49 protein-coding genes and 7 pseudogenes (1 of these 56 running past the window's edge) are annotated in these 57,671 nt (G+C 69.2%); 28 read left to right on the top strand and 28 right to left on the bottom strand.

The annotated features are described in order from the left end of the window. From AB0G17_RS31270 to AB0G17_RS31255, 4 genes and pseudogenes are all read right to left on the bottom strand, one after another. Positions 1–3,091: the 5' portion of a hypothetical protein gene (locus AB0G17_RS31270; protein ID WP_361390002.1), read on the bottom strand. Its footprint begins 728 nt before the window's first position; only the first 3,091 of its 3,819 coding nucleotides appear in the window; its start codon is at positions 3,089–3,091; its stop codon lies off the left edge, out of view. Positions 3,092–3,514: 423 nt separating this feature from the next. Beyond that, positions 3,515–5,188, bottom strand: coding sequence for a VCBS repeat-containing protein (locus AB0G17_RS31265; RefSeq protein WP_361390000.1), 1,674 nt, complete (start codon positions 5,186–5,188; stop codon positions 3,515–3,517). A gap of 252 nt (positions 5,189–5,440) precedes the next feature. Continuing rightward, a pseudogene (locus AB0G17_RS31260) lies at positions 5,441–5,584 on the bottom strand (IS110 family transposase); the annotation flags it as partial. Positions 5,585–6,481: 897 nt separating this feature from the next. Then, positions 6,482–6,598: pseudogene (locus AB0G17_RS31255) on the bottom strand (ATP-binding protein); the annotation flags it as partial. A gap of 1,365 nt (positions 6,599–7,963) precedes the next feature. Here AB0G17_RS31255 and AB0G17_RS31250 point away from each other — a divergent pair. Continuing rightward, positions 7,964–8,790, top strand: a protein-coding gene (locus AB0G17_RS31250; protein ID WP_361389998.1) for an IS5 family transposase whose coding sequence is annotated in 2 segments (ribosomal slippage) — positions 7,964–8,281 and positions 8,284–8,790 — 825 coding nt in all. Because the reading frame shifts where the segments join, the coding sequence is not laid out codon by codon here. Between the two features lie 107 nt (positions 8,791–8,897). Here the strand turns inward: AB0G17_RS31250 and AB0G17_RS31245 are convergent. Continuing rightward, entirely contained in the window at positions 8,898–9,212 is a 315-nt protein-coding gene (locus AB0G17_RS31245) for a hypothetical protein (protein ID WP_361389996.1), read from the bottom strand. 183 nt (positions 9,213–9,395) lie between these two features. Further along, positions 9,396–9,644, bottom strand: a complete 249-nt coding sequence (locus tag AB0G17_RS31240) for a hypothetical protein (RefSeq protein ID WP_361389994.1) — start codon at positions 9,642–9,644, stop codon at positions 9,396–9,398. A 740-nt stretch (positions 9,645–10,384) separates the two neighbouring features. Between AB0G17_RS31240 and AB0G17_RS31235 the strand changes: the two genes are divergently transcribed. The 16 genes from AB0G17_RS31235 (at position 10,385) to AB0G17_RS31160 (ending at position 30,273) form a co-directional block, all read left to right on the top strand. Then, positions 10,385–10,993: a peptidoglycan-binding protein gene (locus tag AB0G17_RS31235; RefSeq protein ID WP_361389992.1), complete on the top strand. Its 609-nt coding sequence runs from the start codon at positions 10,385–10,387 to the stop codon at positions 10,991–10,993. Positions 10,994–11,110: 117 nt separating this feature from the next. Further along, on the top strand, positions 11,111–12,979 hold the full coding sequence (locus tag AB0G17_RS31230; RefSeq protein WP_361389990.1) for a phage tail sheath C-terminal domain-containing protein: 1,869 nt from the start codon (positions 11,111–11,113) through the stop codon (positions 12,977–12,979). A gap of 29 nt (positions 12,980–13,008) precedes the next feature. Next, positions 13,009–13,530, top strand: a complete 522-nt coding sequence (locus tag AB0G17_RS31225) for a phage tail protein (RefSeq protein ID WP_344522266.1) — start codon at positions 13,009–13,011, stop codon at positions 13,528–13,530. Between the two features lie 5 nt (positions 13,531–13,535). Then, positions 13,536–14,249 (top strand): hypothetical protein, encoded by a 714-nt coding sequence (locus AB0G17_RS31220; protein ID WP_361389988.1) that lies wholly within the window; start codon positions 13,536–13,538, stop codon positions 14,247–14,249. 1,771 nt (positions 14,250–16,020) lie between these two features. Then, positions 16,021–17,223 (top strand): DUF4255 domain-containing protein, encoded by a 1,203-nt coding sequence (locus AB0G17_RS31215; RefSeq protein WP_361389986.1) that lies wholly within the window; start codon positions 16,021–16,023, stop codon positions 17,221–17,223. Further along, complete coding sequence (locus AB0G17_RS31210; RefSeq protein WP_361389984.1) at positions 17,220–17,555, top strand: hypothetical protein; 336 nt, start codon at positions 17,220–17,222, stop codon at positions 17,553–17,555. Before AB0G17_RS31215 ends, AB0G17_RS31210 begins: the two co-directional genes overlap by 4 nt. Then, positions 17,552–18,190, top strand: coding sequence for a hypothetical protein (locus AB0G17_RS31205; RefSeq protein WP_361389982.1), 639 nt, complete (start codon positions 17,552–17,554; stop codon positions 18,188–18,190). Before AB0G17_RS31210 ends, AB0G17_RS31205 begins: the two co-directional genes overlap by 4 nt. Positions 18,191–18,235: 45 nt before the next feature. Continuing rightward, entirely contained in the window at positions 18,236–18,562 is a 327-nt protein-coding gene (locus AB0G17_RS31200; RefSeq protein ID WP_344522271.1) for a LysM domain-containing protein, read from the top strand. Beyond that, positions 18,562–19,680: a hypothetical protein gene (locus tag AB0G17_RS31195; protein WP_361389980.1), complete on the top strand. Its 1,119-nt coding sequence runs from the start codon at positions 18,562–18,564 to the stop codon at positions 19,678–19,680. Before AB0G17_RS31200 ends, AB0G17_RS31195 begins: the two co-directional genes overlap by 1 nt. Beyond that, positions 19,677–20,216 carry a phage baseplate assembly protein V gene (locus tag AB0G17_RS31190; RefSeq protein ID WP_361389978.1) on the top strand — a complete coding sequence of 180 codons (540 nt, stop codon included), beginning with the start codon at positions 19,677–19,679 and terminating at the stop codon, positions 20,214–20,216. Before AB0G17_RS31195 ends, AB0G17_RS31190 begins: the two co-directional genes overlap by 4 nt. A 7-nt stretch (positions 20,217–20,223) precedes the next feature. Then, positions 20,224–20,577, top strand: coding sequence for a hypothetical protein (locus tag AB0G17_RS31185; RefSeq protein ID WP_361389976.1), 354 nt, complete (start codon positions 20,224–20,226; stop codon positions 20,575–20,577). 7 nt (positions 20,578–20,584) lie between these two features. Next, on the top strand, positions 20,585–20,947 hold the full coding sequence (locus tag AB0G17_RS31180; protein ID WP_344522275.1) for a GPW/gp25 family protein: 363 nt from the start codon (positions 20,585–20,587) through the stop codon (positions 20,945–20,947). Further along, positions 20,944–23,649, top strand: a complete 2,706-nt coding sequence (locus AB0G17_RS31175) for a putative baseplate assembly protein (RefSeq protein ID WP_361389974.1) — start codon at positions 20,944–20,946, stop codon at positions 23,647–23,649. Before AB0G17_RS31180 ends, AB0G17_RS31175 begins: the two co-directional genes overlap by 4 nt. Then, positions 23,646–26,792 carry a putative baseplate assembly protein gene (locus tag AB0G17_RS31170; RefSeq protein ID WP_361389972.1) on the top strand — a complete coding sequence of 1,049 codons (3,147 nt, stop codon included), beginning with the start codon at positions 23,646–23,648 and terminating at the stop codon, positions 26,790–26,792. Before AB0G17_RS31175 ends, AB0G17_RS31170 begins: the two co-directional genes overlap by 4 nt. Further along, entirely contained in the window at positions 26,789–28,909 is a 2,121-nt protein-coding gene (locus AB0G17_RS31165) for a hypothetical protein (RefSeq protein ID WP_361389970.1), read from the top strand. The genes AB0G17_RS31170 and AB0G17_RS31165 overlap by 4 nt, the downstream gene beginning before the upstream one ends. 53 nt (positions 28,910–28,962) lie before the next feature. Further along, positions 28,963–30,273, top strand: a complete 1,311-nt coding sequence (locus AB0G17_RS31160; RefSeq protein ID WP_361389968.1) for a DUF6519 domain-containing protein — start codon at positions 28,963–28,965, stop codon at positions 30,271–30,273. Positions 30,274–30,311: 38 nt separating this feature from the next. On the opposite strand, the gene AB0G17_RS31155 is transcribed toward AB0G17_RS31160, so the two are convergent. Next, positions 30,312–30,659, bottom strand: coding sequence for a hypothetical protein (locus AB0G17_RS31155; protein ID WP_344522280.1), 348 nt, complete (start codon positions 30,657–30,659; stop codon positions 30,312–30,314). A 309-nt stretch (positions 30,660–30,968) separates the two neighbouring features. Next, on the bottom strand, positions 30,969–31,532 hold the full coding sequence (locus tag AB0G17_RS31150; RefSeq protein ID WP_361389966.1) for a hypothetical protein: 564 nt from the start codon (positions 31,530–31,532) through the stop codon (positions 30,969–30,971). Positions 31,533–31,796: 264 nt separating this feature from the next. On the opposite strand from AB0G17_RS31150, the gene AB0G17_RS31145 reads away from it, so the two are divergent. Continuing rightward, positions 31,797–32,324, top strand: a complete 528-nt coding sequence (locus AB0G17_RS31145; protein ID WP_344522282.1) for a peptidoglycan DD-metalloendopeptidase family protein — start codon at positions 31,797–31,799, stop codon at positions 32,322–32,324. Positions 32,325–33,065: 741 nt separating this feature from the next. After that, positions 33,066–34,442 (top strand): IS1380 family transposase, encoded by a 1,377-nt coding sequence (locus AB0G17_RS31140; protein WP_361389963.1) that lies wholly within the window; start codon positions 33,066–33,068, stop codon positions 34,440–34,442. 231 nt (positions 34,443–34,673) lie between these two features. Here the strand turns inward: AB0G17_RS31140 and AB0G17_RS31135 are convergent, their stop codons facing one another. The 3 genes from AB0G17_RS31135 to AB0G17_RS31125 all read right to left on the bottom strand — a co-directional run bounded on the left by AB0G17_RS31135 (position 34,674) and on the right by AB0G17_RS31125 (position 36,896). After that, the gene (locus AB0G17_RS31135) at positions 34,674–35,060 is read right to left on the bottom strand and encodes a hypothetical protein (RefSeq protein ID WP_361389961.1); all 387 of its coding nucleotides are present in this window, start codon (positions 35,058–35,060) and stop codon (positions 34,674–34,676) included. Between the two features lie 655 nt (positions 35,061–35,715). Further along, entirely contained in the window at positions 35,716–36,285 is a 570-nt protein-coding gene (locus tag AB0G17_RS31130) for an ISAs1 family transposase (RefSeq protein WP_361389959.1), read from the bottom strand. Further along, positions 36,225–36,896, bottom strand: coding sequence for a transposase family protein (locus AB0G17_RS31125; protein WP_361389957.1), 672 nt, complete (start codon positions 36,894–36,896; stop codon positions 36,225–36,227). Before AB0G17_RS31125 ends, AB0G17_RS31130 begins: the two co-directional genes overlap by 61 nt. Positions 36,897–37,062: 166 nt before the next feature. On the opposite strand from AB0G17_RS31125, the gene AB0G17_RS31120 reads away from it, so the two are divergent. Next, the gene (locus AB0G17_RS31120; RefSeq protein WP_361389955.1) at positions 37,063–37,263 is read left to right on the top strand and encodes a hypothetical protein; all 201 of its coding nucleotides are present in this window, start codon (positions 37,063–37,065) and stop codon (positions 37,261–37,263) included. A gap of 30 nt (positions 37,264–37,293) precedes the next feature. Here the strand turns inward: AB0G17_RS31120 and AB0G17_RS31115 are convergent, their stop codons facing one another. From AB0G17_RS31115 to AB0G17_RS31085, 7 genes and pseudogenes are all read right to left on the bottom strand, one after another. Next, positions 37,294–37,527 carry a barstar family protein gene (locus AB0G17_RS31115; RefSeq protein WP_361389953.1) on the bottom strand — a complete coding sequence of 78 codons (234 nt, stop codon included), beginning with the start codon at positions 37,525–37,527 and terminating at the stop codon, positions 37,294–37,296. Positions 37,528–37,649: 122 nt separating this feature from the next. Next, positions 37,650–38,411: a DUF5677 domain-containing protein gene (locus AB0G17_RS31110; protein ID WP_361389951.1), complete on the bottom strand. Its 762-nt coding sequence runs from the start codon at positions 38,409–38,411 to the stop codon at positions 37,650–37,652. Between the two features lie 1,073 nt (positions 38,412–39,484). Further along, positions 39,485–39,829, bottom strand: coding sequence for a nucleotidyltransferase domain-containing protein (locus AB0G17_RS31105; RefSeq protein WP_361390038.1), 345 nt, complete (start codon positions 39,827–39,829; stop codon positions 39,485–39,487). Between the two features lie 486 nt (positions 39,830–40,315). Further along, a pseudogene (locus AB0G17_RS31100) lies at positions 40,316–40,585 on the bottom strand (transposase); the annotation flags it as partial. A 233-nt stretch (positions 40,586–40,818) separates the two neighbouring features. Next, a complete protein-coding gene (locus AB0G17_RS31095; protein ID WP_361389949.1) occupies positions 40,819–42,096 on the bottom strand; it encodes a hypothetical protein in 1,278 nt (425 codons plus the stop codon). 317 nt (positions 42,097–42,413) lie between these two features. Beyond that, on the bottom strand, positions 42,414–42,665 hold the full coding sequence (locus AB0G17_RS31090) for a hypothetical protein (protein ID WP_361389947.1): 252 nt from the start codon (positions 42,663–42,665) through the stop codon (positions 42,414–42,416). A gap of 638 nt (positions 42,666–43,303) precedes the next feature. Next, the gene (locus tag AB0G17_RS31085; RefSeq protein WP_361389945.1) at positions 43,304–43,510 is read right to left on the bottom strand and encodes an alpha/beta hydrolase; all 207 of its coding nucleotides are present in this window, start codon (positions 43,508–43,510) and stop codon (positions 43,304–43,306) included. A 474-nt stretch (positions 43,511–43,984) separates the two neighbouring features. Between AB0G17_RS31085 and AB0G17_RS31080 the strand changes: the two are divergent. Continuing rightward, positions 43,985–44,699: pseudogene (locus tag AB0G17_RS31080) on the top strand (IS256 family transposase); the annotation flags it as partial. 45 nt (positions 44,700–44,744) lie between these two features. On the opposite strand, the gene AB0G17_RS31075 reads toward AB0G17_RS31080, so the two are convergent. Both AB0G17_RS31075 and AB0G17_RS31070 read right to left on the bottom strand, forming a co-directional pair. After that, positions 44,745–45,212, bottom strand: a complete 468-nt coding sequence (locus tag AB0G17_RS31075; RefSeq protein WP_361389943.1) for an IS630 family transposase — start codon at positions 45,210–45,212, stop codon at positions 44,745–44,747. Continuing rightward, positions 45,104–45,679 carry a helix-turn-helix domain-containing protein gene (locus tag AB0G17_RS31070; protein WP_361390036.1) on the bottom strand — a complete coding sequence of 192 codons (576 nt, stop codon included), beginning with the start codon at positions 45,677–45,679 and terminating at the stop codon, positions 45,104–45,106. The genes AB0G17_RS31075 and AB0G17_RS31070 overlap by 109 nt, the downstream gene beginning before the upstream one ends. Before the next feature lie 369 nt (positions 45,680–46,048). Between AB0G17_RS31070 and AB0G17_RS31065 the strand changes: the two genes are divergently transcribed. Beyond that, entirely contained in the window at positions 46,049–46,546 is a 498-nt protein-coding gene (locus AB0G17_RS31065; RefSeq protein ID WP_361389941.1) for a GNAT family N-acetyltransferase, read from the top strand. 242 nt (positions 46,547–46,788) lie between these two features. Here AB0G17_RS31065 and AB0G17_RS31060 read toward each other — a convergent pair whose 3' ends face one another. The 5 genes from AB0G17_RS31060 to AB0G17_RS31040 all read right to left on the bottom strand — a co-directional run bounded on the left by AB0G17_RS31060 (position 46,789) and on the right by AB0G17_RS31040 (position 50,905). Continuing rightward, entirely contained in the window at positions 46,789–47,562 is a 774-nt protein-coding gene (locus AB0G17_RS31060; protein WP_361389940.1) for a hypothetical protein, read from the bottom strand. Between the two features lie 1,488 nt (positions 47,563–49,050). Then, complete coding sequence (locus AB0G17_RS31055) at positions 49,051–49,404, bottom strand: spore-associated protein A (protein ID WP_361389938.1); 354 nt, start codon at positions 49,402–49,404, stop codon at positions 49,051–49,053. Between the two features lie 83 nt (positions 49,405–49,487). After that, positions 49,488–49,937, bottom strand: coding sequence for a spore-associated protein A (locus AB0G17_RS31050; protein WP_361389936.1), 450 nt, complete (start codon positions 49,935–49,937; stop codon positions 49,488–49,490). A 107-nt stretch (positions 49,938–50,044) separates the two neighbouring features. Beyond that, positions 50,045–50,434: a spore-associated protein A gene (locus tag AB0G17_RS31045; RefSeq protein WP_361389934.1), complete on the bottom strand. Its 390-nt coding sequence runs from the start codon at positions 50,432–50,434 to the stop codon at positions 50,045–50,047. A gap of 159 nt (positions 50,435–50,593) precedes the next feature. Next, positions 50,594–50,905, bottom strand: a complete 312-nt coding sequence (locus AB0G17_RS31040) for a hypothetical protein (RefSeq protein WP_361389932.1) — start codon at positions 50,903–50,905, stop codon at positions 50,594–50,596. 474 nt (positions 50,906–51,379) lie between these two features. Here AB0G17_RS31040 and AB0G17_RS31035 point away from each other — a divergent pair. The 3 pseudogenes from AB0G17_RS31035 to AB0G17_RS31025 form a co-directional block, all read left to right on the top strand. Beyond that, a pseudogene (locus AB0G17_RS31035) lies at positions 51,380–52,089 on the top strand (transposase). Beyond that, positions 52,040–52,210, top strand: a pseudogene (locus AB0G17_RS31030) (pentapeptide repeat-containing protein); the annotation flags it as partial. The pseudogenes AB0G17_RS31035 and AB0G17_RS31030, both read left to right, overlap by 50 nt. Before the next feature lie 75 nt (positions 52,211–52,285). Beyond that, positions 52,286–52,682, top strand: a pseudogene (locus AB0G17_RS31025) (transposase family protein); the annotation flags it as partial. Between the two features lie 1,025 nt (positions 52,683–53,707). Here the strand turns inward: AB0G17_RS31025 and AB0G17_RS31020 are convergent. Both AB0G17_RS31020 and AB0G17_RS31015 read right to left on the bottom strand, forming a co-directional pair. Beyond that, complete coding sequence (locus AB0G17_RS31020) at positions 53,708–54,424, bottom strand: alpha/beta fold hydrolase (RefSeq protein ID WP_361389930.1); 717 nt, start codon at positions 54,422–54,424, stop codon at positions 53,708–53,710. Positions 54,425–54,453: 29 nt separating this feature from the next. Continuing rightward, positions 54,454–54,777: a hypothetical protein gene (locus AB0G17_RS31015; protein WP_361389928.1), complete on the bottom strand. Its 324-nt coding sequence runs from the start codon at positions 54,775–54,777 to the stop codon at positions 54,454–54,456. A gap of 691 nt (positions 54,778–55,468) precedes the next feature. On the opposite strand from AB0G17_RS31015, the gene AB0G17_RS31010 reads away from it, so the two are divergent. From AB0G17_RS31010 to AB0G17_RS31000, 3 genes are all read left to right on the top strand, one after another. Continuing rightward, a complete protein-coding gene (locus AB0G17_RS31010; protein ID WP_361389926.1) occupies positions 55,469–55,840 on the top strand; it encodes a winged helix-turn-helix domain-containing protein in 372 nt (123 codons plus the stop codon). Between the two features lie 365 nt (positions 55,841–56,205). Next, complete coding sequence (locus tag AB0G17_RS31005; protein ID WP_361389924.1) at positions 56,206–56,349, top strand: hypothetical protein; 144 nt, start codon at positions 56,206–56,208, stop codon at positions 56,347–56,349. Between the two features lie 94 nt (positions 56,350–56,443). Beyond that, on the top strand, positions 56,444–56,833 hold the full coding sequence (locus tag AB0G17_RS31000; RefSeq protein ID WP_361389922.1) for a DUF393 domain-containing protein: 390 nt from the start codon (positions 56,444–56,446) through the stop codon (positions 56,831–56,833). Here AB0G17_RS31000 and AB0G17_RS30995 read toward each other — a convergent pair. Beyond that, entirely contained in the window at positions 56,770–57,519 is a 750-nt protein-coding gene (locus AB0G17_RS30995) for a hypothetical protein (protein WP_361389920.1), read from the bottom strand. The genes AB0G17_RS31000 and AB0G17_RS30995 overlap by 64 nt on opposite strands. Positions 57,520–57,671: the final 152 nt, after the last annotated feature.

The raw sequence follows: 57,671 nt of genomic DNA, 5'->3' as shown, positions 1-57,671 counted from the left end.
GGTCCTTCCCGGCAAGTGCCCGGGCAGCGCGGTACTCATCCACACATTCCTGGCCGCAGAGCCGGAGCAGGGTGGCCTCTTCGTCGCTGGTGAGATCGGGACCGAGGTCAGGCTTTGCTTCGGCGCGCTGTTTCCGCAGCTCCGCGAGTCGCTTGCGCTCTTCTTCCTCCGCCCGGGTGGCGGCGGTGTCGGCGTCCTTGGCTGCTTGGCCTGCGTTGGATGCCGCTGTCTCGGCCTTCGTGGCGTCCTGTTCCGCGTGAGTGGCGGCGCCGTCGGCAATGGCGGCGTCGGCTTCGGCAGCCGTGGCCGCTGTGTTGGCGCTGGCTGCGTCCTTTTCGGCGGCGGTGGCGTCGTTGTCCGCCTGGGTGGCCGCCGTTTGGGCGTCGTTGGCTGCCATTCCGGCGTAGAGGGCGTCGGTGCCGGCGTCTGCAGCGTACTTCTGGGCGTTGTCGTCGGCCTTCTTGGCGGCCTTGGCCGCCGTGTCGGCTTCGGCTGCCGAGGCGCGGGCTGCTGCTGCGGCCTTCACGGCTCGGTCTGCGTCGGCTGCGGCTGCGGATGCTGCCTGGGCTGCGATCTTGGCGTCTCCGGCGGCCTTGTCGGCGAGGGCCTGCGCGTCGGCGGCGGCCTTGGCGGCTTCCTTGCTCTTGGCGTCGGCTGCCGATGCCTGCTGTTCTGCCAGGGTCTTGCTGCTCTGGCCGACGAGGACGGCGAAGGCTGCCGAGGTGTCGGTCTCCCGATAGGGGGAGCCGATGGAGACCGCTTCATCGGCTGCCTTGGTCACAGCAGCGGCGGCGTCCCTAGCTCCCTGAGCGGCCTGCGCCGCTGCTTGGGCGAAGCCGGAGGTCTTGGCCGCCCAGGCAGCGGTCTTGGCCGCTTCGTCCTTCGCTCCGTCTGCTTCTTCGCGGGCCTTCTTCGCGGCGGCCTGGGCCTTCTTCGCCTCGGCATCGGCCTTCTCGGCATTGGCCTTCGCGGCGGCCGCTGCGTCGATGGCCTTGGCGGCAGCCGCGTGCGCGGTCGCCGCTGCGGCACTGGTCTTCTGGAACGCCGACCAGGCGGAGTCAGCTGCCGCTTTGGAGCGCGATGCTGCGGCTTGAGATCGTGTGGCCGCCGCCCGCGCGTTCACGGCTGCCGCGGAAGCCTCGCTGGCGGCAGCGCGGGCTGCCGTCGCTGCCGTGGCGGCATCGTTGGCGGCCGCGCGCGCTTCGGTGGCCGCCTGCCGGGTGTCTGCCGCGGCGTCGGTACCTTCGGCGGCAGCTGCGGCGGCTTCAAGCGCGGCCGCGCGTGCCGCGGTGGCGTTCTTCTGGTTCTCGGCCTGACGCGCCTTGTCGCGGGCTACATAGGCCTTGTTCTCCGCAGTGAGAGCGTCGGCGAGTTTGGCATCGGCCGTGGAGCCCGCTGCCTCCGCAGCTGTACGGGCCCGTCCTGCGGCTTCCCGTTGCGTCTGGGCGCGCGCCTCGGCTTCCCCGGCCTTCTTGCGTTCGCTGGCCGCGGTCTGCGCCTCCCGCTCGGCATTCGCCTTCTCCGCTTCGGCGATCCCGCGCTGCTTCTTGGCCTCGGCGGCGCCAGCCTGGGCGGTCTTCTCCGCCTTCTCCGCAGGGGCCTGCGCGCTCTTGGCGGTGGCGGCATTGGCCGCGGCCTCCTTGGCCAGCTTCTCCGCCGAATCTGCGGCCGCCTTGGCCTGAGCTGCCGCTTCCAGGGCGGCGGCCTTGCGGAACTCGGTGTTCAGCGCGTGCGACTGCGTCTGGGTCAGGGCGTAGAGGGCCTGGCTGTCGGCCATGTTGGCCTGGGTGGCCTTGGACGCGGTCAGCACGGTCTTGGCTGCCGCCTGGGCCGCGGCGTAGGAGGCCTTGGCGACCTGCGCGGACTGCTGGGCGAACTGCAGTCCGCGGCCGCGCGGTGCCTTGTTCTGATCCGCGATCGCATACGCCGCCTGCTGCGCAGTGTCCGCCTGCTCAGAGGCGGTCTTGGCACGGGCGATGGCGGCGTCGGCGTCCTTGACGAGCTGGGCGGTCTTCTCCCGAGCAATCACCAGGCGGCGCGCGGCGTTCTTCTGATCCGTCAGGGAGGGCTTGTTGGTGGCGGTGGGGTGGTCGCGCCACCACTGCTGCCAGAACAGGATCTGGTCGGCCTGCCAGGACTGGCGGATCGCCTCGACCATCAAGTCGGTGGCAGTGCGCGCCTCCTTGGAAGCGGCCATCTCAGCGGTGATGATCTGCTGGCGCTGGGTGGCCTGGGACGCGTATTCCGCCTCCCATTCGGTGTAGGCCTGGGTGGTGACGCCGGTCAGGACCCGGTACTGGTCGATGGGGTTGGCGCTGTCGCAGACAGCCCAGGCGGCCTTGAGGGCCTCGACCTCGCTACGGAACTCCAGGGAGTCCGGCTCGGGAGCCTTGGTCGCAAAACCGCCGAACCGCAGGAACGTGGCGAAGTCGTTGGCCGACCCCGGGGTGGTGCCGACGACCCCGAGGCCGCCGAACTCACTGTGGCCAGCCATCGTCTTGTACTTCGTGGCCCAGTCGTCGCCCTTGGTGTCGAAGGCGTCGAAGACCTCCTTGGCTTTGGCAAGCGTTGCGGCCCCGGGGCGCGGGGCGGGGTCATCCCAGATGCTCCCGGTGGCCTGGGAGCGTCCTTCGACGGTGAAGGTCCGGATGTCCCATCCGATCAGCGGGGCGTTCCAAGGGCGGCCGCCGGCCGAGTTCACGCTGGCGTACGGCTTGTTGTCGTTATCCAGCTGGTCCTGGCGCCGGTCGAAGGCGATCCGGTACGCGGAGACGGCGTCATTGTCGTTTGCCGCGGTGTCGTACCACTGCGTGGTGGGCGCGCTGCCGCCGCCGTACAGCGCCTCGTGAATGCCGGAATCCGGTCCCGCCAACGTGGTGTTGGCAAATTCCTTGATCGCGGAACCGCCGTAGTGCACGACCCGCCCCAACTGGCAGCGGTCGCGGCGGGCCTGTTCGCCCAGACTGATCCGCAACGACCTCTTGTACGGGTCGGTCGGGTTGTCCTCACCCACTCCGTCGGCGCGGGCGGGCATGGCCCCCATAAGACCGCCGAAGACGGCTGCGGCCGTCAGCGCGGCCGTGCTGCTCATCCCTCTGGCCAGGACAGTACGGCTGCCTCTCCACCGGCCGGGCAGAACTGGTCGTTTCACTGCTTATTCCCCTTTTGGTCACAGGTCGAGCCACGGGGAGAGGGCAGCAGCAGGCTGCAGGTGAAGGTGAAAGTGCTGTGGCTGCGTCAAGACGCAGCCGTCCCCCCGTGCGGGCCCTTTCGATGGGCGCCCGCGCCCCTCCCCCGAAGGTCCGCCGATCCTTACATGGCGGATACACCTACGGAAGGCACATAAGAACTTTTGTTCGAAATTGGCTGGCCGACGACGTACCGATCGGCGGATCAGACGCATCTGCGAGCGGGCCGAAACAGCGGGCCTGGGAGTCGCGCTGCCCGTCAGTAACCACCAGGCAGCAGGCTCCCCAGTTCCGTATCGGCCGGGGAGCCCGTCGCCTCTGATGGCCTAGTACAGGGCCTTGAACATGTTCCAGCCGGTGCCCATAGCGACCCGGCCCTTGAAGTTGCCCACGCCGTCGGCGTCGTAGCGCCAGGCGGCGCCGCTGGCGTCGACGGCGATCACATCGGCCCGTCCGTCGCCGGTGAGGTCACCGGGAACCGCCAGCATGCTGAAAGCCCCCCAGCCACCGCCGACGTCGAGGCGGCCGGCGAAGTTGCCGCGGCCATTGCCGGGGTAGAGCCACAGGTGCCCACCCGCGTCGCGTGCCAGCAGATCGGGAACGCCGTCGCCACTCACATCACCGGCGCCGACCAGCTTGCCGTAGATGTTCCAGCCGCCGCCGACGTCGATGCGGTCACCGAAGAAACTGCCGCCGTTACCGGGGTAGAGCCACAGATGCCCCCCACCGTCGCGGGCCAGCAGGTCGCCGTTGCCGTCGCCGGTCAGATCACCGATGCCTGCAAACGCGGTCATCACGCCCCAGCCGCCGCCCACATCGCGAGAATCGACCGTGAGGTGGCCGTCCGCACCCACCATGGTCATCGTCGACCAGCGCGAGGTGTTGTTCAGCGACGAGGCCGATGACAGCCGCTCCAACGGCACCGCCGACACATCGCCGTCCATCGGCTGCCGCGCACTGAACTGGCCGTCACCGCGGGGCAGGTAGTAGTGCAGCTGGCCCGCACCGTCGCGTCCGAGCAGCTCGTTCTTCCCGAAGAAGGGATTACCCCCGGCGTTGGCCAGGGTCACACCCTGCCAGCCCTCCCCCAGCCGCACCCGGGCACCGAGGGCGCCCTGCGCGTCGAAGGGGAACGACCACAGGAGACCGGACACGTCGCGGACGACGAGATCGACATGGCCGGTGCTGTCATCCATGGCCAGCAGCTGGTTGTAGCCGTCCCAGCCTGAGCCGCTCTTGACCCGGGCCTTCAGAGGGTCCGCGGCCACGCCAGTGCCCGCGTAGAAGTACAGGTCACCCGACGGGGTCCGGGCCACCACATCGCCCTTGCCGTCGCTGTTCACATCACCGGTGCCGACGAGCTGGTCGAACATGTTCCACCCGGGCCCCACCTTGACCCGCGAGACATAGGGCGCCGCAAGGTTCCCGGTGCCCGCATACAGGAACAGGTCCCCGGACGGTGTGCGCGCCAACAGGTCGTTCCTGCCGTCTCCGGTTACATCGCCCGGGACGAAGAGCTTGTTGTAGATGTTCCAGCCGCTCTCCGACCACGGCGTACCATCCCAGCCTCCGGCGGTCAGGCCCGAGCGCAGCTCGAGCGTGCCGGACGGCGACAGCACCAGCAGCTCGGGGCGGCCATCACCGTTGACATCACCGGGCTCGACGAGGTCCCTGAACGCGCCGATCGAGGTGTCATAGAGCGTGCTCTTGTCGGTCTTCCACCCCTTCAGATACAGACTGTCGTCCAACGATCTGACCAGCAGATCACTGATCCCGTCCCGGTCCACATCAAACCGCGGCGCCACTGACGCCCCCGCAGCTCCGGCACCGTGCACCGCCACCCGGCGCGTACGGTCCGCAGGCAGCTTCGCCGACGGCGCCACCGTCTTCGGCACCGCCGGCTTCACCGGAATCTGCGGCCGTGTAGGACCACCATCAGCCGACGCCACGCCCGACAGCAGTGCGGAAGCTGCCACGGTCACGGCGGTTCCGACGGCCACACGCCGCCTTCGCCCGAAACGCACAAAAGACACAATTCCCCCCACAGGAATCACAAATCCTCAACCAAAATCCGAACTCGCCAGGAGGCGCGCTCCCAGCCTGCAACTGCACCCAGCGCAGACCTCGACCCGCCCTCCCGGGCAGAGCCGTGAAGATCCCCCCAAATCTGCGTGAACCCTACAAGAGTTCTCCACACGGCTGAAGAGCCACCCCCAGAAGCGGAACATTTCATTGATTGCTGATGTGGTCTGTCAAGCCGCGAGAGCGGTGGGTGGCACGAGTTCGTAGGTCCGTCCGTCGCGTAGGAGGGCCCAGAGGACGTTGACGCGGCGGCGGGCCAGGGCGAGGACGGCCTGGATGTGGCGTTTACCTTCGGCTCGTTTGCGTTCGTAGAACCCTGCCGCCGCACCTGCCCTGCAACTCCCGCCCGCCTCCCCGCAGTCCGCCAGTAGGTGCCGCGCCGGGTGCAGCCTCAAAGGCTCAGTGAACCTCCGGGAGCACAGGGAGTACCCCCAGCTCCAGGACGCCGACGGCCCAGGGCCACCGGCCGACCCCTCACGGACCGGGACGGGGACGTGTGGCTTTGTACGTGAGTTTCTGACCTATGCAGCCAGGACGTGGCACCGGTGGCTGCGTAGGTCTCAACCGAGACCGCTTGTCGATGGGTTCCGGCATCACTCTTCGTCCGGAGAGCGCAGGAATGTCGGTGAGAAGTAAGAGCACCTGCCGTGGCGCGGGCTCTCTGTGGCCACGTGCGGAGGCAGCCCGGTCCGTGGCAGGATGACGGCATGTTGATCCGAAAGGCCGATGCCACGTAGGCGTCCGAAGGGGCTGCGCGCGAAGCGTTGGCGGCCCAGAAGAGGGATTCCGGTTCGCCGGGTCCGCGGTGTGTCTGCGGCGACTCGCGTAGCGATCCGGAAGTTGGAAGAGGGCCGCCTATGGCCAGGGGCTGTGGCTGCTGCCCTGGCCGAGTGCCAGTGGTATCTGAAACAGCCAGGGCGAGTGCTCCCGGATCCGGTGATGGCCTGCGAGTGCTGTGATCCTCTCGTGGCGCGAGACCGCCTGGAGGACGTGCTGCTGTGGCTTCCCCGTGGTGCTCGGGAAGACCTTGGCAGGCTCGTCTCCAGGCTCGATTCCGAATTCGACCGTCGAGCTGTTCCCCTCAGTCCTCACCTCATGCTGAGAGGTTCGTGGGGTGCGTGCGGGTGGTGGCGTCGACGCCTTCTGGAGAACCGAGAGGCCGGGTGGTTCCTCGCCACTCGGCCGACCGCTTGCTGCTGCTCGGCACGGGCGCGGGTGGTGGCGAGGCGGTAGGAGTCAGTGCCGGTCTCGATGATGTTGCCGCCGAAGGTGAGGCGGTCGACGATGGCCGCGCAGAGGCGGGGGTCGGTGAAGGTCTTGGTCCAGCCTTGCGGGGCGCGTCCATGTCCGCCCGCAGCATCTCGTCGGTCAGCGGCTTGAACGGATCCAGGCGTGTCGCTCTCGGTGGCAGTTTCTTCCGCGGCTCCGGCCAGGCCGACGACAACGCCTTCTGCACGGTCAGGAACCCGACCCCGTACTTCCGCTGAAGGGCACGGTTCGACAGACCCTGACGCGAATCACGGCGGATCGCCGCGTACAGATCGACCTTGGACTTCGGCAGCACCCGGGCCCCCTCGTCGTGCAGAGCACAACCATGGTCCCGAAGCAAGCATCCAGGTGCTCTCGAAACTCGGCGACATCACTCTCCCGGGAAAGAGGGCGCTCTCGCCGCTGAGCAACAGCCGCTCTCGTAACTCACTAACAAAGCCAGCACCGGACCGCACCGCGGCAAGAGTCCTCGGGTCTACGGCACAGAGCGTGCAGGGCCGCAGGTCTTCATCCTCGCGCAGCCGCATCACCACGCGCAGGCCACCGGCCGGATCCGCCCCCGGGGGCGTCGAGGAGGAGCCTCGGCACGCGCCCCGGGGCGACTGTGACGGTGATTGTTCAAACGAGGCCCGAAGTCCGTAGACGGCCGCACTCGTTCGGCAGGCCGGTGATGGGTGCCCCATCGTCACCGGCCTGCCGAGCACTCCTGCGGCCTCCCCCCGTCATCCCGTCATCCGACGCCGCCACGAAGCCTGCACAGGAATCCGCCAGGGGGGCGGGAGATCTCATTGAGTGGCGAGTGCCGCTTCTACGCGGCGCGAGGTGCTCTTGTGCGTGACCCACCGGCTCAGACTCTCCAGCTCCTTTCGTGCCGTCCGATCTCCGATCCGGGCCAGGGAAACGATGGCGGCTTCAGCCACGTGGGGCGAACGGGGAGCACTGCCGGACCGATGGTCCAGGGATGCCTCGACGAGGCCAACGAGGGCATGGACGATGTCCGGCTGCGGTGGCAGCAAGGAGAGCATCCAGGCGAGCCCGCGCAGAACGTGGGAATTGTAGGGGTCGTGGCACCTGTGCACATCGAAGGGAAGGTGGGGATGCCCCTGGAGCGGGATCGTCTGGTCCAGGCCGGCCAACTCGATCCATCTCGGCACGGCTCGCCGTACTGCTTTCTGGGCCTACGGTGTCCAGCAGGGCCCGGCCGGTGCGTTCCCACTTCGCCGACGGTGCACCGGCGCTCGCGGGAGCGGCATGGGCCAGGAGCCGCTGCCAGGGCTCACCTCCCATCGTCGCTTCCTTGAGTGCCTGGTCGGCCCGTGGATCGGGTGAGGCCGGTGAGGTTGAGGTAAAAGCTCGTAACAGGATCTTGATGAGATGTCCTGCTCAGCCGTGACCGGTGTGACGATTCGGCCGCTCGGGATGGTGTGGGTACTCGGCCGTGGATCGTGGACGACGACTTGTGGGCACTGATCGAGCCGCTGCTGCCGCCCTGGCCGACGAGGTCACCGGGGCCGCGGCCGGTAGCTGACCGGCTGTGCCTGCAGGGCATCCTGTACGTGCTCTGCAACGACATCGCCTGGCAACTCCTGCCGCCTGAGCTGGGATTCTGCTCGGGGCAGACCTGTTGGCGCAGACTGGAGCGCTGGCAGCAAGCCGGGGTCTTCGACCAGCTGCACCGCATCCTCCTCGCCGAGCTGAACGCGGCCGGCCGCCTCGACTGGTCCAGGGCATGCGTGGACGGCTCCCACATCCGCGCGCAAAGGGGGGCGCCGACACCGGTCCGTCGCCGGTCGACCGGCGGAAGACGGGCAGCAAACACCATCTGATCTGCGACGGACGCGGCACCCCGCTTCGGGTCATCACGACCGCGGCGAACGTCAACGACGTCACCCAGACCCTCGCCCTGGTCGACGGAATCCCACCGGTCGCAGGTCGTCCCGGCCGTCCTCGCCGGAGGCCCGAGGCCCTGCTCGGAGACAAGGGCTACGACTCCAACCCCAACCGCGATGAGCTGCGCAAACGCCGGATCCTGCCTGTCATCTCCCGCAAAGGAGCCCCGAACATCAAGGGCATGGGCAAGCTCCGCTACGTCGTCGAGCAGACCTTCGCCCTGCTCCACCACTTCAAACGACTCGCCGTCCGATGGGAACGCCGCACCGAACTCCACGCCGCGTTCGTCTCCCTTGCCTGCAGCCTCATCTGCTGGAGACGCCTCAACAAGCCCGACCCATGGTCGTGTTACGAGCTCTAAGGCTTGTCCCGTCAATGATCTTCGAGTGGAGTTGGACACGAGTGTTCGCGGTGCCACCTGTCTGTCCAGCGAGGAGCTGATGCACGCCGTTTCCTGCTATTGCGCGGTCATGCGCCGTCTGGAACGAGCTTCTTCAACTCTTCCCGCGGAATGATCAAGATTGGGGTCACGCCACGTTCGGCGATCCAGTGTGCGACCTCGCCCACGAAGTGGCCCACCTCAAGAACCCCCTCGAAGAAACGCGCGATCCCCTCTCCGGTAACCGCGCCCTCCATGTCGAAGTCGAGCAGAGGCAGCTCGCTGCCGTCGCTGGAGTTGGGCCCTGCAGTGCCTGCTGCAGAGAAGCCGCCTTCTCCGGCCGCTCCGGACATGCCGCCTTCGTGTCCACCCGCCGCTTCAGCGGCTTGGATCTGCTCGAGCACGTCGGGGGCGAGTATCAGTATTGGCCCTCCGGACCCGTTGGCCTGCAAGAAGTCTCGGGCTTCTTCGGCTGTGCTGCAAGATGCCGATGGCTGAGTCATCGCTACCCCTCAATTCGCCGCTTACCTCTTCAATGGCGTGCACCACGCCATCTCGGAACCGCCCGCCTGCACCGCCGATGCCGCTCATGCAACCGCGAAATCTTCCGGGACAGAGACGCCGGCGTCGTGGGCCGCCACAAGAACATCTTGCTTCACCGCCGGACTGTGGTCCGTTTGCGCCAGCAGATCGAAGATGGATGCTCCGGTCGCTGCGATGAGACACCCAGTCACTGCTCCGGCATATGCCGCAGCCGTCACTGCTGCCGCTTCTGCCGCAATCGTGCCTAGCCCCGTGAATCCGGCCGCCTCGAGGGCTACCAGCGTGACCTCCATTCCCCCCGCCGCCTCCGCGGCATGGTGAAATTCTCAAGGAAGTCCAGCGCTCCCTCGGCTGAGTCCAACGCCTCATTAGGCGTGGGCAAGCCGGAACTGTGCATGCAGAACGTAAATTCACCATCGAAGCTCATGGCGTTCCCCTTGCTGAAGTGGCCTTCGCTTCACAGGCCTTGACCTCTAACATTGGGATGGCCGCGAATGGCGTCCTTGGGTCAAGTACCGGGTCAGGCTCACCGATTACTCGTCAGACGTCACGGCTAATCCGGCGATTCCCGTGACGTTCCAAGGTTGGCCATCAAAATAAGCATCGCGCTGTCGGAGAAGTACCGCAACTTGGCATCTGACGCAACTGCATCCCTGCGGACTACCTGACGGGCCCGGTACGGACATCGAATTGCTGCCAAGAACTCCCCGGCTTCACACTGGAAACAACGAAGGGCGACCCATTTACGCCGATCGGAAGGCAGCACCATGCACCAGAGCGTTCGCGAGTACTGGATCACCTTCAACCACCCGCTCGAAGGGCGGGTCAACTTCATGTACCTGGACGTAAAAGGGTACGTGAGCACCGGTATAGGTAACAAGATCGACCAGACGGAAAGAGACAACTCCTCGCCGACCGAGGGGGAACGGACTCCCTGGCAGCCGCCAACAGGCTGCGCTGGCTGGTCAATGACGCGAACACCGAGGCGACACCTGAGGAAGTCGCCAACGAGTGGGACACGGTGAAGTCGCACATGGAGCTGGCCCCCCTCGGACACCTCAGCTTCCAGCCGCCCCTGACCCGCCTTCATGTGGACGACGACGAGATCGACCGCCATGTCTTCGAGAAGCTCGACGAAATGGAGGGCGTGCTCACCACGCGCCCAGAGTTCGACGACTTCGCGTCATGGCCAGCCAACGCGCAGCTGGCCACGTTGAGCATGTGCTGGGCCTTGGGTCCCAAGTTTCCCTTCCCCAAGTTCCAGGGGCACGTGGCGTCGCGGAATTGGGTCGGCGCCGCAGACGAGTGTCACTTCACGCCGGACGTGGGCACGATCATCATCCGCAACAAGCTCGACCGCGCTCATCTGCTGCTGGCGGACAAGGTGGAGGTCCAGGGCCTGCCGACGGAACAGATCGCGCTGGACCTGTCCGATGTCTTCGGTGTCCAAGGCGCGCTTCTCACCCTGGGGTTCAAACCGTTGGCCCAGGACGGCGCGGACGGCCCTCGCACCCGGGGCAAGGTCACGGAGTTCCAGTCGGCCAACGGCCTTGCCCAGAACGGGGCCTTCAACGATCCGGACACCGTGAGCGGCCTCGCCTCCCAGCTCTCCGGCCTGGGGTTCACCGTATTCGGTGTCTGACCCGCGGGGACTTCGCACCACCCGGACGGCGCAGCCAGGTAACCACACAGAGTGCGGAATGGGGATTTGCCCTCTTATGGTGATCACGGATCGTGAGCAGCATCGGAAGGGGCCAGCGTGCCGGTCAACGTCACATACCCGGGTGTCTACGTCGACGAGGTCAAGAGTGCCGTCAAGACGATCACAGGCGTGCCCACCTCCGTGGCCGCCTTCGTCGGTCACGCGCCCCGCGGCCCGGTCGACCGGCCCGTACACATCACTGGCTGGGCCGACTACCAGGCCATCTTCGGCGGCTTGCAGGCGAACTGCCCACTGAGCTACGCGGTTTACCAGTTCTATCTCAACGGGGGCAGCGAGGCCGAGATCGTCAGGGTGGTGCAGGACGACAAGACCGTCCGCCTGCCCCTCGGCAAGAGCGCCAGCCGATCCGCGAAGGCGCCCGCCCGGCGCTCGCCTGCTCCCGCAGCGGCCGGTGAGGGCGGGGAGTCCTCCGCCGGCACTGGTGAGGACGAATCCTCCGGCGAGGACAAGAAGAAAGGCCGGGGCGAGCAGGAGTCCGGCGGTGACGCCAAGGGGTCCTCGGCCTCCGGCTCGTCGGGGACGGCTTCCGCCGAGGGCCCGGCCTTGCTGGCGGCTTCCCCGGGACGGTGGGGGCGGCATCTTCGCGCCCACGTCGACCACCACACCGCCGAGGGGGAAAAGCCGGAGGGGCCGCGGAAGCTGTTCAATCTGACGGTCCGCGATCTGGAGACGGGCGCTGCGGAGCACTATCTCAATGTCAGTGTCGATCCGGACAGTCCGCGCAACCTCACCCATCTGCTGGAATCCTCGCGGCTCGTGCGCGTCGACCCGGATGCCCTCATCAAGAAGGTACCCACTCCCAACGATGCCCCGGATGACGGAGCGGATCCCTTCGCCTTCGTCCCGAAAGACGGGACGGCAGCGCAGCAGGCGTACTGCTCCGCCCCTGCCGAAGCCCGTGACGACGGGGCCGACGGGGATGGACGGCCCCGGAATCTGGACCCGTACTTGGGCGACAGGGCCGCCAAGACCGGCCTCTACCAGCTGCTCAAGACGGACATCTTCAACATCCTCTGCCTGCCCGACGCCCAGTGGCTCGACGAGAAGTCGCGAGCCGCCGGAACCGGAACCGGAACCGAAAATAGCGTGAAGGCCCTGCTCGTCCCGGCACTGCAACTGTGCGTCGAGCGAAGGGCCATTCTGCTGGTGGACCCGCCCGCGTCGTGGCCGGGCGGACCGGCGGGCAGTGGCTCCAGTGCCACTGCCGTGAGTGACGTCCTCGAGAAGATTACGGAGGTGGAGCTGGGTGACTCCGGCAAAAACGCCGCCGTCTACTACCCCCGCGTCCTCTCGCCCGACCCCTTGCTCGACGGTGCCCTCAAGCCCTTCCCGCCCTGCGGCGTGATGGCCGGCGTGCTCGCCCGGACAGACGTCCAGCGCGGGGTCTGGAAAGCACCTGCCGGTACGGATGCCTCGCTGAGCGGCGTCAGTGAGCTCGAAGTGCCGCTGACCGACCTGGAGATCGGGCGGCTCAACCCGGTCGGCGTCAACTGCCTGCGGCGCCTGCCCGCGGCCGGTCCCGTCGCCTGGGGCGCGCGCACCCTCGTCGGCGCCGACCGGCTCGCCAGCGAATGGAAGTACCTCCCGGTGCGCAGGCTGGCGCTCTTCATCGAGGAAAGCCTGTTCCGGGGCACGCACTGGGTGGTGTTCGAGCCGAACGACGAGCCGCTGTGGGCCTCGATCCGGCTGAACATCGGCGCCTTCATGAACTCCCTTTTCCGAGCGGGCGCGTTCCAGGGCCGCACGCCCCAGGACGCCTATCTCGTGAAGTGCGACAAGGACACCAACCCGCAGAACGACATCGATCGCGGCATCGTCAACATCCAGGTGGGCTTCGCCCCGCTCAAGCCCGCGGAGTTCGTGATCGTGCACATCCAACAGCTCGCCGGCCAGATCCAGGTCTAGGTCGAGATCCAGCTCCAGGAGGACGACCCATGCCTGAGGTCAAGCGCCGGGACCCGTACAAGAACTTCCGGTTCCGGGTGAAGTTCAGCGGGGAGACCGACTACATTGCGGGAATCAGCAAGGTCAGCGGGCTGAAGCGCACCACCGAGGTCATTCGGCATCGCGACGGCGGAGACCCCGGCACCAGCCGGAAACTTCCCGGCCGGACGGAATACGAGGCCATCACCTTCGAACGCGGCTGCACCGTCGACACCGCCTTCGAGGAATGGGCCAACCGCGTCTGGAGCCTGAAGAACTCGGCGGGCGGGCTTGAGACTTCTCTGAAGGACTTCCGGCGCGACCTCATCATCGACGTCTTCGACGAGGGCGGGCAGCAGGTGCTGTCCTACTCCGTCCACGACTGCTGGGTCTCCCAGTATCAGGGACTGCCCGAACTCGACGCCGGATCCAACGGCGTGGCCTTCGAGCACATCAAGGTGGAGCACCACGGCTGGGTACGGGAGCACACCAACCCGCCGCAGGAACCGCAGTTCTCCGACACCGCAGGGTGAGCGGCGTGCCACGGCAGCTGACCGAGGCGAACGTCCTCGACGTGTGGGAGAACGGGCTCGCCGGGCCGCCGGCAGCTCGTTCCCTTCTGTTCGCCTCGATGGCGGCACCTGGCGGGAGCAACGTCGCGGACCTGCCCCTAAGTGCGCTCAACTCCCTTCTGCTCGAGCTGCGCCGCGGCGCCTTCGGCGACGCACTGCCGTGCACGGCGGACTGCCCGGAATGCGGCGAGAGTCTCGATGTCACCGTGGCGGCGGCCGAGTTGCTGCCTCCCGGCGGTGGCGCCGCCGTGGCCGCCACGGCGACTGTGAAGTCGTACGGCAGGACGGTCACGTATCGCGCGCTGACCGGCCGGGACGTCCGCTCCGTCGATCCCGCCACGCCCCGCGCCCGCCAGGCCCTGCTGCGTCGCAGCGTCCTGCGCGTCGACCCGCCCGCCGACGACCTGCCCGACGAGGTTCTCGAGGACGTCGCCCGGCGGCTCGCCGACGACGACCCCGGGGCCGATGCCGTCGTCTCCTTGAACTGCCCGCAGTGCCAACACAGTTGGGATGCCGCCCTCGACCTCGCCGAACACCTGTGGACCGACGTGTCCGAGTACGCGCGCCGCCTCCTGCACGAGGTACACGCCCTCGCTCGCGCCTACGGCTGGACGGAGGCCGACGTGCTCGCGATCAGCCCGACGCGGCGGCAGTTCTATCTGGAGGCGAGCACCGGATGAACGACTTCGTGGACCGTCTCCTCAGGGCACCGGGGCCGAGGTTGAGGCCGCTCGCACCGAACGCGTTCGATCCGGGCGCTCCGCGGCTGCCGGGATCTGAGCAGGGGGCGTCGGTGTACGCCCCTGAGGTCGATGTCGAGGTCGAGGTCCCGGTCGAGGGGGAGGTGGAGGCGCAGGCGCAGGCGCTGCCGTCCGGGGAAGGGGTGGTGGAGCCGATGCAGGGGCTGGAGGCGGGAGTTGGGGAGCTCTCGTACGAGGCGGCTCCCAGCGAGGCGGCTCCCAGCGAAGGGATGGGCGTGGTCGGGGGTGAGGATGCGGAGCTCAGTACGGCCGGTGGGGCAGGTGGGCGTGGGGGTGCCGTGGAGGTCGCACGCCCCGCCGCCGGCGAGAGCGCACATCCGGTTGGCGGGGAGGGTGTACGGGTCGTCAGCGGGGAGGACGTACGACTGACCGGGGGGAGCCCTTGGCCGAGCGCGTCGTCGCAGCTGACGTCAGATGCCGAGCCCTCTGCAGAGGCTCGCGGTGGCGGCCATCGTGAGCGGGGTGACGGTGCACGGTCGGCCTCGGGGAGGGCGATTCCTCCAGCCCTCGGGAGTCGGGTCCCTGACGAAGCGACCGTGTCCGAAGCACCACAGGCACAGCGGCCGCAGCCCTCACGCACAAGCCCCGCCGCCGGTCACGGCACCCCACGGAACGGCTCGGCCACGGCAGACCCCGGCCCAGACCCCACAGCCAACAAGCCACCCGCACCACAACCAACCCACCCAGAGCGTCCCGCCCCCGCCCAGACTCCAGGCCCCGCCGTCGGCAACAGCGTCCCGCCAAACGACTCGACCACGACAGACCCCGGCCGCCAAGACCCCACAGCCAACAAGCCACCCGCACCACACCCAACCCACCCAGAGCGTCCCGCCCCCGCCCAGACTCCAGGCCCCGCCGTACGCAACAGCACCCCACCGAACGACTCAGCCACGACAGACCCCGGCCAAGACCCCGCGGAACATCCCACTCCCGCCCAGACGCCCAGCCCCGCCACCGCCCACAGCACCCCGCCAAACAAACCCCCCACACCACAGTCAACCCGCCCTCCCGCTCGCGCCCAGAAGCCCACCCCACACCTCCCTCCTGTGCCGACAAGGGCCGGCGCAGCGCCTCAAGGTGACACGGTGTCTCCCGGGAAACCGGGCGCGCCATTGCGGAAGTCCGAAACGCGGAGCGAGGGCTTCGGCGTATCCGCCGGGAGCTCCGCCACATCTCCCTCCCCGGTGCCCGCCGAGGCTGCCCACGCCGCAGCGCGACCAGCCGCATCACCGGCCCGAACGGCAGCGCCTGAAGGATCACCGGTCCCGCCGACGCTCTCCCCGTCACCGTCACCGTCACCGTCACCGTCACCCGCACCCGCTTCGAACCCGCCCCCCTCAGCGCCGACGCCGTCACCAGCTTCGGCACGTCCACAGGCCCCGTCGTCACCCTCACCTACGCCTACGCGGACATCGTCACCGTCGCCGTCGCCGGAGTCTTGGCCAACCAAGCCCTCCGCGTGGAGTTCCCTCCGCCGGTCACCCCCGACCCGCCCCAAACTCGCACTCGGCCCCGCCTCCGACTCCACCACTGCGCAGAGCTCCCCGGCGCACTCCACCGTCGTCCGCGTCACCATTGACCACCTGGTCGTCCGCACCGCCCCTCCCCGCCCCATCGACGGCCCTGCCCCAACCCCCGCTCCGCACCGCAAGCCTCGGCTCAGTCTTGAGGAGTACCTCGGGAGGCGGGCGTGAGTGATGCGCTGGCGATCGCCGCCGTGACCGAGACGCTGCGGGCCGTGCTGCACGGGGACCTCCAACGGGCCGTGCCCGGAGCGGAGGTGACGGTCCGGCATCCGGGGGATGTCGCCGCGGCCATTGCCGAGGGCGACGGCACGAATGGCGTGCTCAACCTCTTCCTCCACCAGACCGGCATCGATCCCGCCTGGCGCAACGCCGATCCCGACGGCTCGCGCCCCGGCGAGTCCCGGCATCCCGCGCTGCCGCTGGTCCTGCACTACCTGTTCACCGCGCACGTACCCGCCGGTGAGGACTCGACCGTCCCCGAGCGGCTGCTCGGTGCGGCCATGGCGGCCTTGCACGAGCGGCCGCGGCTGCGTGCCGACGACCTCAAGGGCGCCGCCGGCTTCAGTGATCTGCATCTCCAGCAGGAGCCGGTGAAGGTCACCCCGGCGATGATGACGGCCGACGAGATGCGCCTGCTGTGGGCGGCCCTGGGCCACAGTTACCGGCTGTCCGTTGCCTACGAGGCACGTGTCGTGCTCATCGACAGCGCAACGCCCGGCCGGGCACCCCTGCCGGTACTGCGGCGCGGGGCAGCCGGGACCGGGCCCGAGGCGATGCCTATGGCGGCCGCGCACTGGCCAGTACTTCTGGCCGTCGTACCGTCGACCGCCGCGTCCGGCTCTGACATCAGGCTCAGCGGGAGCGGATTTCAGGCGGGGACGCCGACCGTTCGTCTGACGCACCCCCTGCTCGGCGGGCCGATCGTGCTGCCGGCCCGCGCGGACGAGGCTGGCTTGTTGCGCGCGACGCTCGGCGAGGAGCTCGGCGCGGGGCGCTGGTCGGCCGTCGTCGTCGTCACCGCGCCCGACGGCAGTGTACGGACCACCGAGCCACGGCGCTTCCACATCGCGCCGCGCATCACCAACTCGCTGCCGATGAACGCCGAGCGGGCCAAGAAGGGGACGGTGGCGCTGGTCGTGGAGTGCGCGCCCGCCGTGCATCCCGGCCAGCGGGCCGAGCTGCTGGTGGCGGATCGGCCCGTGCTCGCGGAACCGTTCACCCGGGAAACTCGGACGCTGCGGTTCCGGATGGCGGCGGGTGCGCCAGGGCGGTATCCGCTGCGGTTGCGCGTCGACGGGGTGGACAGCCCGCTGATCGATGTGGAGGCCGGGCGGTTCGACGCCGACGCGGCGGTGGTGATCACATGACAGCGGCCACGCGGGTCGAACTGCACATCCGTCGGCTGGTGTGGGACGGGGCCGGACCACCCCCCTCGCCTGCGGCACTGTGCGCGGCCGTCGAGTCCGAACTCGCCGTGCTGCTCGGCGACTCCCCCACCATCGGCGCCGTCGCCCCGGCCGTACCTGCGGACTCCACCATCGGCGCCCCCACCCCGGCCGCACCGACGGACCCCACCCTCGCCGCGCACGCCCGCCAAATCGCCCGCGCCGTCCACGAGACACTCCGAGCCGGGCAACCGCCGGACCACCGCTCCCCCCAGCACCGCCCCCGACCAGAGGCAGGAGCCCCCACGCCATGACCACCCCCGCCCCCCGCCGCGGCGGCTTCGTCCTCCTGGACCCCGAGCAGGGGCAGGTCCTGCGGGTCATGCCCTTCCAGTACAACCCCGACAGCATCACTCGTACGCTCCAGCCGCGCGGCATCGGCGCCGCCGCCGGTGACCGGCTTGAGGCGTTGCGGTTGCACGGGCCGGCCCGGGAGACGTTCCGGATCGACGCGGAGTTCGACGCCGTGGACCAAGCGGCCTCGAAGGCCACGCCGGCCCCACCCACGGGGTCGGGTCTCTCCGCGACGCTGGCCGCGCTGGAGAGCGCCGTCACCCCCACGAGCGCCCAGCTGACCCGGCAGAACGAACTGGCCGGCCAGGGAATCCTGGAGATCGCACCCGTACAGGCCCCGCTGTCCGTCCTGGTTCTGGGGCGCAGGGTCCTGCCCGTGCGGATGCTGGACATCGCCGTCACGGAGGAGGCCTACGACGGGGAGCTGAATCCCATCCGGGCGCGCGTGACGCTGACGGTGCGGGTCCTCACCGTCGACGACGTCGGATTCGGCCACAAGGCCGGCGGCCTCTACCTCCAGTACCAGCAGAACCGGGAGCGCCTCGCGGCAACGGTCGCGAACGGCCCGTCGACCGTCGGCTACCCGGGCGGCTGAGCCGCACCCGCGCCGCGTACCCATCACCATCCGGAGGAGGTCGGCATGTTCGAGCCCAGCAGCAGGTACCACGGGGTCCCCACCACGACCCACACCCTTGCGGACGGCCGGACCGTCACTCACCTGCGCCGTCGTCTGCTGCCCCGGCCGGAGGAGCTGACGGCGGTCGGCGAGCACGTCGTCACCGCCGGAGAACGGCTCGACGCCATCGCGGCACGTCGCTGCGGCGACCCGGAGCAGTCGTGGCGGATCGCCGACGCCAATCCGACGCTGCGGCCGGACGAGTTGACGGCCGTGACCGGCCGGAGACTGCGGATCACCCTGCCCGCCGAGGCTTCGGCGGCGGCTGCTGGCGGCGAACGGGCGTGGTGATGAGGCCAAGCCCGCAGGTGATGCTGCTCCTCGGCGACACGGTGCCCGCTCCGGCCCCGGCGGCGTTCGTCGATGCGCTGCACGGAGTGCGGATCACCTCGGCCAGCGGGGCGACGAGCGGCTTCCAGCTGACCTTCTCGGTCGCTCCCGGATCGCCGCTGTCCCGGGCGGTCCTGCCGGACGGGGCACTGCACACGAAGAAGCGGGTCGTGGTCGCCGTGGTCCTCGCGGGCCGGTGCCATGTGCTCGTGGACGGCGTGATCACGCATCAGGAGCTGCACGCGGCGCGGGCTCCCGGGGCGTCGTTCCTCGTCGTCACCGGTGAGGATCTGTCGCTGCTGATGAATCTGCGGCATGTCCGGCGGGCGTTCCCCGGGCTCTCGCCGCAGCTGCGGGCGACAGAGGTGTGTGCCGCGTACGCGCAGTACGGCATCACGCCGAAGGCCGTGGCGCCGGTGCACTCGGACCAGCCGAATCCGCTGATCGACATTCCGGTGCAGGCGGCGACCGATCTCGCCTACCTGCGGGCGATCGCCGCGGACGTCGGCCATGTCTTCCATCTCGAGCCGGGGCCCGCCCCGGGGGTCAGCACCGCCTACTGGGGGCCGCAGCGCCGCGAGGGGGCCCTCCAGCCGGCCCTGACGACCGGGTGCGGCGCGGCCGACAACGTGGAGGAGCTGACGTTCTCCTTCGACGGCCTTGCCACCTCCCGCTACGGCACGCACCGGCTCGAACCTCCGTCCACGACGGCCTCCGAGGCGAGCGCGCCCGAGCCGCTCGTCCTGCGCGGCCCCCTGGCGGCCCGCCCTGCCGAGGCACTGCGCGTCGGCATGCTCGCCGGGCAGACCGGCCGCTCCCTGACCCGGACCCTGCTGGCCGGACTCGGCCTCGAGGTCGCCGCCGACGCGGTCACCGGGCGAGGGACCGTCGACGTCCTGCGCTACGGCCATGTCCTGGCCGCCCACGCTCTGGTGGGCGTGCGCGGGGCGGGAGCGGCCTACGACGGGCGCTATCTCGTGGCCGCGGTGGCCCACGACCTCACCCGGGACACGTTCAGGCAGCACTTCACGCTGGTCCGCGACGGACTCGGCGCCGACACCCAGGTGGTGACCGTATGACAACAGCGCAGACGCACACGACGCATCAATGGCACGGCCTGTACGAGGCCGTAGTGGTCGACGCCAAGGACCCGACCGGGGTCGGGAGGCTTCTGGTGCGGGTGCCGGAAGTGCTTGGCGACGAGACACAGGTGTGGGCCGCCCCGTCCACCCCGCTGGCCGGTCCGGACTGCGGCATGTACGTGGTGCCGCCGGCGGACTCCGGTGTGTGGGTGCGGTTCCTCGACGGGGACCCCGAGCGGGCCGTGTGCGCCGGGTACCGGCGGGGCGGGTCGCAGGACGTGCCGTCGGCGGCGAAGTCGGCGCCGCCCGGCATCCCGCAGATCGTCCTTGCCACCCCTTCCGGCAGCGCCCTGGTCATCAGCGACGTGCCTGGTCCTGCGGGCGGAATCAAGCTCCAACTGCACGGTGAGAACGGGCCGTTCATCAAGATCGACGAGATGTCGATCGAGATCTCCTGCGGGTCCGGACTCGCCACGCTCAAGCTCGTCGGACCCCAGCTCACCGTCAACGACGGTGCGCTGACCGTGTTGTGAGGATGCCATGCCCGGACTGCTGCTCCACTACGGCGCGTTGATGATGTGCGCCCATCCGCCCGGCCTCGTCACCATTCCCGCGCCGGTGCAGCAGCGCGTTCTGGTCGGCCCCCAGCCCGTCGCCACCAGCGCCGACACGTTCCTGGTGGCGGGCTGCAGCTTCCCGGCCGCCACGCTCGGGGCGCCGCCCTGCACGAGCATCGTGTGGCTGCACACCTCCACGCGCGTGTTCGTGGGCGGTCTTCCCGTGCTGCTTCAGCCGAGCCCGCCGGTCAGTCCCGGCCCCGCGATGGGGGTCGGCACGCCACCGCCCAATCCCCCTCTGGTGCAGGCCATGCAGCTACGGGTCCGGGGGATGTGAGCGCGTTATGGACGTCGCCTTCCCCTATCGCGTCGACGCCCGTGGCCGCACGGCGTCGGCCGCCTACGCCGACCACGTCCGGGACATGGTCGAACTGGTCCTCTTCACCAGCCCGGGCGAGCGGGTCAACCGGCCCGACTTCGGCTGCGGCCTGCTCGACCTGGTCTTCGCCGGAAACAGCCCCGAAGTCGCCGCAACCCTGGAGGCGACCGCCCAGGCGGCCCTGCAGCGCTGGCTCGGCGACCTGCTCACGGTGGAGTCCCTCACCGTGACCGCAGACGAGGCGACGCTCCATGTGCGGGTCGCCTATGTCCTGATGGCCACCGGGGAGAACCACACACTGACCGTGAGTGGGGGGACCGGCTCATGACCGTGGCGGACGGGCGCTGGAGCGGTCAGGCCGGCATCGAGGAGGTACGGGCACACCCGGACCGGCGAACGCTGAGCGTGAGGTTCTCCGGGGTGCTGCCGCGGCACGTGGACCGCGCCAGCTTCGTGATCGAGGGCGGACAGCGGGTCGTCGGCATCCGCGTACTGCGGGTCGTCCCCGAGCTCGGCGAGGAGCTGGAGCCCGGCACGGAGGAGTCCGGCAGCGGTGCGCCCGCGCAGCGGTTCCGGCTGTTCCTCGACCGCCCCGGGGACGAGTCCACGTACCGCCTGCGCGTCCTGGGGCACGGCTTCCACGGCGCCCTCGACCGGGCCGACTTCACTTTCCGGCCCACCGCCCACCGCCCGGAGGACATCTCCGGCGCAACCCGGGCGCCGGGCCGCCCCGCACCGTCCATCGACTACCTGGCCAAGGACTACGCCAGTTTCCGGCGCCTCCTCCTGGAGCGTCTTTCCCTCACCCTGCCGCAGTGGACCGAGCGCCACGTCCCCGACCTCTGGGTCACCCTGGTGGAGCTCCTTGCCCATGTCGGAGACCGGCTGAGCTACCAGCAGGACGCCGTCGCCACCGAGGCGTACCTCGACACCGCGCGGCTGCGCACCTCGGTGCGGCGGCACGCACGCCTCGTCGGCTACCCAATGCACGACGGCTGCGCGGCCCGCACGGTCGTGTGCGTGGAGACGTCCGCACCGCGGTCGGTGCGCACCGAAGATCTGGCCTTCGCCGCGCAGCCGGATGACGCGCTGCGCCCTACGATCGGCCCGGTGCTGTCCGTCGAGGCCCTCGTCTCGGGGCCGCATCCGGTCTATCGGCCCCTGGAGCGGCGCGGGATGCGGCTGCGTCCGGAGCACAACGGCATCGCGCTGTGGGCGTGGGGTCAGGACGCGTTCCAGCTGCCTGTCGGCACCACGCGGGCAGCGCTGCTCGACGTGGAGCGTGCGCTGGACCTCGCCCCCGGTGACCTACTCGTTCTGGAAGAGCTGCGGGCCCCCGACGGCGGCCCACCCGACCCCGGCCACCGGCAGGCGGTCCGGCTCACTCGTGCCGTCCAGGACCACGACGCGAACGACGGCACCCCTGTCGTGAAGATCGCCTGGGCCGAGGAGGACGCGCTCACGTTCCCGCTGTGGCTGGGCAACCCGCCCGGACCCGACGGCCGGACGAGCGCGACCGTGCTGGCCCGCGGCAATGCGCTCCTGGTCGAGCACGGTCTGGCGAACACCTGGCTGCCCGGCGGCGACACGGACGAGCTCATCGAGGTGCCGAAGACGGCCCGCCCCTTCAGGGCGGCGGTGCGCGGCGCGCCCGTCACCTGGTCCCCGCCCCACCCCCGCCCGGCGGACCTGGCAGCCGCCCAGGCCCGGCACCTGCGCGGCCTCGCCGTCCGGGCCCGTGAACTGCTGCGCGACCTGCACCAGCAGGCGGGCATCGACGACGGAGGCCGGGACCTCCTGGAAGCGCTCTTCGGCTCCTCCGGGCTCAGCGACCCCCACCGGGCCGCCCGCCTGCTCGCCCGCTTCGACCGCGTACTCGCCGCCCCGCTGCGCCGCCTCGAAGCCCTCGCCCGCCGCGCCGACTCCGGATACGTGCTCGACCCCGACGAAGCGGACTGGGAGATCCGGCGCACCTGGGGTGCCCGGGCCGCAGGCGGCCTGCACCCGGCCAACCCTTCCCTGCACGGCCCCGCGAGCACCGCCCTGCGCCCCGACCCGCGCGAGGCGCTGCCCGCGGTACATCTGCTGGAGGCGGAGGGAGCACGGGCTCGGTGGACACCGCGCCGTGACCTGCTGGAGAGCGGCCCGCGCGACCGGCATGTGGTCGGCGAGAGCGACGACGACGGGGGGCTCACCCTGCGGTTCGGCGACGAGCGCTGCGGACGGTCGCCCCGCCCGGGCACCATGCTGCGCGCCATCTACCGCGTGGGCAACGGCAGTGCGGGCAACGCCGGCAGCGAGGCCGTCAACGGGATCGCGCACCGCGACGGGGACCTGGCGGGCCTGGTCACGCGGGTGCGCAACCCGGTGCCTGCGACCGGCGGCACCGATCCGGAGCCGGTGGCCGATGTGCGCCTCGCCGCGCCCCGCGCCCCCTTCCGTACGCTGCTACGCGCCGTCACCGCCGAGGACTACGCCACGCTCGCCGAAGGCCGCCCCGGTGTGCAGCGCGCCGCCGCCACCCTGCGCTGGACCGGCAGTTGGTACGAGGCCGACGTGGCGGTCGATCCGGAGCGCACCGCCGTGGCGTCGCCGGAGCTCCTTGAGGACGTGCGCTCCGCACTGCACCGCTACCGGCGCATCGGCCACGAGGTCGTCACCCACCCCGCGCAGTTGGTGCCGCTCGATGTGGCCCTGTACGTCCTGGTCGACCCGCACCACGTCACCTCCGATGTACGGCAGGCGCTCGAGCGCCGCTTCTTGCCCAGGTACGCGGGGTTCTTCGACCCGGCGGCGCTCACCTTCGGCACCCCGGTGCGGGCCAGTGCCCTGGTGGCCGTTGCCATGGCGGTGCCCGGAGTGCGGCACGCGGAGGTCACACGGCTGCGCAGGCGGCATGTGGCCGACGGCCCGGACGTGCCGCCCTCCGGGGAGCTGCGGTTGCGCCCGCGGGAGGTCCCGCGGCTCGACGGCGATATCACGCGCCCGGAGAGCGGGCTGCTTGTGCTGCGTCTGAGAGGCGGACGATGAGCGCTCCTGAGCCGCCCTCGACGCCGGTGTGGAACCGGCCCGGACAGCCCGCGCTGTCGTATCGCGTCGGCACCCATCAGCAGTTCCTGGACGCCATGTTGGCCCGGCTCCCGCTGGCCGGGGAGGAACCCGGCCAGCGGGACGCCCTTGCCGCGCTCACGACTCGGGAGCCCGACGACGCCTCGATCGCCCTGCTCGACGCGTGGGCCGTGGTCGCCGATGTGCTGACCTTCTATCAGGAACGCATCGCCGACGAGGGGTTCTTGCGCACCGCGACCGAGCAGGAGTCGCTGGTCCGGTTGGGCCGCCTTGTCGGTCACCGGCCGCACCCCGCGCTCGCGGCCGCCAGCCACCTCGCCTACACACTGGACGCCGGCACCTCCTGTGTCGTACCGGCCGGCTCGCAGGTACGGAGCGAACCGGAGCCCGGCGGGCTGCCGCTGGTCTTCGAGACCGCCGAGGACCTCACCGCGCGGGCCGACTGGAACCAACTGCCCGTGCGCACCACCGGGTCGGCCGGCATCGCGGCCGAGCTCGCCGGCATCACCCCGTCCATCGACGTCGAAGGGGTCAAGGCCGTCCTGCGCCCCGGTGACCGTCTGCTGTTCAAGTACCGGGATGCCCGGCTGAACGTGACCCGGGTGGTGGGGGACGTGGAACCGGATCCCGCGAGAGGGCGGACCGCCGTACGACTGCGGGTGCCGGACGCGACACGGCAATTGGACGGCGCGGTGGACGCGCTCATGGAGGACGTGGAGGAAACCGCTCGCCGGGCGCCCTCGCGCGGCCCCTTCGAGGAGCTCCTCGCGCTGCTGCGGGAGGTGCGGGACCGTGCCGAGGAGCTGCGCGACCCGGACACCTTCGCGGCCCGGCTGGACCGCAGGCTGCGCCGACTGCGCGAGCGTCTCGCCGACCTCGGCGGGGGTAAGGACGCCGACGCCCTGGCCAAGCGGGCCGCCGTCCGGCTCGCCACGGTGCAGGATGCCGTGCACCGTATGGCCGACAAGCCCGCGCGACCGGCATCGGCCGAAGCGGAGGCGCTACAGCGCGATCTCGGCAGTCCCGGCCGCCCGGTGCTGCACGCCGTGGACCCGCTGCTGCGGGCGATCGAGCGGAGCGAGCCCGCGCCGCGCACCCCGCCCGCCGTCGCCGATGCGCTGGGCGCCGGCTCCGACGGCCTGCCCCGGCTGCTGGCCGGCAACCAGCCCCACCTCACCGCGTCCCTGTACGAGGCGCTGACCGCCGTCCACGTCCGGGGCACCCCCCGGTGGGGGGTGCAGCGCTTCCGCGTCACGGCGGCCCCGCTGGGTGCCTCCATCCCGGACGACGACCGAGTGCGACGGCTGCTGCGCGCCGCCGTACGGGCGCAGCCGGACGAAACCGTTCCGCTCGCGGCGGACGTTCTGCTCCTGGACGCGGTGCACGAGGAGATCGAGCCGGGAAGTTGGATCGGGGTGGGCGTGGTGGGCCGTCCACGTACCCGTGTCGTCAAGGTCACCGAGGTCGGCCGCCTTTCGGTGGCGAACGGTCAGGACGCCGTACGGGTGACGCGGCTGCGCCTTGCCGGGCCGTGGACCGAGGACTGCGACGACATCGCCGCCCGGCGGGCCACCACCGTGTGGGCCGCGGGGGAGCCGCTGGTGCTCGCCGCCCCGCCCGATCCGACCGACGTGCAGGGCGACGCCCTCACGCTGGACGGCATCTTCGAGGGACTCGCCCCCGGACGGCTGCTCATCGTCTCCGGTGAGCGCACGGACGTCCTTCCCGGCTCCGGCACGGGAGTGCCGGGCTGCGAGCTCGCCGTCCTCGCGGGCGTGCGCCACGCCTTCGCCGACCGGGTGTGCACGACGCTGCTGTTGACCGCGCCGCTCGCGCACCGCTACCGGCGGGACACGGTCGTCGTGCACGGCAATGTCGTCCCGGCCACCGCGGGCGAGACGGTGACGGAGATCCTCGGCAGCGGTGACTCCGGCCGGGCGGGCCAGGTCCTTCCGCTGCGGCAGAGTCCGCTGGCGTGGCTGCCGTCGGCGACCGCCGAGGGCGGCGAGGAGGCGCTGACCGTCCGGGTCGACGACGTGGCGTGGCAGCGCACCGCCGATCTGGGCGAGGCGGGGCCCGCCGCCCAGGTCTACCGGCTGCGCGCGGGCCCGGACGGCAGGGCCGCCGTGGAATTCGGCGACGGCCTGCACGGCGCCCGGCTGCCGTCGGGCACGGAGAACGTCACCGCCCGCTACCGTGTCGGCGGCGGCCGCGCCGGCAATGTCGCGGCCGGGCGGATCAGCCAGCTGGTGAGCCGGCCGCCCGGCGTCAGCGGAGTCACCAACCCGCTGCCCGCGACCGGCGGGGCCGACGCCGACGGTCCTGCGCAACTGCGCCGGGCCGTCCCGCTGCGCCTTGCCGCCTTCGACCGGCTGGTGTCGGTGCGCGACTACCAGTCCTTCGCACAGGCCTTCGCGGGCGTCGGCAGGGCCGTCGCACAGCACTGCATGGACGACGGCCGTCCCGTCCTGCATGTCACCGTCGCGGCCGCCGACGACGCCCCGCTGGATGCCTCCGCCGCGCTGCTCGCCGGGCTGCGCACGGCACTGCGGCGGTACGGCGACCCCCGGCTGCCCGTGCGGGTCGAGCCCTGCGAGCGCGTCCGGCTCGTGCTGGTGCTCGGCGTGCGTACGGCCCCCGGCCACCTGCCGGAGAAGGTCGAACGCCGCGTCCATGAGGCGCTGGCCACCCAACTGGGGTTCGCGGAGGCTCACTTGGCCCGGCCGGTGTACCTGAGCGCCGTCGTCGCCGCCGCGCACGGGGTCACGGGCGTCGACTCCGTGAACGTGGAAGCCTTCGGCGGCATCCCGGAGGGCGCCGACCCGGCCGAAGTGGTCAGGTTCGCCGAGCATCCCTCCGTCGCCTCCTGCGTGCCCGCCCTGTCCGCGGGGCCGCGCGCGGTGCGCGACCTCTCCCCCGTCGGCGGACCGCCGGATCCGGCCGCCGTCGTCGACGCCGCGCAGGCCCGCACGGTGTTCCTCGACCGCCGGGCCGCGCCTGGCCCGGCCGAGCGGCGGCCCCCGCGGCTGATGCTTCGTCCGGCCCAACTCGTCCTGCTCGACCCGGCGGTGCCGGGGACCCTGTTGCTGCGGAGGATTCCATGACCCCGGACGAGCTGTACGCGCTGCTGCCCGCCGTGCACCGCAGGCGCGACGAACAACAGGGCGGCCCGCTGCGCGCACTCCTCACGGTCGTCGCCGAGCAGGCGGCCGTGGTCCACGAGGACATCGAGGGGCTCTACGACAATTGGTTCATCGAGACCTGCGACGACTGGGTGGTGCCCTACCTCGGGGATCTCGTCGGGTACGAGATCCTGCCCCGCATCGCGGCCGCCCTGTCGGACGACACCCCCCGGGCCACCGGCCTTCCGGCCGCCGCCGTGCCCCGCAGGGACGTCGCCGACACGGTCACGCACCGGCGCCGCAAGGGCACCCTGGCTCTCCTCGAGGACCTGGCGTCCGGCGTTGCCGGGTGGCCGTCCCGGGTCGTCGAGTACCACCGGCTGCTCTGTCTCACCCAGCCGGTGCGCCGCTACTCCACCGACGGCCGCGACGCCCGCCGCAGGTCGGCGCGCGGTGCGCTGGTCGACGTACGCCGCGCCGGGGTCCTGGACCGGCTCGGCGGCCCGTTCGACGACTGCGCCCGCACCCTGGAGGTCCCACGCGCCGGTTCCGCCCGCCGCCCCGGCCGATACGGCGTCCGGTCCGTCGGCCTGCACCTGTGGCGGCTTCGCACCTACTCCGTGACACGAGCCCCCGCGTACTGCCTGGATCGCGAGCGGGCCTGCTACACCTTCAACGTGCTCGCCATCGACACTCCCCTGTACACAGCCCCCGTGCCCGATCCGTCGAGCGGCCATGTCGCCGACGAGACGAACGTGCCGGAGCCCATCGGCCGCAGGGCCCTGGCCGAACGGCTCTACGACTACTACGGGCCCGGCAAGAGCCTGTGCGTGTGGACCGGTCCGGACGCCGACCGCGATGTCGTACCGCTCGACGATGTCGTCGCCGCCGACCTGTCCGACTGGAGCTACCGTCCGGACCACGGGAAGGTCGCCGTCGACCCCCTGCTCGGCCGCCTCACGCTGTCGCCGGGCATGGCTCGCGTCCACGGCGTCCGGGTGACATACCACCACGCGTTCTCGGGCGACCTCGGCGGCGGCGAGTACCCGCGCCCCGACCCCGCGGCGGCCGACGCCCCGGAGCGTTACCGGGTGGGCCCCGGCGAGGACCACACGAGCATCGCCGACGCGCTCGACCGCTGGACCGCCGGCAAGCGGGCGCACGGCGACAAGACGGAGGTGATCGTGGAGCTCACCGCCAACGAGGTGTACGAGGACCTGACCAACATCCGCCTCGACCCGGGAGACCGCCTGACCCTGCGCGCCGCGGACGGTGTGCGGCCCGTCGTCCGGCTGACCGGACGGCACGGCGGCGACGGTCAGCGCGCCCTGACCATCACGGGCGCCGGAAAGCCGACGGCGCGGATCGTCCTCGACGGTCTGCTGGTGACCGGCGGCAGCGTGCGGGTGCGGGGCGCGGTGCAGCGTCTCGTGATCCGGCACTGCACGTTCGTACCGGGCTGGTTGCTGGAGGCGGGCGGCAGGCCGCTGGCGCCGGGGGCGCCGAGCCTTGACATCGCCGACAGTCCGGTGCGTACCGAGATCCACCACAGCATCATCGGCGCCCTGTCCGTCGACGCGGGCGAGGACAACCACGTCGAGCTCTACGACAGCGTGGTGGACGCCGCCTCCGAGGACGGTGGTGCGGCGATCTGCGCACCGGGCGGCGGCCCCGCGGGCGTCCTCCTCACCGCCCGCCGCACGACCGTCCTCGGAGCCGTCCGCGCGCACGCGGTCGACGTGCTGGAGAACTGCCTCCTGGCCGGCGAGGTGTCCGTCGAGCGACGCGACCAGGGGTCCCTGCGTTTCTGCTGGCTGCCCCAAGACTCCCCGACCCCACCCCGGTTCCACTGCGAACCCGACCACTCCGGGGATCCGGACCGGGTGAAGTTGCGCTTCGCCGCCACCCAGTACGGCTTGCCCGGCTACGTGCGGCTCGCCGACGACTGCACCGACGCGATCCGCCGCGGTGGCGCCAACGGCTGCGAACCCGGCGCACTGCACCACCTCTTCCAGCCGCAGCGTGAGGACAACCTCCGCGCCCGGCTTGACGAGTACACCCCCGCCGGATGCGACACGGGGCTCTTCTTCGTCACCTGAGCCCATCGCACCCCGCTGCCCCCACTCCCCTCGGCCCAGGCAGGAAGCACCTCATGCACGGCGACTTCTCCCGCGTCACCTTCGATCCCGCCCGGCGTTTCTCCTCGGTCCTCTCCCAACAGGGGCGGGTCCAGCTCGATGCCGAGTTCAACGAGCAGTCCGCGATCCTCCTGCACTACGTGCGCACGCTCGCCGCCGATCTGCTGGGGCCGGCCGCATACCCGCCCGACAAGGACGAGGACGCCCTCGGCGGGTTCGGGGTCGACGGTTTCGACGGGGACACCTTCAGCGTGGCACCGGGCCGGATGTACGTTGACGGCCTCCTCTGCGAGTGCGACGGCACCGACTACTGGGACCAGCCCGACGGCCACCTCAACTCCGACCTGGAGGACGACCGGCTGCCGTCCGGGCCATTCCTCGTGTACCTGCGGGTGTGGGAGCGCCTGATCACCGCGGCGGAGGCGCCCTGGATCCGTGAGGTGGCGCTCGGCCCGGGCGGCCCGGACACGACGGCACGCACCCGCGTGGTCTGGCAGGTGTGCCGGCTCCCGCTGGAGCACGGCTCCTTCCGGCCGGACATGCGCAGCGCCGTCGGCTTCCTGCGGGAACGCATCCGGGGCGACTTCCACCCGCGCGGTCGGCTCGCCGCCCGGACCAGGCACCCCGACGAGGACCTGTCCCCCGGCTACCGCGGACCCGAGAACCAGTTGTACCGGGTCGAGGTGCACCAGGGCGGCCCGGTCGGGACGGCGACGTTCAAGTGGTCGCGGGAGAACGGCTCGGTGGTACTGCCCGTCCGGAGGATCGCCGGTGCCACGGTCGAGCTGGAGACACTGGGCCGCGACGACAAGCTCGGTGTGGACATGGGCGACGTGGTGGAGATCGTCGACGACGCCGCGGTGTGCCGCTCCGCGTCGGACCAGCCCGACGCGAAGTGCGGACGGCTGTACACGGTCCGCGAGGTCGACTACGCCGGTCACGGGGTGGTGCTCGACGCCGAACCCACCGGCGTCGGCCAGCGCCCGTCCCTTCACCCCTTCCTGCGCCGGTGGGACAGCGAGTGCGGAGAGGAGGGAACGGCCCTTCTCGTACGGGAGGGCGCGTGGCTGCCGCTGGAGGACGGCATCGAGATCCGCTTCGCGAGCACCAACGGGCCCCACGTCTACCGCAGGGGCGACTACTGGACCATCCCCGCCCGGGTGCTCACCGGGGACGTCGAATGGTCCCGCAACCGCGAGGGCGAGCCGCTGCGGCGCCGCCCCCACGGGGTTCACTACCGCTACGCCCCGCTCGCCTACATCGATCCACGCGGCGACGGTTTCGAGCTGGTCGATCTACGGGTTCCGTTTCCGCCTCGGCGGTAGGCCGGCGGGGCGGCGGGTCAGGGTCCGGCGAAGAGCATTCAACGTCCGGCGAAGAAGAAGATGAAGATCATCCATGCGGCGAAGACCAGGAGGACGAGAAGGGCCACGACCCAGTGCGTGCCGCCGGTCGACACTTCGGCGCCGGTGGTCTGGTTGTACAGGCGCTTGACCCGCAGCGTGCCGCGTCTGGCCTTGCCCTCGGCGCGCACCCGGTCCCCCTCATTGACTGCGCCCTCGAAGGAGTCGCCGCGCATTTCCACCGGGACCAGTCGTACGGGGCGGCCTCGGCGGTCGTACACCTCCACGCGGAAGTTGCAGACGATGACCGTGCCGGTGTTGCCCCCGCTGCCGCGCACCTCGGTGCGCAACTGCACGTTGCGCGCCACGCCCTCGACGCTGCCGGTGCCCTGGAGGGTGCCGACGGGGAGCGGGGGCTGCGGTTCCGGCTCCGGCTCCGGCTCAACCGGGGGATTCCACGGGGGTGGTGGGGGGATGTCCGGCGGGGGTGGTGGAGGCGGTGGCTTCGGCCGCGCGAACACGGTCCCGGGCCAGTGGCGCCGCCACCCTCGCGTCACCGAGTCCTGGCCCTCGTCGTACGCCGCAAGCCAGGCACCGCAGTTGCGGCAGCGCTGGGCGTCGGGCGGCGCCTCGGCTCCGCAACGCTCACATGTCCAGGCGCCGTCCATTGTCGTGACCTAGTCGACGAGGTAGGTGACGTAGTAGGCCGAACCCTCCACGGGTGACGAAACGAGCCTGGCGATGGAGCCGACCCCGCGCTCGGACGCCTCGATGCGGATCGATCCCAGCAGGTCGTCGTCGGAGGCGCTGTCGTAGTCCCGCAGGAAGAGGTCCTGCACGAAGTCCACCGGTACGTTCACTCCCAGCGGCTGTGTCTGGCCGGAGTTCGCCGAGCCCGTCGAGCCGTTGCCGGTCGTCGTGACGTACAGGTCGTCCGGGTCGGGCCGCCAGCCCTCCACCCGCCGGATCGCGTCGGCGACCTGCTGGGCGTACCGCTGCGGGTCATGGGACCCGTGGAATCCCGTCTCGTCGTCGGCGAAGAACGCGAAGATGTCATGGTGTTTTCCGGGATACGCGCCGATACTCACGGCTTCGCCAGAGCTGATTATGTTCCCGGGATTCCGGTCGTCCCAGGCGATGCTGCCTCCCGTGCGCATCACGTCATCGTTGAAGACATGGTTCACACCGGGAATGCTGATGACGTCGCCTGGTTCCAAGTCGGTCACGTTGGACCAGGTCATGACGGCCTCCGAGGGGCTCCGAGAGGCGGGAGCGCAGATTGAGGAACGCCGACTGAGGGCATTCACCGCCGCCGGATCACAGAAATTCGGATCAAGCGGGTACCGGCTCCAGTATAGGAGCGACGCCCTCGGGCAGCCACCGCAGAATTCGTTTCGCATTCCACAACTATCTTTTCCCGAAGGGTTATTGCAGTCGCCATCGACCAGGCAGGGAGCGAGACTGGAATGCGGTTGGGCCGGGGGCTCGAAAAAGGAGCAGGACAGGTGTCCGCATTCACCATCGACATGTCGAACCCGTTCCCCAGCGGCTTCACCGCCGGCCTGGGCGGCCCCGGCACGGGGGGCCACCAGTCGCCCCACTGGTACATCCAGTACGGCATGGATCTCGGCGCCCCCGCAGGCACACAGGTCCACGCCGCCTTCGACGCCCACATCACCAAGTACAGCCCGCACGACCCGGCCACCGACAGTGGCAAGGTCTACGGCGCGCAGCTTTTTATGCGCTCCCCCAACGACGAGATGGGCGGCTTCTACACCCACCTCACCAACGTGCCGGGCGGGCTGGGCGTCGGTACACAGGTCTCCCGCGGGGATGTGCTGGGCCAGGTCCACGAGTTCGCGGGCATTGACCCGCATCTGCACCTGGCGCTGGTCGAGATCATCGGCGGCGCGCCCAGCGGCACGTACCAGGGCGTGGACCTTTACCGAATGTTCCTGGACACGGCCGACTCCGGCACGGTCACACCGGTCACCTTCAACCAGGACGGCTCACCTCCCACCATCGGCGCCTGAGTTGGGGCGGACAGATCTTCCACCTCGGGTCGAGCCGAGGGCATCCAGCAGGGGCTGGCCGCCCTCGGCTCGATCCCAGCGTCATCGACGGCATCGACGGGCCGAAGCCCCAAGGCGCGGTCATGGCGCGTTCCAGGCCGGTCAAGGGCTGCCACAGGACGGCGTATGCGCGCGGGCGCGACCCTTGCGGCCCGGCAGGCGCAGGGATTCCGGACCGACAGCACGTGACCGGGACCGGCCCATGCACCAGTTGCGGCAAGGGAATTGGGCCCCGTCCCACCGGTTCGTCGAATGTGGGGGCGAATTCGAGGGGTCGTTGCAACACCGTGGTGGTTGATCAAGGCGCGAGCAGAACGTCCGGCGGGCGGCCATCCCCAGGCGCTGGCGGTCAGGGGGGCGTGACCTGAGCCCAGGCCGTGCCAGCCTCCTATCATCAGCGTCGACCGGGTGGAGTCGGTGGTGGTCGCCACGCTGTACTGCAGGGTTTCGCGCACCGCTGCTGCGGCCGTGCGCACCTGCGCAGCGAACTCATCGGGCAGCAGGCTCGCCACGAGCCGTTGTGAGAGCGTCACGGCAGTTCGTCGGCTATTCGGTCGAGCTTGGCACCGCCTGCCGTTAGCCTCGCGCTTTCACGTGGTGGGGTGTCCGAGGCTTGATCAAATAAGAGGAGAGTGCTCCTGACCTGCAACGATGGGACTTGTCGAGGGTCCCGTTGGCCGCACGGAAAGAAGCACTCTCCAGGTGAAGAAGCGTATCGGGTCCTACCCGCGTGTCCGCGTCGAGGGCGGCGGCCGGGCGGTGGTCGCGCAGGCCGGGGGCGTGCTGCTGGTCGAGACCGTCCGCAAGGCCGGTCTGGATGACGCGATATCGGCGGCGCTGACGCCGTGGCGGAAGGCCCGGGCGGTGCACGATGCGGGCAAGGTCCTGCTGGACATCGCGCTGTCGGTCGCGCTGGGAGGGGACTGCCTCGCGGATGTGGGCATGCTGCGGGCCGAGCCGGCCGTGTTCGGGCCGGTAGCCTCCGACCCGACGGTCTCCCGCCTCATCGACACCCTCGCCGGCTCCGGTGAGAGGGCACTGGCGGCGATCCGTTCCGCCCGGACCGAAGCACGCGAGCGGGTCTGGAAGCTGGCCGGCGACAGTGCGCCCGATGCCGACGGGACGGTAACCGTGGACCTCGACGGGGTGCTGGTGATCGCGCACTCCGACAAGGAGGACGCCGCACCCACCTGGAAGCGGACCTATGGACATCACCCGCTGATGGGGTTCGTCGACCACGGGCAGGGCGGCAACGGGGAACCGGTCGCGGCCCTGCTCAGGCCGGGCAACGCGGGCTCGAACACCGCCGCCGACCACATCACCGCCGCCCAACTGGCCCTGGCCCAGCTGCCGAAGAAGTACCGGCGCGGGCGACGAACCCTGATCCGCACCGACTCCGCGGGCGGCACCCACGACTTCGTGGCCTGGCTCGCCCAACGCGGACGGTGGCTGTCCTACTCGGTCGGCATGGTGATCACCGACGCGATCCACCAGCACGTCCTGCGCATTCCGGCCTCGGCCTGGACGCCGGCCGTCGAGGCGGACGGCGAGGTCCGGGACGGCGCCTGGGTCGCCGAACTCACCGGCGATGTCCTGGACGGTTGGCCCGCGGGCATGCGGTTGATCGTCCGCAAGGAACGGCCCCATCCTGGGGCCCAGTTGCGGCTCACGGACGCGGACGGCATGCGGCCGACGTGTTTTGCCACCAGCACCGCCGACCAGCCGATCGCCGAGCTCGAGCTCCGGCACCGGCTGCGGGCCCGCGCGGAGGACCGGATCCGGGCCGCCCGCGCCACCGGCCTGCGCAACCTGCCCCTCCACCGCACCGCCCAGAACAAGGTCTGGCTGGAGATCGTGCAGATCGCTCTCGACCTGCTGGCCTGGATGCCGATGCTCGCGCTGACCGGCACGGCCCGTCTCTGGGAGCCCCGCCGCCTGCGGCTTCGCCTGTTCACCACGGCCGGACAGCTCGTGAGCACCGGCCGTCGCCGGATCCTCCGCCTGGCCCGGCACTGGCCCTGGACCAGCCACATCACCGCCGCACTCGAACGGCTCGCACTCCTGCCGAACCCCGGATGACCAGCAGATTCACCCGCCCCTACGAGAGAAACCATCAAGCCCGGAGCAGTGGAACCCGGCGTCCACCCGAGACGACACTCGGGCCCTCAGCCTGCCCAGCCCTCGCCACCACCAACAAGATGGGCCGCCGACTCCGTCGGCGACCCATCAAGAAAGATCGAGGCTAGGGGCTGCCATCCGTCATCAGCGGGATAGTCTGGTGCGCAACCTGCAGCAGGTCCGTAGACACGGTCACAAGACGCCCGGCCCCGGCACGATCTCGATCTCCGGCTCGCTCTCGATATGTTTATCTTCCTGGCGGAAAAGCTCATCGAGCGCTTCGCGGAAGCCACGCTCGAACTCTTCCAAGGGCACGCCACCGACATCGGGGCCGATTGCAGGACCTTGGAATTGATCGAAATCGGCACGCTTGCCCTGCGCGGCTGAGGCGCCGTCCAAGTACGCCTGCAGGAAGGGTCCGTTGAGGAACGCTGGTGCCTCAGGTGTGCCATTCTGGAGATTCCAGCCGACGTAAAACCCTTCGGCGAACCAGTCAGCTACCGTCATGGGTGACCGGTCAGGGTCCCCTACGACAATCACTTCTGGTAGCGTGATGACACTGCCATCTTCTCCACTCATCGCCAGCTGTCCTTTCTTGCAGTAGTGCCTTGACTGTTACGGGGAACATCGTTCATGGCAAGGGTGATGCAAGCCCCCGCGATAAGCCCCCGCCCGGCGGAGACCCCCTGCGCGACCCCGCGTTCCGCCCGCCTGGTCTAATGGTTCGCAAGGGAGGCAGCGGACGCTCGCAGTGCTTGAGTAATCTCCCTTTTCAGTCTGCCGCTCAACGCCTCGTTCTGCCACCGCACGTCCTCGTGGCGTTTTGCGGCCGCTCCCAGGGCTTCGCCCCTTGGGTACCCCAGTCGCTGGTCACGTCGCTTCACCCGGCATCCCTGGGCCAGCTCGTACCGGATGGCCGAAGTCATGGCCAACTGCTCGAGCCTGCAGCCGTCAAGTCGTCGGCGTGGATGCCACCGGGCCGAATACTTTCGCCCTGGTCCCGGAGAACGGCCAGATTGGATGCTCACCAACGGCGGCGAGGCGAGCGCAGGCTCCGAAACCGGATATCGTGCGAGCAGTGTGACTCCGAAATATGCTGATCGTAGCCATCATGTTCGTGGGAGAACACCCGAACTGCCCGAAGAAACTTTGCCGTTGGCCGGTCGGCAACCGACGGTGCAACCACGGGTGCACCCCAGGGCTTCGGCGTAGTCGCATGACGTCCGGTTCGTGATCATCCGAGGCCGAGGAGTGTGAGGGGGCGGCGAGGGTCGCGGGCGTTGCGGCGGAGGCCGGCTGCGATGTTCTTCACTCCTGCTGTGCGGAGGGCTCCGATGGCGAGGTTGCGCCAGGTGGCCATCGCTCGGGGCGCGTTGCCGGTCCGCAGCTGTGAGGCGTCCTCGGCGAAGGTGGTGTCGCGGACGTGGTGCAGGGTCTCGATCTTCCAGTGGTCGCGGACGAGTTCGGCGAGCTGGGCCGCGGTGGCCTGCTCGGCGGTCAGACTGGTGACGGCGTAGACCGTCTTGACGGTGGTCTTGCTGGTCTTGTGGTCGGTGCGCCGGCGCTTGATCTGGACGGCCTGGTGGGCTCCGGGGAAGAGGAGGCTGTTGACGGTGGCGGCCTTGATCCGGCGGATCTCCGAGCGGCCGTGGCCGGTGCCCCGGGTGCGGCCCTGAAGCGGGATGTCCTTCCAGGGAAGGGACTTGAGCTGCTTGCGCAGCTTCTTCTGGTTGCCCTTGACGATCACGATGTAGTGGGCGCCCCGGCCGAGGAGGTAGTCGGCGTGCTCGCGCTGGGTGTGCATCGCGTCGCTGGTGACCACGCTGAAGCCAGGTCTGCGACGGTGTCCAGCAGCGGCTGGAAGCAGGTGATCTCGTGGGTCTTCTCGCCGACGTCCAGCTGGGCCAGGACCAGGCCGGTGGCGTGCTCCAGCGCGGCGAGCAGGTGGATCTTGCGGCCGTTCGCTCTGGCCGCGCCGCGCAGGCTCTTTCCGTCCACGGCGAGGCCGCGCAGCCCGGTCGCCTTCGGGCGGCTGTCGGCGAGCCAGCGTCCGACCGCCCGGTCCAGCGCGTCGCCGTCGATGCGGGCCAGCAGCCGCCGGACTGTCGTTTCCGCAGGCAGGAACCGCTTCGGGCACAGTGGATCGGGCCGTATGCCGAGGCGTTCCAGGACGGACGGCGGGGCATCTGCGATCCACTCACCGACCGCCAGCAGAGAGGTCGCTCCGGCCAGAACCGCGCACGCGGTCAGCGCGAGTACGACCACCAGTGCGTGCCGTACGCCGCGCGGATCTCGCGGGTCGGGCACTTGGGCCAGTCGCGCCAGCAGGTCCGGGATCTCCTCGGGTACGGCCTCGGGATGCTCGCGGAGTTGGTCAAAGGCAGGCGGGATCGGCGATGATGCGTCGGCAGGCACGGTCTTCCAGTCGGATCACGGGGCGTCGAGAACTCCATGATCTTGGAAGCCGTGCCTGTCGCATTCCCCAGATCCGCCGAGCCGACGGATCGTCACGAACCGGACGTCAAGTGACTACGCCGAAGCCCTGATGCCGTGGTTGTGGCTTTGACTGATTGGCCGCCCAGTGCCCCGCGACGACACGGCCACTCTGCGGCGCTACGGCCTCCCGGTCATCCCCCTGCGCAACTCCGCTCTCATCACCCTCGCCACCGACCTGCCCCCGTCCGTCCTGAGCTCACTGCCCGCCATCAGCCTCACCAGCGCCCTGAAGTGGACCCGCCGCGCCGGCCGCGACTGGAACACCTACCTGGCCAGCAGGATGTGATCACGGTTACCGGGCCCGCTCCGACGCGGCTCACTGGATCACGACCGTCACGCCACACCGCTCCAGGAGCTGCACGATCTCCTCGAAGTAGGAAAGCCGGCCCTCGGGATCGTCGACCTCTGCCGGTGCGCGCCGCGAGACCTCGGAGTCGTGCCAGACGAGGGTGAAGGGCGGCACCACACCGAATCCACCACCCAGACAGTCCTTGAAGGCGTTCCATTCTCGACCGAAGTACCGTCCGGGCCCCAAGAGCGCCTCGCCCATGGCGCAGTGCAACCCGGGAACATCCGTGACGAACCGGCCGTCAAGGTGGTGCTCACCCAGCTGTCCGAGCCGAATTGCAGAGGTCGACCCGATGATTCTACCGGTTCCGCTGTTCAGAGCCATTAGAACCGCCGTCGATTTGCCTCACGCAAGGCCGTGTCAAGCATATTCAGGCGAGATGGGTCGAGTCCTCCCAGGGTCCACGTTAGCTTTGCAAAATCAGTCACCAGGAGTCCAGCCAACGTCATTCTGGTGCACCCCAATCCTGAATCGCGAGGCTCCAGGATGACAGGAACATCAATCTCCCAAGCCTGCTCAGCGGTAATAAAATAACTGGTTTTTAAATGCTTTCCGAGCGAGCCAAGCCCCCCGTGGACAGATTCGAATGAGTCAAGTGCATACAGTTTCCTATACAGGCCGACTGGATCGTAGAATAGACTTCCTTCAGGATCTTCCTTGAGCAGTCTTTCGACCTCTTTGGCCAGGTGCTTAACTGAGATATGCTTGCCTTTTCCTTCCGACTTTACCTCCCAGCCAAATTCCTTTTCAAGTGGGCGTTGCCAATAGTCGCGGTGATCCAGCAGCGCCTCAAAGCTGTCTAGGCCGCCGAGCAATCCATAAATTCCAACAAGCCATACCTCATACAAGGATCGGAGTAGCACTCCTACGACGTCGCCACGGTTATTTTCCGTCAGTATGACGATGCCTTGGAGCAATGTTCGACACCGGGCAAGGGCCACTGCAGGAATGGTGAATGAGCGAGGAATGTGATCTTCCGATGGCTGATTCAGATTGGGTAGCCTCGGCAAATCATCGCCCACGACGGCGATGATTTGCCGAACGACTTCCGCCTCCTCATCGCATTGTTCTGTGCGGTCATCCATGAGATGACGCTATCGCAAGTTGGTGACCCGAGGGCTCAAGGGGCGTACTCAATCCAAACTATCCACCCGTTTGGCGATCCGCTGGATAATCTCCTATATGCAGGACGCCAGCGGGGAGCTTCCCGGACCGCACACGGAAGTCGGCTTGCATCCGCGACATTCTGGATGATGGCGCGGACGGCTGCATCGAGAACTCGCAGGCCACCGTCTACCTCGTGCAATCCGCCGCGCGCCGGCACGCCGTGATCGACCGGGCCCTGCGTGTTCCGCGCTTGTGGACGTCAAGTCGAACCCATGATCCTGCTGTTCGCGGCGTCAGCCTGTCACCGCCGCGCCGCTGCAGGTCATCACGACGCGTTAATCCAGCAGCCGGACCAACCGCGGCCGCGATGTCGGCGCTGCCGTTGGATGGTTCCCACTTGGGGCGGCGGTCGAGGCAGGCTGCCAGCGCTACCTCAAGGGTTGGTGAAGGCGGCCCACAGATCATGATCGCCGGAGAATACGGCGCGTTCCGAATACCTGCCGATTACCAGCTGTCCGAGCTGACCTGACGGCCGGCCAGGTCACCGCACCAGAACGACCGCCCGCGGCGGGACCGGTGGATAGCAGCCATCTCGCGGCAGTCACGGTTACCGCCCTGCGCTCTTTGCCGCCGCCTTAGATGCCTTTGCGGGGCTGGCCTTCTTCGCCGCAACGTTACTGGTCTTCTTCGCCGCAACGGCGCGCCGTATCTGGAGGTGATGCGGCACCTGTCGGAAGGCCTGGGATGCGCCGGGCTGTGGGGGTCGTGGCGGGACGACCGTGTTCCGGGCTTCGTGACGTGGGAAGGCGCGCCAGGAATAGGTGCTGGTTACCAGCTGTCCGAGCCGGCTTTGCCCCGCAATCAGGTGTCCTACGCCGTGGCCCGTCCTGACTGGCCAGCATGACGAGGGATCCACAAGCTCTCATTGTGGGAAGCCGAAGAGCGGGCGACCAGACATCAGCGCAAAGGATGATCCCATGTCACACGTGAATACACTGACGGTGAGGCGGGACTACCAGATCAACGTATCCGCCGTTGATGATCAGCGAATCTACCTCGGTCGCTGGCTTGGCCCGGCGAAGCCCGTCCCCCGGTCTGGCCTGGACTCCCTTCTCAACTCTCGGATGGGGATCTGGCTCCAACCTCCAGAGCCATACGTGGAGGGCCGGTTCCTACTAGATGAAGAGACGGTGCGGCAGTTCTTCGGGCTCTTCCCGGCGGCCAGCAGCAGGCCACATCGGCAGGTCCAATATGAGTACGAGGTCCGCCGTGATGATGACGGCCGGTAAGCGACGAACCGCTGCCTCATCCGCTCGTCCTGGCTGAAGTCCACGGCGAGGTCGACGTCGTTCGGCTCGAGGGCGCCCCGCGCGAACGAGCCGAACACATAGACCATCTCGACCAGTTCCAGCGGCCAGGGGCCGCCCGCACCCAGGCGCTGCAGCATCTCCCTGAGCACCGCCGTGGCCCGTTCCCGTTTCACACAGCCCCCACTCGCTGTCGTCTCTTCCCCGAGCCTAGGGCAGCGCGAACGGCCACAGTGGCGGAGCGCCACAGCCAGCAGCCACCCGCGGGCGGGCCGGATCGAGGAATCCTCACGCACCCCCGCTCGAGGGGGTCCTGCCTGCCCTCAGGGTCAGGCTGCCGACGGCAGTTGCGCCCGCATATCCTCGACCAGGCCAGCAGGGACATCTGCGCCTGGTGCCACCTCGACGACGCGCGCCACGGCCTGGTCGCCCTCCAGCTGCTGCTTGCGGTCCTCGACCGCAGCCGCCGAGTACGACACGGCCGACGAGCGGACCTTGCCGTCGCGCTCCCGCCACACCACTTTGAAGTCCCGCATCCGCACTCCTGAGATCATCGCTGTGCGCCGCACCCCGATGGAGCCCACCGAGACCGTCCAGCCGATGCCGTCGTCCACGTCCGCAGCGGCCAGGACCGCAACGAAGATCCCGGCCCCCGCGCCGTCAACTGCCTCACGCAGCAGCCGTTTATGGGCTGTCTTGAAGGAGCCGCGCTCCCGGGGCAGGTCACGCCAGAGCGAGCACGTGCGGTACTCCCAGGCAATCGCCTCCAGCGTGCGGCGACGGTTCGCCCACCGCCACCCACGGACCGGACCAGCCGGCATCAGCAGCTCGATCCGGCCCCACATCACACCCCACGTGGCCGGCTCCGCCGCGGTAGCATCGCGGCGCAGTTTGGCTTCGCTGGCAAGTTCGCTGGTGTTCAGATGGCCCGTCCTGGAACGCAGCAGGATGCCAGTCAGTAGCCGCTCGGCGGCTGCGGCGAGCGCGACCACGTCTGCGGCCATGTCGCGACGCTTGCCGCGCACCAGTCGACAACACGGTGTCGCTGCAGGCCGTTCTTCCAGCCGGTCAGTTCCTGTCAGTGCCGCAGCCACAAGTCGCTGTTACCGGCAATGACCACCGTTCCGTTCGCCAAGGTCGTCACGGCTGCAGGCGGCTGGGAGTGGCAGCCGAGTTCGCCGCGCTGCCATCCTGCCGGGGTTCCGTCGCCGGTCCAGACCGCACCGCAGTACTTCGCCGGGGCCTGCGGGGACTTCCCCGGCATCCGCAGGCTGCCCACCATGATCGGATGTCCCTGGGCGTCGACGGTCGCCGCGACGACGCCGCCGGCACCCATCGTTGTGGTGTCGGCCTTCGTCCAGGTGGCGCCATCGGTACTGGTGAGGAGCACGGGCACATCGGGCTTCGTGGGAGCCCCCGAGATGTCCCCCACGGCGAACCAGCGTCCGGCCACCCGGAACGCGCCGTGCATTGTCGTGCCTGTCGGCAGTCCGTTCACGATCGCTCTGGTCCAATGCGCTCCGCTGTCGGCGGAGTGCCACACCACCAGGGTGCCGGTGGCCTCCTGGGTGAAGGCGTTCGAGGAGTAGCTGCCGATAGCAATCACCTCCCGGCCATCGGCCGCCATCGGGCCGACCGGTGTCTGGCTCCCACTGTCTGTCTGCGTCGGCAGTGTCACCCGGTGCACAGTCGCACCGCGGTCGTCGGAGGCGTACAGGAAGGGCCCGGTGACGCCCGAGACGGTCTCGCTGCCTGCGATGAGGAGCCGGTTCCCGCTGCGAACCGCCGAGCTGACCGTCCCGCGGTCCGAGGTGTCCGACTCCTTGAGGGCCCAGGGCAATTCGAGATCAGCCAACTTACGCAGCCGTCCGTCGCGTTCGCGGACACGGACCACGCTGGATATGAAGAACTGCGACCCGTCACCCCAGTCGACCACCGCCTGGGCCGGCACTCCGCCTCCAGGAGCTCCGTGCCGCATCGAGTTCGGCACGCCGGATTCATCCCTGGGCGAACCGGCGGGGTCGGGGTGCAGGGTGAGCTTGGTGCAGTCCGCGTTGCCGGACCAGTTGACGGGCACGTATCCGTAGCCGTTGGCGTAAGTGCCGATGCCCAGTACGCAGTTCCCCTGCCGGGCGAAAAGCTGTAGTCCCTCGCCCGGCGCGACGTAGTCCTCGTCCTTGGATCCCGGCCACTGCACACTGTCGGGGTAGCGCTCGAAACCCAGCTTCTCGGCCGGCTCACCGTCCAGTCCGGGCGGTGAGCCGGCCGTGCGCGTGCCGCAGGCCGACATCGAAAGCATCAGTACGACGACCCCTGCGTACGCCGCGAGGCGCACCCTCCCCAGGTGAAGAATCATTGGGACACCCTAGCCAGCCTGCACCGGGTTCCACGACGCTGGTGTTGACGGTCAGCGCGCGCTCGGTCGGCGCAGTGAGGGTGGTGAGTGCGGTGGTTCCGGCGGTCACCAGAGCATAGGCGTGGGCGAGCTGCTTCAGCGCCGCAGACGCCGGCCCGGCCGACTCTTCCCCGACGTGCTGTGCTTCCTGGCCGATGGCCCGCAGGTGTGCGTCACGGGCGTCTGTTGCTACCGGAACGTCGCTCACGCAGACCAGCGCCGGGATCTCGCCTGATTCGGCGAGCCGGGCAGAAAACGCGCTCCCGGGCAGGGGGCCGTCAGCGGCGGGTGAGGCGGCTCGAGCCGAAGGTCCCGGTGACGCCCGCATGGGCGTGCAAGGCCAACACCTCGCTGCGTACCTGCTCCGCTTCACGGCGCGCCTGCTGCTCGATCAGCATCCCCTCGGCTTTCCCGGCCGAGGCACGTCGCTGGCGGCGGGCCACCACGGCCACCAGGCCTGCGACAACGATCCCGAGCCCCACGATAAAACCCGCCAACGCGCCCATCGCTCCCCCGTCCCCGCCGATCAAGAAGGCCCACCCTACGCAAGATCCCTCCCGGCGACGCCATGGAAACCAGACACACTTGCCTCCAGACGGCCTGCTCGTCGTGCTCATGGCGAGCTTGCCCGTTCCGCACCAGACCGACGACGGTGAGCACCGATGTCGTGACGGCTTCAAGCTGGCTGTCGTGTATGTAGTGGGCTGCGTCGGGCACCACCATGTGCTCGCCCCGAGCGGCCGCGGCGGCGATCTGGGCCTGCAACGAGGTCCACCGAGTCCGCAGCCCCTTCGGTAGACCCCGGGTCGCACTCAGGACAACCACCGGCACGTCGGGCAGCTGTGAGCAGGCACGTAACCGCCGCACAGCCGGGATATGGGTGCGTGCGCAGCAGCCAGCTCTCCACAGTACTGGTCCGCGTTTGGTACTCGTGCGTATGGCAGGCCAGTTCCGCCTCGACGAACAGGTCCTTCACGCGCGGATCGTCGCTCCTCTTGCCCGCTTCCTGCGCGGCCTGCTCGCGAAGAAAGCGATTGTCTGACCCCAAGGCCTGTCGCAGGACCGACGGCCAGGTCAGTACTGCTTCAGCTGCGCGGATGGCCCAGGGCTGGAATTCCTCATGTGCAGGGTCCACGAGGACCAGCCCCGCTATCAGCTTCGGGTGGGCTCAGGCCACGAGCTGGGCCAGCATGCCGCCCCAGCTGTGGCCGACCAGAACGCATGCCCCGTTTCCCGTGTGAGAGAGGAGCGCGCTCAGGTCCTCGACCTCCAAGTCGATCGTGACCGGCATCGCGGGATCAATCGCGCCAAGCCCAGCTCGGTCGCAAGCGATGACACGGGTGTGCTCGGCCAGCCCAGAGCAGCGGGCAGGCATGCGTGCCGTCGTGCGTCTGGTCGTGTTCCTCGGCCAGGATCCGGGCAGTTCCCTCCCATGTCGAGGTCGACAGAGGGAAACATCCAGGACGCCCGCACGCTGCTTCCCTGCCTCACCGCCGAAGACCCAGCCCCGGAATGAACCCTCACGATCCCAGACGACGAGGACCCCATGCACGGCAGCACGAGCCGCTCTCGCTGCCCAATCGGGCAACCATGCCCCGTCACCGGGGAGGCGGTGTCCCACCAGCGACGGGTGCATGAGGCGTTGGGGCCGCTCAGCGGTACCGACTGGCTTGGCGCCGCCGGGAGCCAGCCGTCACGTCAGGTACGGCCCCGGCCCCCGAGGGACTGTAAATCGAACGGTGTAACTCCTGATCAAGGAAGATGCATCGATGACGAACGAGAACGTGACCGAGGTCGAGACCGGCGAGACCACCGAGCCGCAGCTGGCGAAGCCGTGGACGACAGGCTGATCGACGAGTTGGTGAGCCGGGCCCAGTCCGAGGGCCTGCAGCTGACTGGTGAGGGCGGGCTGCTGCAGCAGCTGACGAAGGGGCTGCTGGAGTCCGCCCTGGAGGGCGAGATCACCGATCATCTCGGCTATGACAGGCACGATCCGGCTGGGAAGAACGGAGGCAACTCCCGCAACGGAACCCGCGCGAAGACCGTCCCTGATGGACGTGGGCCCAGTGGAGATAGTCGTGCCCCGCGACCGGGACGGGTCGTTGGAACCGAAGATTGTGGCCAAGCGGCAGAAGCGCCTGTCCGGCGTGGACGAGATGGTCATCTCCCTGTCCGCGAAGGGTCTGACGACAGGTGAGGTCCAGGCCCACCTGGCCGAGGTCTATGGCGCCGAAGTCTCCCGCCAGACCATCTCCACCATCACCGACAAGGTCATGGACGGCATGGCCGAATGGCAGAACTGGCCTCTCGACCCGGTCTGTCCGGTGGTCTTCATCGGTGCGATCCACGTGAAGATCCGTGACGGAGCGGTCGCGAACCGGCCGATTTACGTGGCTTTGGCGGTCACGGTCGAGGGCCGGCGGGACATCCTCGGGCTGTGGGCCGGCGACGGCGGTGAGGGCGCCAAGCACTGGATGCACATCCTCACCGAGATCAAGAACCGCGGCGTGAACGACGTCCTCATGCTCGTCTGCGACGGCCTGAAGGGCCTTCCCGACGCGGTCGAGACCGTCTAGTGCTGCTCGGCAGAAGTTCATGGAGGGGGTTCATCAGGCGGCCCCGAGTGGGGTGGCGTCGTAGGTCCAGCGGTAGGGCTTGGCGTTCTCGTTGTGCCTGATCACGTAGACATCGAGTTTGTCGATCAGGTCGTCGCGGCTGGCGAAGTCGCCGCGCCGCAGGACCCGGCGGGTCACGGCGGAGAAGAACAGCTCGATCTGGTTGAGCCAGGAAGCGTGCGGTGGGGGCCAACGGACGTGCCAGCGCGGGTGCGTGGCCAGCCACGCCTTGGTGTGCCTGGCGGTGTGCGAGGAGCCGTTGTCGAGCACGACGTGAATCTCCTTGCCAGGTGCGATCACCCGGTCGAGCCTGTCCAGGAAGGCGGTGAAGGTCACCGCGTCGTTGCGGCGGATCACCTCGGTGAGCACCTCGCCGGTGCGGACATCGAGGGCCGCGACCAGGGAGGCGATGCCGTGGCGCCGATACTCGAACTCCTGCCGGGCAGGCTCACACCTGGACACGCCGGTCGTCCGGGATGGCGGCGCGAGCGGGCGACGATCGCGGTCTTCTCGTCGATGGAAAGGATCACAGCCCCCTCGGGCGGGTCGAGGTAGAGGGCGCACACGTCCGCGGCGCGCTGCCAGAAGTCGGGGGTGTCCCGGCGGGTGAGCCAACCGCGGACCTTGTGCGGCTTCAGGTCCCAGTCCCCAAGGATTCGCCCGACGTGGGAGGCCGAGACCGGCGCGAACCGCGTGCCGGCCACCCACCGGGCGATGGCCCGACGCGACCAGGTCGCCTCCGGATGCGGCGGCATGCTGGGCGCCGTGGCCACGATTGCCATCCGCACCTCGGGCCCATACGATCTCGGCCTCCCGGACCGTCCGGCATCGCGCAGGCCATCGATGCCCCGGGCGGCGAACCGCCCGCGCCACTTGCGTACCGTGTTCACGCTGACCGTAAGCTTCCGGGCGATCGCACCGTTGGCCATCCCGTCGGCCGCCGCGAGCACGATCCGGGCCCACAGGACCGCCCGCACCTCGGACTTCGCCGATGCCACCGTCCGCACTAACAGCTCGCGCACCTGCGCATTCAGCTTCACCGCAACTGCCAACCCCGCCCGCCGCCCACCCGTCACGGCCAATGATCATGGCGGACTGTATGTGCGCCCGGAAAGATGGGCCTGTGCCTAAGAGTCCCCGGAATCGATGCAGCACCACCTGCGCCAGCGCCTGAACCGCCATGCCCGCGAGCGGTGGCCGAAGAAGGACAACATCCTGCCCAGTGGACTGCCCGCCAGCTCCCCGCAGAAAGCCCTTGACTGCCCATGAACGTCTGGGAGCAGCAATAGCATGCCGCCATGTCACATGATGATCTGATGATCCGTCCCGCCTACGCGACGGATGGCCCGCCGTTGATCGCACTCGACCGTGCTGGCTGGTCCTGGCTGAGCGAGGTCACGCCGCAGCGGGCCGAGGACGCGGTGATGTTCAATGAGCAGTGCCCAGCAGAGGACTTCCTGGTGGCCGAACTCGCCGGCCGGGTGGTCGGCTACATCCGCCAGGTCCCGGCGACCCCACTCGCCAGCAACAAACACGTCCGGCAGATCAGGGGCCTGCAGGTATCCACAGACGTCCGCGGCCGCGGCGTCGGTCAGGCCCTGGTCGAGGCCGCGTGCTTGGCCGCCCGGGCCCAGGACGCCCGGCGGATTTCGCTGCGCGTGCTCGGCCACAACGTCCCGGCGCGCCAGCTGTACGAGCGGTGCGGGTTCCGGGTCGAGGGCGTGCTACCGGAGGAGTTCCTGCTGGACGGCGTTTACGTGGACGACATCCTGATGGGCCGTCGGCTAGACGGCTGACCTACCCGAGCACCCGGGGTGACCGACCCGGGTGCTCGAACCCTGTGGCGCAACCCCCTGAAGGTTGCGCATGCCGACGGCGAGCCGGTGGACACCCCCTCAACGAACTTCTGCGGAGCAGCACTAGGTCCATTGCTCTACGGCGAGTCTGAGTGATCCCCATCGTCCATGGGACGACGGGGATCGTGGTACGAGCGACTGGCGCTGAGCCCGCAAGACCTCTGGTTGCGGCGCCGGTTGGCTCAGCCAGCTACCGCGAGCGAGCGCACGGGGTCTCCGATGCGTCGCCAGTCCATGCCGCGCCATTCCCAGACCGCCATGGTCTGCTTGTCCAGCTGGTACACGTGGTCCGCGCGCGCTCCGAACCCCGCGCCGGCCTCACCGATCCGTGCCCAGGCGCCTTCGTGGTAGCGCCACAGCCCGCCGTCGGTCTCGTTCGTGGCGTACAGATCAGCGGGACCCGCGTGAAGAGACCCGGCAGGCCCGCCGACATTGCTCCAGACTCCGGGCTCGCCGCTCCAGCGGAACACCGCGTTGCGCTCGGGGTTGAGGCCGTACAGGTGTCGCTCGCTCACTGCGAAGTCGGCTCCGGCACCGCCTGCGTACGTCCATAGGTCACCTTGTCCCGAGTACGCGAAGATCCTGCCGTCGACGGGGTCCGTCGCGAAGAGGCCCGCGCCTCCTGCGTACAGCGCTGCGGCGGGCCCCCCGATCTTCGTCCACGTACCAAGGCCGCGATTCCATCGGTGGACCGCACTGTGGTCCGCGGCCAGGCGGAACAACTGGGTACCACTCGTGGCGAAGGCGGCCGCGCGTTCGCTGACGCTCACCCACGCACCGGGGATGCCGGAGTAGACCCGGAGTTCACCGGTCTTGGGGTCCGTGGCGAAGACTCCGGCCGCACTGGCGTACAACTTCTCGGCAGGGCCCCCTATCCGTACCCAGGCGGTACCTCTCCCGCTCCACTGCATGACGGCCCGGCCGTCGCGGGCAATGGCGTAGACGCCGCTGTCCACCGGTGCGGGGGGCTCAGCGGGAACTCGTGCTGTTGGAGGTGCCGGAGCCGAGTGGGAACGGCCCTGTGTTGGTTGGGGCGAGGAAGCGGGGTGGGCGGGGGACGACGGCGGGGAGGGGCGGAGTGCCGGTGTGCTCTCGCGCCTGCCTGGGTGGGACGGCGTGGGCGGGCCTGCTGAGTCACCCTCGTCAGGCCCTTCGGTGGGCGCTTGCGGCAGTGGACCGGGGACTCGCGGTCCTGATTCCGTGCGGAGCGCGGGTCCCAGATCCAGGCTCGTCGCCGCAGCTCCGAAGACAACGAGGACACACACGAGCAGAAGGACACGGCGCCTCCAGCCCGTTGACAACCACGCGTGTTTCAAGAGCCCTTGCCGTGTGGTGGCCGGCAGCAGCCGACCACCGGGCCAACTGCGCGGGCGCCGCACCACCTGCCCGGAGGCGAGCGCCACTTCTCGCGCCCGGACCTCGCTGCTGCGACCTCGCCGGGCCAATTCGGCGCGTCGGCGGGGCAGGTGGGTGTGTGTGACGGCCACTTCGGCTTCGGGCCGACCCTTCGGTGTTCTGCCCCCAGTATGCCGGACCGGCAGATGCCTCGGGCGCACCACGATCTCGCCGCGTGACACACCCTCCACTGCAGCATCGGCCCGTGACCGCCCCGGCCCATGCTCCTCCGTCGTCCTCCCCACGTGGGGGAATTCTCGTGCGTTCTGGGTGGCGGACGGCCCCTGGGACTGGCCTTCTGGTCCTTTCCCCACCACATCCGGTCGCTCCCTGTTCGGTGTTGCCGCTCCAGGAGCGCCTGCCGCCGAGCCGTCGTTGGCGCGCAGAAGCGCGTCGTCCAACTCGCTCTGCAGCCTGGCCGTCACTCCCAGGAGCGTGCGCACCAATTCTTCCGCCTCGGCCAGTTGGGCCTCATGGCTCCGGAAGAACTCCCCTTTGCCTCTAGGTGGTTCAGTCGGCGGGGGAGCCTGACCAGAGACCAATTCCACCACGCTCCCCCGCCCTGCCTCCGCCGCGCAGGCGGCGGCATACAGACGTTTGGCGCGGGAAAGGAGTTCCGCGCGGCCCCTGGCATCGCGCAGTCGGCCGCACGCCACCCTTTCCAACAGCTCCCAGGGAATGGTCTTCGTGCCCGCTCGGTAGTCGCTCCAGCTCGATTTTCCGGCGCCGTAGCACCTTGCCAACTCCCGGACTGTGCGGCCCTTCGTCAGCTCCCGCAAGAAGACAGCCAGTGCGTTCGCCTCAATCGTTTCCCCTCTCGGCTCCCCTTGCAACCGCCCCGCCCTGCCCATCGGTCGCCCCCTCCGCATCTGCGGGTACGCCGCCGGCGACCCGCTACGATCACGTCGAGTTCCCAGCAGACCAGTTGATGGGCGTGGGCTTCCACCGATTGTCGGACAGATCGTGGACGCGCCAGAGCGGCACACCAGGAGGTATGCCGCTCTGTGGGTCGGCTGCCGTGCCGAAGCCGCCCCTACCGTCAGTGGGTTTCAGCCACAGTGGGTGTGCCAGCGGTTGACGTCCTGGTCGTGGATCACACCGCCCCAGTCGACGCACGTTCCGCGGCCGTCCACGTACACCGGACCTGCGTACAGGGTGTAGCTGCCGGAATCCACTTGCTGGACACCATTGTCGCGCCCGATCCATGCGGCCATCGCCATCGACGGTCCCGACCGGTGACGCACGACGATCACGCAGTTCTCCCCGGAATCGGCGTTCCACGTCAGATACGTCGTGCCGAGATCACCGACCGGCGCGGAATCCACCAGAACATGCCCTTGGCCGCACAGTCCGTATCCAGCGGCTCGGGCCGACGGCGCGGTGGCGAGGAGCAGCCCCGCCACGGCCGTCGCGGTAGCGGCCACAGCAGCGGTGCTCGGGGTCGTGCGCGGCGGGGCTGCCGGGCGGAAGAGCCGTGACCGTGGCATCAGCCGCAGTGTCCCGTGTTGTCGGTGTATCCGTACATGAACCTACCTCCCCAACTCACGCAACTCCCTTTCGCATAGACGAAGACGGGCCCGGCATAGCTCGTATAGTCGTCCGCGTCCTCGCGCCGCGAGGAGGAGTCATCAGCGTTTGCGAGCCATGCCGTTGTCCAAGCGGGAGAGCCGGGGTACTGGCGCACTGTCACCACGCAGTTGTATCCCGAGGCGGAGTAGGTCAGATATACCGTCGCACCGGACTCCAGCCTCATCTCATCGATCACTTCATACCCGCTTCCACAGGCACCGTTGTACTCTCCTCCAGCGGGCTGGGCTGCCACTGCGGGCCGACTGTTGTGAGGAGTCGCAGCGGCGGCTTCGGGTGCGGCCGCCAGTATGCCCGCCACCGAGGGCAGGGCCAAAGCCACCGCCATGTACCTCTTGCCGTGTTTCACAACAACTTCCTTCCGTGAGGTTGGCTGTACCGGTGCTGGATCACACACGGACGCGCACGCTCTCACAAGCGCGCCCTCTCGGGCATGAATCACGGGCCGCGGCTGTGCTACCCGCAGTGCCGGTTGAACTGATAGGAACCAGTGTCCGCAGGGTCGACGTAGCCGCCCCAATTGAGGCACGTCGCCCGCCCGTTCGCGTAGACCGGGCCCGCGTAGTGGTGGTAGAGGTCCTTGTCCTTTTCCTCATATCCATCAGCCGTGCGCTGGATCCACGCGGTCATGGTGTAGAGGTAGCCGCCCTCGTTCTCACCGTATTTCTGGGTGACGACACAGTTGTAGCCGGTGGAACCGTTCCAGGTCAGGAAGGTGCGCCCGTATCCACTGATGTCGAGTGAATCGACGACACGATATCCGGAGCCGCAGGCGCCGTTGTACTGCTCGTCGGCCTGTCTCGCCTCGGCCACCGCCGGAAGCGCCAGCAAGCTCACTACCGACACGAGTGCCGTGAATCCCACCTTGATGCTGATCTGCCTGGTCCTCATTGCGGGAAGCCCCTGACCTGTCGTAGGGAACGGGTACCCGCACGGGCGGCGGGGGACGGAATCCACCGCCGCCCGTGCGGGAAATAACGTGGGGGGGCGATGCAGTGCGGCAGCTCAATCGCAGTGATACGGCCCCTTGTGGAAGCGTGCGGCTCGCGAGGACGTGTCGTTGTTGTCGGCTCCGACGAACCCGTCCCAGATGATGCAGGCACCAGCCGCACTCACCGTGACCGGGCCCGCGTACTGCGAGAAGTACCCCTCGTCCCAGACCGGGCGCCCTTCCCCGTCCGACCGCCGGATGCCGATGAAGACCCACTTGGTGGGATCGGCGGGAGCCACTTGCAGCACCGCGCAGTTCTCCCCGGTATTGGCGTTGTAGGTGAGATACCCGGTTCCGACGTACGCCCCGTCCACAGGTCGGTACATGCTGACGTGATCTATCTCCCGGAAACCGGATCCGCATCCCCCGTCGTACGATGCGACTCCTGCCGCGGCCGGGCCGGCGGAGAAGAGCACCCCGCCCCCGACAACCGCAGTCGAGACCGCCAGGGTTGCCAGTCGGCGGCGCATGCGGCGAGGGCGATTTCCGGTTCTCTGCTTTCCGTGGTGGGGCGGACTCCCTACATGCAACGAAGGTGCGTTTTCCACGGGCCCTCCAGAATCGAGTTGAAGCGGCGTACGCCCCAACATCGCCACAGCAGGTTTGTCCGTCAAGCAATCCCCCGCGAAGCCCCAGGTCAGCTGCGGACAATAGAAGGTTGTCCGCGGACAAAGGCCCGTGCCACCCGCAATGGCAGCCCAGTTCCGTCACGCGAGGGCGTCTTAAAGCTTGTAACAGGATCTTGATGAGATGTCCTGCTCAGCCGTGACCGGTGTGACGATTCGGCCGTTCGGGATGGTGTGGGTACTCGGCCGTGGATCGTGGACGACGACTTGTGGGCACTGATCGAGCCGCTGCTGCCGCCCTGGCCGACGAGGTCACCGGGGCCGCGGCCGGTAGCTGACCGGCTGTGCCTGCAGGGCATCCTGTACGTGCTCTGCAACGACATCGCCTGGCAACTCCTGCCGCCTGAGCTGGGATTCGGCTCGGGGCAGACCTGTTGGCGCAGACTGGAGCGCTGGCAGCAAGCCGGGGTCTTCGACCAGCTGCACCGCATCCTCCTCGCCGAGCTGAACGCGGCCGGCCGCCTCGACTGGTCCAGGGCATGCGTGGACGGCTCCCACATCCGCGCGAAAAAGGGGGCGCCGACACCGGTCCGTCGCCGGTCGACCGGCGGAAGACGGGCAGCAAACACCATCTGATCTGCGACGGACGCGGCACCCGCTTCGGGTCATCCGAGGCCCTGCTCGGAGACAAGGGCTACGACTCCAACCCCAACCGCGATGAGCTGCGCAAACGCCGGATCCTGCCTGTCATCTCCCGCAAAGGAGCCCCGAACATCAAGGGCATGGGCAAGCTCCGCTACGTCGTCGAGCAGACCTTCGCCCTGCTCCACCAGTTCAAACGACTCGCCGTCCGATGGGAACGCCGCACCGAACTCCACGCCGCGTTCGTCTCCCTTGCCTGCAGCCTCATCTGCTGGAGACGCCTCAACAAGCCCGACCCATGATCGTGTTACGAGCTCTACGAGACCTCCGCCTCCTCTACCGAACGCCCGAGTAGAGAAGGCCAACCTGGACAGGGCGGACTTCGAGCATGTCGATCTGGCCGGATGCGACTTCACTGATGCCACTCTCGCGGGATTGTCCAATAGACGGCCCTGTCTCACATTCGGTGGTGACGGAGAGTCGCGGGGGCTCGTTGATATCTGTGTGAAGGATGTCAACGAGCTGGTGCAGACGGTGTTTTCGAGCCTGCCACCGCTGGTTATAGAGGAGGGGGTCGACGAGGGTGAGCGGATCGTGGTGCGGGCACGGACTCCGCAGGACACTGCGGACTGCCCGGTGTGCGGAGCATCGTCGGGACGCGTGCACGGCTATCACTGGCGGACGGTGGCCAACTTGCTGGTCGACGGGCGCCAGGGGGAGCCGTGTGCGGGTGCGGCGTCTGGCTTGTCCCATGCGCGGCTGCCAGCAGACCTTCCATGAGCAGGTGCCCGGCGTGCTGGACCGGTACCAACGTCGAACGACCCGTCTGACCAGGCCAGTCAAGGTCGTGGTCAAGGAGTCAGCGGGTCGCGCCGGAGCGCGTCTGCTCGAACAAGTGGGGCGTCAACGTCCCTACGAGCGTCACCCCTGCGTGGCCGGACAGGATTCGTCGCCGCCGGAGCTTCTGCGCCACTGCACAGCGGGGCACGGAGGTCGGGGCAAACGCATCACGGGTGGCTCCGGCAAGTGTGCCCCGCAGATCGCCGCCCAATGCGCCGCCCACGCCGACGGCGCCAACCAACCCCACGCGGCACCGGTTAACGAGCCACAGATCCACGGCCCGAGAGCCCATACGACCCCACTGACGAAGATGTCTGCCCCAGTCGAAGGATCCCTCGAGAACGTCCAGGCACGACATGCTCGACACCAACCCAGGTCGGGGCTATGCCGGTGGAGCAGGCACAGGAAGAAACGGGTAGGTGAGCATCACCCGCCTGTGCTGATCCCAACGACGATGGCCGCCGTGCGGTCACTCCTTTGGCCTGCTCTCCGTGTATTCCAGTGAGGCTCATCGTTCCTTTCTTTGACAACCCCACGTTCCAGCGGTCGACGCCGCAGGCCGAATCGGAGATTAGCTATGCCCAAATTCCACGAAAGAGCGGGAGCGGTCTTCGGCTTTGGCACCGGCGGAGGGGTAGCCTGGCCCTACGGGATGGCCCGCCCAGAGCGTCGTGCGGACTGTGCGAGCTATGAACAACGCTGCGCCGAGCAGCGCGCGAAGCAGGAGATCATGGTCGTCTGGGCTGAGCAGCATGGACTCAAGGCAAGCGACTCTGCCTGCTGTCCGCGGTGGCTGACGAAGAGCACCATCCGCCGGTGTCGCTGGGCTTCGGGGGGAGACTGCACCCGCTACGCTACGAGGGTGGACCAGGGTTGGCTGGATCACACGATCGGCTGGCTGAAGGACCGCAAGCCCGCCGCCATCACCACCGCGCCTTACAGCATCGATGACGAGGACCGCGCACGCCTGCGCTGGTGGACGTCTGCAGACCCACGGTTGCGGGTGGTCCAGGGCCCGGGATGGTACAACCCCCTCACTCAGCAGATCATCATGTGGCGTACCGACCGGATCGCGGAGGTCTACGGGTCTGCCCGGCCGACCATGGCGGCGCGTCCGGCAGCTGTCATCAGGCCGGCCTTGCAGAGCTGAGGGACGAGGGCCGCGTAGTCGGTGAAGACCCAGTGCGCGGTGTCGTCGAGTTGCCGCCGGGTGACGGGGCCCGCGTGAGCGAGAAGCGCTGCCCAGGACCGGTCCAGCCGGGCGTCGCGGAAGCCGTCGGTGCCAGCCAGGAGCAGCGGCCGGTCCGTCCTCTGCCGGGCCACCGGCAACGGTTCGCCGTCCATCTGGTCGAGGTACCCCTCCAGGTTGACGGCGGCGGCGATCCGCCGGTCCTCGTGGAGCGCCTGCGCGGCCGCGGTGCCGCCCGCGGGGTGCCCGTAGACCCCGACCCGGTCGAGCCCGAGGGTGTCGAGGACGAAGCGGAGGTCGGCGACCCGCGTGTCGATCACGGTGCGGAAGGTCGCCGCGTCCATGTCCGGGCGCAGCACGGTCGTCCGCATCCGGTCGCGTCCCGGCCGCTCGTCGGGGAACTCCACCTCGCTCGCGTCTCCGGGGTGGTCAACGGTGACGACGGTCCAGCCGCATGAGGCGAGGTCGATCGCCAGGGAGCTGCCCATGGTGCGGGCGTCGCCGGCGCCGGGGCTGTAGAGCAGCACGGGGCGCCGACCGGGCAACGGCGGTGCCCCGGCCCGGGCATGGCTGAGGGTCGCCGCCCAGTCGACCCCGGCCTCCGGCAAGTGCGGACGGACCAGGTGGGCGAGGAAGGCTAACACTCCGGCGGCGCGGGGTGTGAGCTGCGGAACGCGCGGGAAGCCACGGCCGGGCACGGCCGGCCGCAGGATGGTGACCATGAGCTCGCGTACGCGATCTCGGGCTGCCACGGGTCGTTGCGGGAGCGGTCGACGACGTGGAGGGCCCGGGCGCCGACGGGGTAGGGGCCGGTGGGTGCGGGCAGCCGGAGGAGGGGCGCGCCGGAGCGTCTGGTAGCCGCGGCGGAGCCGGGAGCGGCCGTTGCGAGGAACAGGGCGGCGGCGCCGGCGAGGGCGCCCTTGGCGAAGGAACGGCGGCCGGGTGTGAAGGGATTGGTCATGGACGGCATCCTGGGGGCGGGCGCGGCGCCGGGGCGAAGCTTGCGGCCGAGCCCGAAAGGCTTGCGTGGAACAGGGAGATGTGCGTGATCCGGATCTATTTCACCGTGGACGATTTCGCCCGGGTACGGTTCGCGCCGCGGCCCTCGCCGGTACCCGAGCTGCACGCTGCCCTGATGATGCTGGGCGCCCCGCACGAGGAACTGCTGTTCGGGCGCTGGCGGAACAGACTGCTGCGGAGCCTGCCGCGCGCGGTCGAACCGCTCGCGGACCTCGTGCCGGACGGGGTGGCCCCCGCCTTCCTCGACGTCCTCGGCGACACGCTGGACGAGGGGGTCGCGCTGATCAGGGCCGCCCGCCCGGAGTCCGTGCGGGCCGGGATCGAGCAGGTGTACGCGCGACGGCCGGCCCCGCCGTGGATCCGCGCCCTGCACGGCGGGACCGCCGACGCCTGGCGGACACTCGACCGGGCGCAGCGGGCGGCCCACGAGACGGTGATCGCGCCGGTCTGGCCCCTGATCCAGGACCTGCACCGGACGGAGTTCACCCGCCATGCCCTGGCCGTCGCCGAACACGGCCTCGGCGCCACGCTGACCGACCTGTCACCGGGGTCACGGCTGCGGCGAGGGAGTCTGGGAATGGCCCGGGCAGGGCGCCGGGGGTGTACGGGAGATACACCTCGGGGGACGCGGAATGATCCTGCGCCCGACATTCCACTGGCGTCGCGACCCGCTCGTTCAGCACCTGCCGGACCGCCCGACGGTGCTCACCTACCCGGCGGGCCGGGGGCTGCCGCCCGTCCCGGAAAGGGGCGGCCGGGCGGGCGAGCCCCTCGTGGGAGCCCTGGGGCGCACCCGGCTTGCGCTCCTGCACTCCTTGGACGAAGCCCGTACGACCACGGGACTGGCCCGCCGCATCGGCGTCAGCAACGCCACGGCCTCAGCCCACGCCTCGGCGCTGCGCGCCGCTGGTCTCCTGACCACCACGCGCACGGGCCGTTCGGTGCGCCAGGCGCGCACGCCCTTGGCGGAGCTGCTGCTGACCGGCGGCACGGCCGGCGGCTGACCCGGGCAGGGTGACGCGCTTGCCGCACGCCCCGGGGTGCACCATTGCTGTCCGTCCGTTGCAGCATTGGCCGCCCAGCCGAGCCGCAGGGCGTCACGTGCAGCCCCTGCGCCGTACCTCGAGCACCCTGAGTGCCGGTCTCGACACCAGGAGCATCCCGAGGCTGCCCTGGCAAGAACCGCAGCGACTCCAAAACTCGGTTCTGGCACAGATCTTGGGGAGCGGTCGCGGAGGGCGACGGTGTCGTTCGATTACAGGGGGAGGGTCACGAGCCCAGGGCCCCTGTTTCAGTGCATGTTGGTCGCTCGTCCGGCACTCGTCGGTCGCATGGGCACAGGGTCCGGTGCGCGTCGATCAGTGTGAAGGTGTCCTCGTTCCAAGAGCAGGCCAAGCCACGCCAGATACCCGTCCTCGGCGAACACCAGAACCCCGCCGACAGTCTCTCCGTCCGCGCCGAGCAGTTCCATGTCGGCCACTACCTGTGTACCCGTAAGCGCGGGTGCGGGTGAGACACCGTCCGCATCGAGAGTGAAGGATGACGCTCCGTGGCCTGTATCCGTCGGTGAAGCGGCCACCCTGCGGTAGGCGCGGCATGATGCGGTCATGCGGAACCAGCCTGTACTTGTTTTTGATGGAGATTGCGGCTTTTGCTCTACGTCGGTGAGGTTCGCCGAGCGTCACCTACAGCCTCGTTGCGAGACCATTCCTTGGCAGTTCGCGGACTTGGAAGCTCTTGGTGTCACCTCAGCACGAGCCGAGCATGAAGTTTTGTGGGTGACTCCCAGAGGCGTTGTGTATGGAGGCGCCCAGGCTGTTGCGAAGGCGCTCTTGAGCGCGGGTGGAGGGTGGACGCTGGCGGGTGCGTTGCTCATGCTGCCTCCCATACGGTGGGCTGCCCACGGCGTGTACCGACTCGTCGCGAACAATCGTCACCGCATGCCAGGAGGTACCGCGGCATGCGCTCTGCCCAACCGTCGAGCGGTTGGGCTGTAGCCGAACTTCCCAGCACCGTCAGGACAGCAGGACACGTTTGCGGAGCAAGGCGAAACCTGCACGGCCGAACATCTGGCGCTTGAGCAACTTGATCCGGTTGACATGGCCTTCGACAGGACCCGAGTTCCAGGGCAGGTCAGGCCGGCGACGGCGGCATCACGGTCGCGGTCGATGCCTGCGGCGAGGGTATGGAGGCTGGGTAGATCGTCCCCTCGGACAGCGTCGAGCCAGTCCGGCAGGCGCTCGCCCTGTCGACCAGTGAGCATGGTCGCGAAGGAGCGGACGTGCCCGGTGAGGGCATCGAGTTCGGAGCAGTGCGTCCGGACGGCCTTGAGCTGGAGTTGCTCGGTCTCGATGAGGGTGTCCGGCTGGCGGAGGATCCATCCGGCGACGGTCCGGGGCGAGGGCGGCCGGGCGGTCACCGCCCGTCGTGCGGTGTGCTTTTCGTGCGGGAAGGCGCGAACGCGCTGGTAGCTGCCTTCGTAGCCGAGTGGCACGATCTCCTCCCACAGCTTCCACGCGTTGGTGCAGCCCTCGTTCCAACGGTCGTCCAGGTGGGACTTGTAGTCATCTATGACCGAGGGCCGGTTCTGCCACTGCCCGGTGAACAGTTTCTCGGGCGTCGCTGCGTCGGCGAGCTGCTTGACGGTGTGCCAGGTCGGGTCTGGTGCACGATTGGGTGACATCTGAACTGGCTTGCCCTGTGGGTCGGGTGGGAAGGATGTCGCTGTGCCCAAGCCTTGTCCGAAAGAGTTCCGCGAGGACGTCGTACGGGTCGCGAGGAACCGCGGCCCGGGCGTGACGGTCGAGCAGGTGGCCGCCGACTTCGGAGTGCACG

Source organism: Streptomyces sp. NPDC023838 (genome assembly GCF_040639555.1).
Classification (GTDB): Bacteria; Actinomycetota; Actinomycetes; order Streptomycetales; family Streptomycetaceae; genus Streptomyces.
This window is presented reverse-complemented; position numbering and strand designations above follow the sequence as displayed.

Coding starts and splice junctions, on each gene's coding strand:
- AB0G17_RS31210 (WP_361389984.1), top strand. CDS start 17,220: ATGACAGCGGCCACGCGGGTCGAACTGCACATCCGTCGGCTGGTGTGG.
- AB0G17_RS31015 (WP_361389928.1), bottom strand. CDS start 54,777: ATGACCAATCCCTTCACACCCGGCCGCCGTTCCTTCGCCAAGGGCGCC.
- AB0G17_RS31115 (WP_361389953.1), bottom strand. CDS start 37,527: ATGGGCGAGGCGCTCTTGGGGCCCGGACGGTACTTCGGTCGAGAATGG.
- AB0G17_RS31070 (WP_361390036.1), bottom strand. CDS start 45,679: ATGGCCAACGGTGCGATCGCCCGGAAGCTTACGGTCAGCGTGAACACG.
- AB0G17_RS31225 (WP_344522266.1), top strand. CDS start 13,009: ATGCCTGAGGTCAAGCGCCGGGACCCGTACAAGAACTTCCGGTTCCGG.
- AB0G17_RS31085 (WP_361389945.1), bottom strand. CDS start 43,510: ATGCCTGCCCGCTGCTCTGGGCTGGCCGAGCACACCCGTGTCATCGCT.
- AB0G17_RS31175 (WP_361389974.1), top strand. CDS start 20,944: ATGACCGTGGCGGACGGGCGCTGGAGCGGTCAGGCCGGCATCGAGGAG.
- AB0G17_RS31135 (WP_361389961.1), bottom strand. CDS start 35,060: ATGAGTGGAGAAGATGGCAGTGTCATCACGCTACCAGAAGTGATTGTC.
- AB0G17_RS31205 (WP_361389982.1), top strand. CDS start 17,552: ATGACCACCCCCGCCCCCCGCCGCGGCGGCTTCGTCCTCCTGGACCCC.
- AB0G17_RS31185 (WP_361389976.1), top strand. CDS start 20,224: ATGCCCGGACTGCTGCTCCACTACGGCGCGTTGATGATGTGCGCCCAT.
- AB0G17_RS31150 (WP_361389966.1), bottom strand. CDS start 31,532: ATGACCTGGTCCAACGTGACCGACTTGGAACCAGGCGACGTCATCAGC.
- AB0G17_RS31000 (WP_361389922.1), top strand. CDS start 56,444: ATGCGGAACCAGCCTGTACTTGTTTTTGATGGAGATTGCGGCTTTTGC.
- AB0G17_RS31040 (WP_361389932.1), bottom strand. CDS start 50,905: ATGTACCGACCTGTGGACGGGGCGTACGTCGGAACCGGGTATCTCACC.
- AB0G17_RS31200 (WP_344522271.1), top strand. CDS start 18,236: ATGTTCGAGCCCAGCAGCAGGTACCACGGGGTCCCCACCACGACCCAC.
- AB0G17_RS31010 (WP_361389926.1), top strand. CDS start 55,469: ATGATCCTGCGCCCGACATTCCACTGGCGTCGCGACCCGCTCGTTCAG.
- AB0G17_RS31160 (WP_361389968.1), top strand. CDS start 28,963: ATGCACGGCGACTTCTCCCGCGTCACCTTCGATCCCGCCCGGCGTTTC.
- AB0G17_RS31240 (WP_361389994.1), bottom strand. CDS start 9,644: ATGGAGGTCACGCTGGTAGCCCTCGAGGCGGCCGGATTCACGGGGCTA.
- AB0G17_RS31170 (WP_361389972.1), top strand. CDS start 23,646: ATGAGCGCTCCTGAGCCGCCCTCGACGCCGGTGTGGAACCGGCCCGGA.
- AB0G17_RS31195 (WP_361389980.1), top strand. CDS start 18,562: ATGAGGCCAAGCCCGCAGGTGATGCTGCTCCTCGGCGACACGGTGCCC.
- AB0G17_RS31165 (WP_361389970.1), top strand. CDS start 26,789: ATGACCCCGGACGAGCTGTACGCGCTGCTGCCCGCCGTGCACCGCAGG.
- AB0G17_RS31190 (WP_361389978.1), top strand. CDS start 19,677: ATGACAACAGCGCAGACGCACACGACGCATCAATGGCACGGCCTGTAC.
- AB0G17_RS30995 (WP_361389920.1), bottom strand. CDS start 57,519: ATGTCACCCAATCGTGCACCAGACCCGACCTGGCACACCGTCAAGCAG.
- AB0G17_RS31110 (WP_361389951.1), bottom strand. CDS start 38,411: ATGGATGACCGCACAGAACAATGCGATGAGGAGGCGGAAGTCGTTCGG.
- AB0G17_RS31130 (WP_361389959.1), bottom strand. CDS start 36,285: ATGCACACCCAGCGCGAGCACGCCGACTACCTCCTCGGCCGGGGCGCC.
- AB0G17_RS31065 (WP_361389941.1), top strand. CDS start 46,049: ATGTCACATGATGATCTGATGATCCGTCCCGCCTACGCGACGGATGGC.
- AB0G17_RS31180 (WP_344522275.1), top strand. CDS start 20,585: ATGGACGTCGCCTTCCCCTATCGCGTCGACGCCCGTGGCCGCACGGCG.
- AB0G17_RS31235 (WP_361389992.1), top strand. CDS start 10,385: ATGGAGCTGGCCCCCCTCGGACACCTCAGCTTCCAGCCGCCCCTGACC.
- AB0G17_RS31095 (WP_361389949.1), bottom strand. CDS start 42,096: ATGATTCTTCACCTGGGGAGGGTGCGCCTCGCGGCGTACGCAGGGGTC.
- AB0G17_RS31105 (WP_361390038.1), bottom strand. CDS start 39,829: ATGGTCTATGTGTTCGGCTCGTTCGCGCGGGGCGCCCTCGAGCCGAAC.